The sequence below is a fragment of the Anaeromyxobacter sp. SG17 genome (assembly GCF_022690695.1).
Lineage (GTDB): Bacteria > Myxococcota > Myxococcia > Myxococcales > Anaeromyxobacteraceae > Anaeromyxobacter > Anaeromyxobacter soli.
The window spans coordinates 1-56,286 of record NZ_JALCYX010000025.1; the positions used below are offsets into that span (position 1 = coordinate 1).

52 protein-coding genes, 1 tRNA gene and 1 pseudogene (1 of these 54 only partly in view) are annotated in these 56,286 nt (G+C 74.5%); 24 read left to right on the forward strand and 30 right to left on the reverse strand.

The genetic code is table 11. From position 1 onward, the window contains the following. The coding region (locus tag MNY60_RS24260; protein ID WP_242360647.1) for an amidohydrolase family protein at positions 1-382 on the reverse strand (382 nt) is incomplete at its 3' end. 113 nt (positions 383-495) lie between these two features. Between MNY60_RS24260 and prfA the strand changes: the two genes are divergently transcribed. From prfA to MNY60_RS11460, 5 genes are all read left to right on the forward strand, one after another. Next, complete coding sequence (prfA, locus tag MNY60_RS11440) at positions 496-1,614, forward strand: peptide chain release factor 1 (protein ID WP_242337190.1); 1,119 nt, start codon at positions 496-498, stop codon at positions 1,612-1,614. 75 nt (positions 1,615-1,689) lie between these two features. Continuing rightward, positions 1,690-2,556: a peptide chain release factor N(5)-glutamine methyltransferase gene (gene prmC / locus MNY60_RS11445; RefSeq protein WP_242337193.1), complete on the forward strand. Its 867-nt coding sequence runs from the start codon at positions 1,690-1,692 to the stop codon at positions 2,554-2,556. A 96-nt stretch (positions 2,557-2,652) separates the two neighbouring features. Further along, positions 2,653-3,921 carry a UDP-N-acetylglucosamine 1-carboxyvinyltransferase gene (murA, locus tag MNY60_RS11450; RefSeq protein WP_242337195.1) on the forward strand — a complete coding sequence of 423 codons (1,269 nt, stop codon included), beginning with the start codon at positions 2,653-2,655 and terminating at the stop codon, positions 3,919-3,921. Beyond that, the gene (gene hisG / locus MNY60_RS11455) at positions 3,918-4,580 is read left to right on the forward strand and encodes an ATP phosphoribosyltransferase (RefSeq protein ID WP_242337196.1); all 663 of its coding nucleotides are present in this window, start codon (positions 3,918-3,920) and stop codon (positions 4,578-4,580) included. Before murA ends, hisG begins: the two co-directional genes overlap by 4 nt. Before the next feature lie 116 nt (positions 4,581-4,696). Further along, complete coding sequence (locus MNY60_RS11460) at positions 4,697-5,080, forward strand: zf-TFIIB domain-containing protein (RefSeq protein WP_242337198.1); 384 nt, start codon at positions 4,697-4,699, stop codon at positions 5,078-5,080. Between the two features lie 6 nt (positions 5,081-5,086). Here the strand turns inward: MNY60_RS11460 and MNY60_RS11465 are convergent, their stop codons facing one another. Beyond that, entirely contained in the window at positions 5,087-5,782 is a 696-nt protein-coding gene (locus tag MNY60_RS11465) for a sulfite oxidase-like oxidoreductase (RefSeq protein ID WP_242337200.1), read from the reverse strand. Positions 5,783-5,896: 114 nt separating this feature from the next. On the opposite strand from MNY60_RS11465, the gene MNY60_RS11470 reads away from it, so the two are divergent. Then, positions 5,897-5,972, forward strand: a tRNA-Gly gene (locus tag MNY60_RS11470). Positions 5,973-6,128: 156 nt separating this feature from the next. Here MNY60_RS11470 and MNY60_RS11475 read toward each other — a convergent pair. The 3 genes and pseudogenes from MNY60_RS11475 to MNY60_RS11485 form a co-directional block, all read right to left on the reverse strand. After that, positions 6,129-6,308 (reverse strand): annotated as a pseudogene (locus MNY60_RS11475) (LysR family transcriptional regulator); the annotation flags it as partial. A 133-nt stretch (positions 6,309-6,441) separates the two neighbouring features. Beyond that, entirely contained in the window at positions 6,442-6,861 is a 420-nt protein-coding gene (locus MNY60_RS11480; RefSeq protein ID WP_242360648.1) for a cupin domain-containing protein, read from the reverse strand. Between the two features lie 314 nt (positions 6,862-7,175). Beyond that, positions 7,176-8,060 (reverse strand): N-acetyltransferase, encoded by an 885-nt coding sequence (locus MNY60_RS11485; protein ID WP_242337203.1) that lies wholly within the window; start codon positions 8,058-8,060, stop codon positions 7,176-7,178. A gap of 679 nt (positions 8,061-8,739) precedes the next feature. Here MNY60_RS11485 and MNY60_RS11490 point away from each other — a divergent pair. Next, a complete protein-coding gene (locus MNY60_RS11490) occupies positions 8,740-9,270 on the forward strand; it encodes a hypothetical protein (RefSeq protein WP_242337207.1) in 531 nt (176 codons plus the stop codon). A gap of 300 nt (positions 9,271-9,570) precedes the next feature. On the opposite strand, the gene MNY60_RS11495 is transcribed toward MNY60_RS11490, so the two are convergent. Continuing rightward, positions 9,571-10,434 carry a CPBP family intramembrane glutamic endopeptidase gene (locus tag MNY60_RS11495; protein ID WP_242355044.1) on the reverse strand — a complete coding sequence of 288 codons (864 nt, stop codon included), beginning with the start codon at positions 10,432-10,434 and terminating at the stop codon, positions 9,571-9,573. Positions 10,435-10,708: 274 nt separating this feature from the next. On the opposite strand from MNY60_RS11495, the gene MNY60_RS11500 reads away from it, so the two are divergent. Both MNY60_RS11500 and MNY60_RS11505 read left to right on the forward strand, forming a co-directional pair. Continuing rightward, positions 10,709-12,193: a hypothetical protein gene (locus MNY60_RS11500; protein WP_242355039.1), complete on the forward strand. Its 1,485-nt coding sequence runs from the start codon at positions 10,709-10,711 to the stop codon at positions 12,191-12,193. Between the two features lie 96 nt (positions 12,194-12,289). Then, a complete protein-coding gene (locus tag MNY60_RS11505; protein WP_242337213.1) occupies positions 12,290-12,772 on the forward strand; it encodes a hypothetical protein in 483 nt (160 codons plus the stop codon). Between the two features lie 30 nt (positions 12,773-12,802). Here MNY60_RS11505 and MNY60_RS11510 read toward each other — a convergent pair whose 3' ends face one another. The 9 genes from MNY60_RS11510 to MNY60_RS11550 all read right to left on the reverse strand — a co-directional run bounded on the left by MNY60_RS11510 (position 12,803) and on the right by MNY60_RS11550 (position 21,262). Next, positions 12,803-13,672, reverse strand: a complete 870-nt coding sequence (locus tag MNY60_RS11510; protein WP_308197128.1) for a patatin-like phospholipase family protein — start codon at positions 13,670-13,672, stop codon at positions 12,803-12,805. A gap of 3 nt (positions 13,673-13,675) precedes the next feature. Further along, positions 13,676-14,764, reverse strand: a complete 1,089-nt coding sequence (locus MNY60_RS11515) for a bifunctional 2-polyprenyl-6-hydroxyphenol methylase/3-demethylubiquinol 3-O-methyltransferase UbiG (RefSeq protein ID WP_242337218.1) — start codon at positions 14,762-14,764, stop codon at positions 13,676-13,678. 163 nt (positions 14,765-14,927) lie between these two features. Beyond that, positions 14,928-15,581 (reverse strand): class I SAM-dependent methyltransferase, encoded by a 654-nt coding sequence (locus MNY60_RS11520; protein ID WP_242337294.1) that lies wholly within the window; start codon positions 15,579-15,581, stop codon positions 14,928-14,930. A gap of 98 nt (positions 15,582-15,679) precedes the next feature. Next, positions 15,680-16,690: an AI-2E family transporter gene (locus MNY60_RS11525; protein WP_242337220.1), complete on the reverse strand. Its 1,011-nt coding sequence runs from the start codon at positions 16,688-16,690 to the stop codon at positions 15,680-15,682. A 181-nt stretch (positions 16,691-16,871) separates the two neighbouring features. Continuing rightward, the gene (locus MNY60_RS11530; RefSeq protein ID WP_242337222.1) at positions 16,872-17,504 is read right to left on the reverse strand and encodes a hypothetical protein; all 633 of its coding nucleotides are present in this window, start codon (positions 17,502-17,504) and stop codon (positions 16,872-16,874) included. Between the two features lie 130 nt (positions 17,505-17,634). Next, on the reverse strand, positions 17,635-18,063 hold the full coding sequence (locus tag MNY60_RS11535; RefSeq protein WP_242337224.1) for a MaoC family dehydratase: 429 nt from the start codon (positions 18,061-18,063) through the stop codon (positions 17,635-17,637). A 21-nt stretch (positions 18,064-18,084) separates the two neighbouring features. After that, positions 18,085-19,308, reverse strand: coding sequence for an NAD(P)/FAD-dependent oxidoreductase (locus MNY60_RS11540; RefSeq protein ID WP_242337226.1), 1,224 nt, complete (start codon positions 19,306-19,308; stop codon positions 18,085-18,087). 16 nt (positions 19,309-19,324) lie between these two features. Further along, positions 19,325-20,563, reverse strand: coding sequence for an NAD(P)/FAD-dependent oxidoreductase (locus MNY60_RS11545; RefSeq protein WP_242337228.1), 1,239 nt, complete (start codon positions 20,561-20,563; stop codon positions 19,325-19,327). Positions 20,564-20,641: 78 nt separating this feature from the next. Continuing rightward, complete coding sequence (locus MNY60_RS11550; protein ID WP_242337230.1) at positions 20,642-21,262, reverse strand: OsmC family protein; 621 nt, start codon at positions 21,260-21,262, stop codon at positions 20,642-20,644. Between the two features lie 273 nt (positions 21,263-21,535). Between MNY60_RS11550 and MNY60_RS23785 the strand changes: the two genes are divergently transcribed. Next, positions 21,536-23,506: a sigma 54-interacting transcriptional regulator gene (locus MNY60_RS23785; protein ID WP_255821235.1), complete on the forward strand. Its 1,971-nt coding sequence runs from the start codon at positions 21,536-21,538 to the stop codon at positions 23,504-23,506. 106 nt (positions 23,507-23,612) lie between these two features. Beyond that, positions 23,613-24,032, forward strand: coding sequence for an antibiotic biosynthesis monooxygenase (locus MNY60_RS11570; RefSeq protein WP_242337232.1), 420 nt, complete (start codon positions 23,613-23,615; stop codon positions 24,030-24,032). A gap of 51 nt (positions 24,033-24,083) precedes the next feature. Here the strand turns inward: MNY60_RS11570 and MNY60_RS11575 are convergent, their stop codons facing one another. Next, positions 24,084-25,220, reverse strand: a complete 1,137-nt coding sequence (locus MNY60_RS11575; protein WP_242337234.1) for a DUF4382 domain-containing protein — start codon at positions 25,218-25,220, stop codon at positions 24,084-24,086. Positions 25,221-25,409: 189 nt separating this feature from the next. On the opposite strand from MNY60_RS11575, the gene MNY60_RS11580 reads away from it, so the two are divergent. Continuing rightward, positions 25,410-26,516: a hotdog domain-containing protein gene (locus MNY60_RS11580; protein ID WP_242337236.1), complete on the forward strand. Its 1,107-nt coding sequence runs from the start codon at positions 25,410-25,412 to the stop codon at positions 26,514-26,516. A 37-nt stretch (positions 26,517-26,553) separates the two neighbouring features. On the opposite strand, the gene MNY60_RS11585 is transcribed toward MNY60_RS11580, so the two are convergent. Then, complete coding sequence (locus MNY60_RS11585; RefSeq protein ID WP_242337238.1) at positions 26,554-27,402, reverse strand: DUF6544 family protein; 849 nt, start codon at positions 27,400-27,402, stop codon at positions 26,554-26,556. Between the two features lie 137 nt (positions 27,403-27,539). After that, the gene (locus MNY60_RS11590) at positions 27,540-28,703 is read right to left on the reverse strand and encodes a pyridoxal phosphate-dependent aminotransferase (protein WP_242337240.1); all 1,164 of its coding nucleotides are present in this window, start codon (positions 28,701-28,703) and stop codon (positions 27,540-27,542) included. A 98-nt stretch (positions 28,704-28,801) separates the two neighbouring features. On the opposite strand from MNY60_RS11590, the gene MNY60_RS11595 reads away from it, so the two are divergent. After that, on the forward strand, positions 28,802-29,056 hold the full coding sequence (locus MNY60_RS11595) for a hypothetical protein (RefSeq protein WP_242337242.1): 255 nt from the start codon (positions 28,802-28,804) through the stop codon (positions 29,054-29,056). Between the two features lie 147 nt (positions 29,057-29,203). Beyond that, positions 29,204-30,553 (forward strand): MEDS domain-containing protein, encoded by a 1,350-nt coding sequence (locus tag MNY60_RS11600; RefSeq protein WP_242337244.1) that lies wholly within the window; start codon positions 29,204-29,206, stop codon positions 30,551-30,553. Between the two features lie 81 nt (positions 30,554-30,634). Here the strand turns inward: MNY60_RS11600 and MNY60_RS23790 are convergent, their stop codons facing one another. Then, positions 30,635-31,444 (reverse strand): IPT/TIG domain-containing protein, encoded by an 810-nt coding sequence (locus MNY60_RS23790; protein WP_277956972.1) that lies wholly within the window; start codon positions 31,442-31,444, stop codon positions 30,635-30,637. 281 nt (positions 31,445-31,725) lie between these two features. Between MNY60_RS23790 and MNY60_RS11610 the strand changes: the two genes are divergently transcribed. Next, on the forward strand, positions 31,726-31,929 hold the full coding sequence (locus MNY60_RS11610) for a hypothetical protein (RefSeq protein ID WP_242337246.1): 204 nt from the start codon (positions 31,726-31,728) through the stop codon (positions 31,927-31,929). A gap of 60 nt (positions 31,930-31,989) precedes the next feature. Here MNY60_RS11610 and MNY60_RS11615 read toward each other — a convergent pair whose 3' ends face one another. Further along, entirely contained in the window at positions 31,990-32,247 is a 258-nt protein-coding gene (locus tag MNY60_RS11615; RefSeq protein ID WP_242337248.1) for a hypothetical protein, read from the reverse strand. Between the two features lie 196 nt (positions 32,248-32,443). On the opposite strand from MNY60_RS11615, the gene MNY60_RS11620 reads away from it, so the two are divergent. After that, complete coding sequence (locus MNY60_RS11620) at positions 32,444-35,353, forward strand: PAS domain-containing protein (protein WP_242337250.1); 2,910 nt, start codon at positions 32,444-32,446, stop codon at positions 35,351-35,353. 10 nt (positions 35,354-35,363) lie between these two features. Here MNY60_RS11620 and MNY60_RS11625 read toward each other — a convergent pair whose 3' ends face one another. Beyond that, positions 35,364-37,388: an ATP-binding protein gene (locus MNY60_RS11625; protein WP_242337253.1), complete on the reverse strand. Its 2,025-nt coding sequence runs from the start codon at positions 37,386-37,388 to the stop codon at positions 35,364-35,366. A gap of 161 nt (positions 37,389-37,549) precedes the next feature. After that, on the reverse strand, positions 37,550-37,999 hold the full coding sequence (locus tag MNY60_RS11630) for a response regulator transcription factor (protein WP_242337255.1): 450 nt from the start codon (positions 37,997-37,999) through the stop codon (positions 37,550-37,552). A 357-nt stretch (positions 38,000-38,356) separates the two neighbouring features. Between MNY60_RS11630 and MNY60_RS11635 the strand changes: the two genes are divergently transcribed. Continuing rightward, the gene (locus MNY60_RS11635) at positions 38,357-40,093 is read left to right on the forward strand and encodes a fibronectin type III domain-containing protein (protein WP_242355037.1); all 1,737 of its coding nucleotides are present in this window, start codon (positions 38,357-38,359) and stop codon (positions 40,091-40,093) included. Positions 40,094-40,174: 81 nt separating this feature from the next. Here the strand turns inward: MNY60_RS11635 and MNY60_RS11640 are convergent, their stop codons facing one another. The 4 genes from MNY60_RS11640 to MNY60_RS11655 form a co-directional block, all read right to left on the reverse strand. After that, a complete protein-coding gene (locus MNY60_RS11640) occupies positions 40,175-40,654 on the reverse strand; it encodes a DUF456 domain-containing protein (protein WP_242337258.1) in 480 nt (159 codons plus the stop codon). Positions 40,655-40,718: 64 nt separating this feature from the next. After that, the gene (locus MNY60_RS11645; RefSeq protein WP_308197127.1) at positions 40,719-41,513 is read right to left on the reverse strand and encodes an EAL domain-containing protein; all 795 of its coding nucleotides are present in this window, start codon (positions 41,511-41,513) and stop codon (positions 40,719-40,721) included. Positions 41,514-41,609: 96 nt separating this feature from the next. Beyond that, a complete protein-coding gene (locus MNY60_RS11650; RefSeq protein WP_242360649.1) occupies positions 41,610-43,001 on the reverse strand; it encodes a sigma-54 dependent transcriptional regulator in 1,392 nt (463 codons plus the stop codon). After that, a complete protein-coding gene (locus MNY60_RS11655; RefSeq protein ID WP_242337264.1) occupies positions 43,002-44,450 on the reverse strand; it encodes a sensor histidine kinase in 1,449 nt (482 codons plus the stop codon). Positions 44,451-44,642: 192 nt separating this feature from the next. Between MNY60_RS11655 and MNY60_RS24265 the strand changes: the two genes are divergently transcribed. Together MNY60_RS24265 and MNY60_RS11665 are read left to right on the forward strand one after the other, a co-directional pair. Continuing rightward, the gene (locus tag MNY60_RS24265) at positions 44,643-45,404 is read left to right on the forward strand and encodes an energy transducer TonB (RefSeq protein ID WP_242337266.1); all 762 of its coding nucleotides are present in this window, start codon (positions 44,643-44,645) and stop codon (positions 45,402-45,404) included. Between the two features lie 65 nt (positions 45,405-45,469). Further along, a complete protein-coding gene (locus tag MNY60_RS11665; RefSeq protein WP_242337268.1) occupies positions 45,470-46,720 on the forward strand; it encodes an RsmB/NOP family class I SAM-dependent RNA methyltransferase in 1,251 nt (416 codons plus the stop codon). A 170-nt stretch (positions 46,721-46,890) separates the two neighbouring features. Here MNY60_RS11665 and MNY60_RS11670 read toward each other — a convergent pair whose 3' ends face one another. Together MNY60_RS11670 and ilvD are read right to left on the reverse strand one after the other, a co-directional pair. After that, positions 46,891-48,267 carry an IS4 family transposase gene (locus MNY60_RS11670; RefSeq protein ID WP_242337270.1) on the reverse strand — a complete coding sequence of 459 codons (1,377 nt, stop codon included), beginning with the start codon at positions 48,265-48,267 and terminating at the stop codon, positions 46,891-46,893. A gap of 78 nt (positions 48,268-48,345) precedes the next feature. Next, positions 48,346-50,025, reverse strand: coding sequence for a dihydroxy-acid dehydratase (gene ilvD, locus MNY60_RS11675; protein WP_308197056.1), 1,680 nt, complete (start codon positions 50,023-50,025; stop codon positions 48,346-48,348). Between the two features lie 103 nt (positions 50,026-50,128). On the opposite strand from ilvD, the gene MNY60_RS11680 reads away from it, so the two are divergent. The 4 genes from MNY60_RS11680 to MNY60_RS11695 all read left to right on the forward strand — a co-directional run bounded on the left by MNY60_RS11680 (position 50,129) and on the right by MNY60_RS11695 (position 53,998). Continuing rightward, complete coding sequence (locus MNY60_RS11680) at positions 50,129-50,800, forward strand: CoA pyrophosphatase (protein ID WP_242337272.1); 672 nt, start codon at positions 50,129-50,131, stop codon at positions 50,798-50,800. 56 nt (positions 50,801-50,856) lie between these two features. Continuing rightward, a complete protein-coding gene (locus tag MNY60_RS11685; RefSeq protein WP_242337274.1) occupies positions 50,857-52,476 on the forward strand; it encodes a hypothetical protein in 1,620 nt (539 codons plus the stop codon). A 10-nt stretch (positions 52,477-52,486) separates the two neighbouring features. Next, the gene (locus tag MNY60_RS11690; RefSeq protein ID WP_242337276.1) at positions 52,487-53,077 is read left to right on the forward strand and encodes a HEAT repeat domain-containing protein; all 591 of its coding nucleotides are present in this window, start codon (positions 52,487-52,489) and stop codon (positions 53,075-53,077) included. 66 nt (positions 53,078-53,143) lie between these two features. Then, a complete protein-coding gene (locus tag MNY60_RS11695) occupies positions 53,144-53,998 on the forward strand; it encodes a tetratricopeptide repeat protein (RefSeq protein WP_242337278.1) in 855 nt (284 codons plus the stop codon). Between the two features lie 54 nt (positions 53,999-54,052). Here MNY60_RS11695 and MNY60_RS11700 read toward each other — a convergent pair whose 3' ends face one another. Together MNY60_RS11700 and MNY60_RS11705 are read right to left on the reverse strand one after the other, a co-directional pair. Next, positions 54,053-54,466: a response regulator gene (locus tag MNY60_RS11700; protein WP_242337280.1), complete on the reverse strand. Its 414-nt coding sequence runs from the start codon at positions 54,464-54,466 to the stop codon at positions 54,053-54,055. A 164-nt stretch (positions 54,467-54,630) separates the two neighbouring features. Next, a complete protein-coding gene (locus MNY60_RS11705; RefSeq protein WP_242337282.1) occupies positions 54,631-54,828 on the reverse strand; it encodes a hypothetical protein in 198 nt (65 codons plus the stop codon). 191 nt (positions 54,829-55,019) lie between these two features. Here MNY60_RS11705 and MNY60_RS11710 point away from each other — a divergent pair, with 191 nt between their 5' ends. After that, positions 55,020-56,286, forward strand: partial view of an IgA Peptidase M64 gene (locus tag MNY60_RS11710; RefSeq protein ID WP_242337284.1) — the 5' portion only. Its footprint extends 122 nt past the window's final position; only the first 1,267 of its 1,389 coding nucleotides appear in the window; it begins with the start codon at positions 55,020-55,022; its stop codon lies beyond the right edge, outside the window.

Sequence of the window (56,286 nt, forward strand, 5' to 3'; positions counted from 1 at the left end):
GGACGAGATCGAACGCGCAGGTCACGCCCGCGCGCAGGGCGGCGAGCGCGCCCGCCCGCGCCAGCGCCCCGAGGCGCTCCGGGGTGGCGCGGCGCTCGGCCCGGCCGCGGAGGCCGGCGCGCAGATCGGAGATCGTGGGCGGGGGGCGCCCGGGGAGCCCCGCCAGCCGCTGCAGCGACCCGAGGGCGAGGTGGGTGTGCGCGTCGATCATCCCGGGCACCACCAGCCGCCCGTCCGCGTCCACGTCCCAGTCGCCCGGCCGCCCCTCGACCCGCCGGCCCGGCGGCGCGACGAGGACGATGCGCCGCCCCTCCACCACGACGGTCGCGCCCGCGCCCGCCGGGGGCACGATCCCGTTCCGGATGACGATCCGTCCGTCCACGGGCGCGCATCATCCCTCCCGCGCCGACGCCGCGCAAAGGCGGCGCTCCGCCGCGCCCTACGCCCCCGTGCGCCTTGCCGGGCGAGGCCCGGAGCGGTTAAGAACGTGCCCCCATGCTGTCCCAGGAAGTCCTGAAGAAGCTCGAGGCGATCGAGCAGCGCTTCGAGGAGCTCACCGCGCTCCTGTCGGATCCCGGCGTCGCGTCGAGCGGCGACCGCTTCCGCAAGGTGTCCAAGGAGCGCGCGTCGCTCGAGCCCACCGTGGAGGCGCTCCGCGCCTACCGGCGGCTCGTGAAGGACATCGAGGACAACGAGGCGCTGCTGGCGGAGAAGGACCCCGAGCTGCGCGAGATGGCGAAGGAGGAGCTCGCCCTGCTCCGCCCGCAGGTCGATCCCGCCGAGGAGCAGCTCAAGATCTACCTCGTGCCGAGGGACCCGGCCGACGAGAAGGACGTCATCCTCGAGATCCGCGCCGGCGCGGGCGGCGACGAGGCCGGGCTGTTCGCAGCGGAGCTGCTGCGCATGTACCTCCGCTACGCCGAGCGGCGAGGCTGGCGCGCCGAGGTCGCGGACAGCTCGGGCGGCAACCTGGGCGGCGTGAAGGACGTCACCGTCAACATCGCCGGCGACCAGGTCTACTCCTGGCTCAAGTACGAGTCGGGCGTGCACCGCGTGCAGCGCGTGCCCGCCACCGAGGCGCAGGGGCGCATCCACACCTCGACGGTGACCGTCGCGGTGATGCCCGAGGCCGAGGACATCGACATCCAGGTGAGCCCCGCCGACATCGAGATGGACGTGTTCCGCTCCACCGGCTCGGGCGGCCAGAGCGTCAACACGACGGACTCGGCCGTGCGCCTCACGCACAAGCCGACCGGCATCATCGTGAAGTGCCAGCAGGAGAAGAGCCAGCTCAAGAACCGCAACATGGCGATGCGCATGCTCCGCGCGAAGCTCTACGAGATCGAGCTCGAGAAGCAGCGCAGCGCGCGCGACGCGGCGCGGAAGAGCCAGGTCGGCACGGGCGACCGCTCCGAGAAGATCCGGACCTACAACTTCCCGCAGGACCGGCTCACCGACCACCGCGTCAACTACACCCGGCACAACCTGCCCGCCGTGATGGATGGCGACGTCCAGGACGTCATCGACGCGTGCCGCACGTTCTACGCCGCGGCGGCCCTGCGCGAGGCGTCGCGCGGGAACGCCGCCGAGGGCGCCGCGGAGCGGCGCGCGTGAGCCCCACCCCCCGCCACCGATGACGACGCGTGAACAGGCGCTCCCGGCGCGCGGGGACGGGGGCGCGGCCCCCGCATGATCACCACGTCCTGGACCCCTCTGAAGCTCCTGGCCTGGACCCAGGAGTTCTTCGCGAAGAAGGGCGTCGACTCGCCGCGCCTCACGGCGGAGGTGCTCCTCGCGCACGCGCTCTCCTGCGATCGGGTCCGGCTCTACCTCGACTTCGACAAGCCGCTCGGCGAGCCCGAGCTCGCCGCCTACCGCGAGCTCGTCCGCCGCCGCGGCGAGGGCGAGCCCACCGCCTACCTCGTCGGCAAGAGAGAGTTCTACGGCCGGGCGTTCGCGGTGGACGCGCGGGTGCTCGTCCCGCGCCCCGAGACCGAGCTCCTCGTCGAGGCGGCGCTCGCGGCGCTGCCGCCGGGCGGGCGGCTCCTCGACCTCTGCACCGGCTCCGGCGCGATCGCCGTCAGCGTCGCCCTCGAGCGGCCGGACGCGCGCGTCCTCGCGACCGACGCCTCGGAGGGCGCCCTCGCCGTGGCGCGGGAGAACGCGGCCCGGCTCGGCGCCGTGGTCGAGTTCTCCCACGGCGACCTGTGGGCGGCGGTCCACGGGGACGCGCTGTTCGAGGTGATCGTCTCCAATCCGCCCTACGTTCCGACGGGCGAGCTCGCCGGGCTCTCCCGCGAGGTGCGGCGCGAGCCGTGCATCGCGCTCGACGGGGGGGCCGACGGACTCGCGCTCCTCCGCCGCATCGTCGCCGGCGCACCGGCGCGGCTCGTCCCCGGGGGAACGCTCGTGCTGGAGATGCACGAGGGCCACCTCGCCGAGCTGCCGAGCCTGTGCCTGCAGGCCGGCTTCGAGCGTGCGGAGGCCCGCCGGGACCACGCCGGGCTGCCCAGGCTGGTGGTGGCCCACATGGCGGGCGGGCCCCACCCGGCGTAGAATCCGCCCGCCTCGACGCCCGGTCTGGGCCCGACGGGCCCGCGCTGTCACGCGCGGTGCAACACCCGCGGCGCGCGCCGCGGGCACGGAGTGGAATTGGACAAGATCCTCATCGAAGGCGGCGTCCCGCTGCGTGGCAGCGTCGAGGCCTCCGGCGCGAAGAACGCGGCCCTCCCCATCATCGCTGCCTCCCTCCTCGCCGAGGGTGAGCACCGCATCCGCAACGTCCCCGATCTCGCGGACGTCCGCACGCTCGGGCGGCTGCTCGGCCACATGGGCTGCCAGGCCGAGCGGAACGCGGGCGAGAAGGGCGCCCTGTGGATCCGCGTCCCGGCCGCCGTGCAGCCGGAGGCGCCGTACGAGCTCGTGAAGACGATGCGCGCCTCGGTCGTCGTGCTCGGCCCGCTCGTCGCGCGCTGGGGCAAGGCGCGCGTGTCCATGCCGGGCGGGTGCGCCATCGGCGCGCGGCCGATCGACCAGCACCTCAAGGGCCTCGCCGCGCTCGGCGCCGAGATCCACCTCGAGCACGGCTACGTCGAGGCGACCGCGCCGCGCGGCCGGCTCCGGGGCGCGACCTTCACCTTCGACGGCCAGACCGTCACCGGCACCGAGAACGTCATGATGGCGGCGGTGCTCGCCGAGGGCGAGACGCTGCTCCGGAACTGCGCGCGCGAGCCGGAGATCGTGGACCTCGCGAACGCGCTCCGCGGCATGGGCGCCCGCATCGAGGGCGACGGCACCGACGACATCTGGATCGAGGGCGTCGAGTCGCTCCGGCCGATCGACCACGTCGTGATCGCTGACCGCATCGAGGCGGGCACGTTCCTCGTCGCGGGCGCGCTGCCCGGCGGCGACGTGACGGTGAAGGGCTGCGTCCCGGCGCACGTGGAGGCGCTCGTCGAGAAGCTCCGGGCGGTCGGCGCCCAGGTCCTGCCGGTGGAGGGCGGGCTGCGCGTGGTCGGCGACGGCCGCCCGCGCCCGGTGGACGTCCGCACCGCCCCGCACCCCGGCTTCCCCACCGACATGCAGGCGCAGATGATGGTGCTGCTCTGCCTCGCCGACGGGTCGTCGAAGATCACCGAGACCGTCTTCGAGAACCGCTTCATGCACGTGCACGAGCTGCAGCGGCTCGGCGCAGACATCGCCGTCGACGGGAAGACCGCGGTGGTGAAGGGCGTGCCGGGGCTCTCCGGGGCGCCGGTGATGGCCTCCGACCTGCGCGCCTCGGCGGCGCTCGTCCTCGCCGGCCTCGCCGCGCAGGGCACGACCGAGGTCCATCGCGTGTACCATCTGGATCGCGGCTACGAACGGATCGAGGAGAAGCTCGCGCCCCTCGGCGCGCGCATCCGGCGGGAGAAGGCGTGAACGGCGAGATCATCACGGTCGCGGTCCCGAAGGGCCGGCTGCTGGAGGAGTCGTCGGCGCTCTTCGAGCGCGCCCTCGGCGTCTCCCCGAAGAAGCTCCTCGACGGGACGCGCAAGCTCGCCGCCGACGCGCCCGAGGCGGGGCTGCGCTTCATCTCCATCCGGGCCGCGGACGTGGCGAGCTACGTGGAGCACGGGGCGGCGGCGGTCGGCATCGTGGGGCTCGACATCCTGCGGGAGGAGCCGCGCGACCTGTACGAGCCGCTCGACCTCGGGATCGGCCGCTGCACGGTGATCGTGGCCCGGCACCGGGACGCGAAGCCCCTCCCCCGCGGGGTCGCGCCCCGCGTCGCCACCAAGTACCTCTCGCTCGCCGCCCACCACTTCGCGAAGAAGGGCATCCCGGCGGAGATCATCCCGCTCCACGGCTCCATCGAGGTCGCCCCTTCGCTCGGCCTCGCCGACGCCATCGTCGATATCACCGAGACCGGGGAGACCCTTCGCGCGAACGGGCTCGTCATCGAGGAGACGGTCCTCGACGTCTCCGCGCGCCTGGTGGTGAACCGGGTGGCCCTGAAGCTCCACGCGGAGCGCCTGCGCCGGCTGATCGCCGCCCTTCGCCGGGTATGCGGCGAGGCGGCAGCGCCGAAAGTCCGTTGAAAGGTCCCGGGCCTTCTGCCTAGTATCCGGGGGTTTCCTGGATAGCTCCGGCGCTTCGCTCGGATCCCTTTCCTGATCCTCGTGCTTCACGGTCCCAAGGAGGACCCGTTTCCGTCATGGATTGCCCGCGGTGCAGCGTCGAGATGGCCGAGATTTCCCACGAGGACAGCGTGGTGCACCGCTGCGGCGAGTGCGGCGGAGTCTGGGTGGTGGATGTCGCGGACCTGAACAAGATGCTGCTGCACGCGAACCTGCCGGCGCTGTCGGCGCTCGGCGGCTACGTGAACGCGGACGAGATCGCGGGGATGTGCCCGGCCTGTAACGTCGATCTCGTGGTGGTCGAGGGCGGCGAGAAGCGCGCCGTCACCTACGACACCTGCGAGTCCTGCGGCGGGATCTGGATCGAGGGCGAGGAGGACGAGCCCGCCCCGGAGATCGGCTGGAAGGACGCCGAGAAGCAGATCGTGGCCTTCTTCCGCCGCTTCGCGAAGAAGAAGTAGCCGAGCTCACCACATCCGGTCGTCGCGCCACGGGTACGCGGTGTTCGAGTACCCGCGGATCTCCCAGTAGCCGCGCCGGTCGTGGGTCATGAGCTCGAGGCGCGAGACCCACTTCGCGCCCTTCCAGGCGTATAGCTGGGGCGTCACCACGCGCACCGGCCCGCCGTGCGCCCGCGGGAGCGGCGCGCCCTCGACCGCGTGGACGAGGAGGACGTCGGGCTTGAGCGCCTCCTCGAGCGGCAGGTTGGTGGAGTAGCCGTCGGACGCGTGCGCCATGAGGTGGGTCGCCTCCGCGAGCGGCCGCGCGAGCGCGAGGACGGTCTCGAGCCGCACGCCGCGGAAGGCGAGGTCCAGGACCGACCAGCCGGTCACGCAGTGGAAGTCGGCCTCCACGTCCTCCTGCGGGAGCGCCATCAGCTCGGCGAAGGAGAGCGTGAGCGGCGCCTCGCAGGCCCCGTCCACCACGAGCCGCCAGCGCTCGGGCGCGATCTCCGGCGTCTCGCCGAGATCAAGCACCGGCCACTCCGACTTCTCGAAGACGTTCTGGCCCGGCGGCTCCTTCGGCATGCCGTGCCGGTTCCGCGGCCCGTCCCCCTGCGGCGCGGCGTCGGAGAGCGAGGGCGTCGCCCGCAGCTTCTCGCCGAAGCGCGCCCGCAGCGCCGCCACCCCGTCCTCGATCCGCCGCCGGATTTCGTCGCTCACGGCTGCCGTTCTAGCCGGTCGGCGGCGCCCACGCACCCCGCATGCCCCGGGCGGCTCCACCCGGCCGAACTCCTTGACTCCCGGGCCCCTTCACGGCAAAAACTGGTCCGCGACGCGGGAATAGCTCAGTTGGTAGAGCATCAGCTTCCCAAGCTGAGGGTCGCCGGTTCGAACCCGGTTTCCCGCTCCAGTTCTTCCGAGGGGTTCCGTCGAGAGGCGGGACCCCTCTGCTTTGTGGACTGAGGGTTCCGGCTCGGCGTTCGTTCCGAAGTCGCGGCGCCCCCTACGATTCCCGGCAAGGCTCCTGATGCCTGCCACCAACCGTCGTGCGCCACGGGTGAGCGGCTCACGCTGCCCGTACGGCCAACTCCCTCGCGGTCTGGATGAAGAGCCGCAGCGGCGGGGAGCGCTGCGCGCGGCTGGGAAAGTACAGGAAGAAGCCAGGCACGGCAGAGGCGTAGGGCTCGAGGACCCGCTGCAGTTGGCCGGTGCGGAGCTGCTCCTCCACCATCGGCTCGAAGTCGTACCTGTCCCAGCGCCGGGCCGGCGCCCTCGACGAGGCGCCTCCCTGCGTCGGTCAGCGCTGGAGCGTCAACGGCAGCGACTGGGACGCGCGCGCGGGCGACGCCAGCGTGAACTGGCGGAGTACTGATCGAGAGTCACGCGGACGTCTGGATTTCGAGACCGTAGCGAGCGCCGAGCTTGGTCAACCTATCCACGTCCGGCGGCGAAGTCGGCGCCGGAGGAATCTCGCGCCGCTGCGCCGGCTCGCCCGCTTCGGCGAAGAACTTGTCGATCCCACCCGGCTCGTAGGTCACGACCACGCGGAGCTTGCTCGTAGGCTCGAAGTGCTCGAGCTTGTCGGCGGGGATGCGGATCAGCGATCCGGGCCCGCACTCGAGCTTCTTCCCGTCGACGTGCAACGTGAGCGTTCCCTCGACGACGTACACGGTTTCCACAACGCGACGGTGAACGTGTGCAGGCGGCCCCATGCCTGCGGGCATGGTCATCTGCATGACCGTCGCCTCGCCATTCGACTCGTCGCTCGACAGCAGGACTTCGTAGAGCCCTCCGAGCATCCAGAAGGCCCTACCCTCACCCGACTTGTGAACTATCGCCTGAGCCATCGTCTCCCCCATGGGTGAAACGTCGCGCTGAAGGAACGTAGTGACTGACTCTGGGCGTCGCTAGCTCGCTCGATCCTGACGGCAACGGCCGCGCCAGCCTCAAGAAGCCACTCGTGGCGAACGAACGTCACAACGTTGCCGACCGGCTCAAGGAGCCTCGGACAGCAAGAGAGAGGCCGGAACGTAGGGGCGACCAAGCCACCAGGTTCCGGCCTCGAGAGTTGGAGCGGGAAGCCGGGTTCGAACTGGCGCCGCATGCGAACGCGTCAGAGCGCCCGCTCCCACGCGCCCCGCCGCCACCGCTCGACCCACGCCTCCGCGCGGTAGAGCGCGAGCGCCGGCGCGTTCGATGCCGCGACGCGCAGCACGACCTCGCGTGCGCAGGCCGCGTCGAGCAGCGCCTCGCACCGGCGCAGCAGCCATCGCCCGAGTCCGCGACGCCGCGCGCGCGACGCGACCGCGATCGTCTCCACCTCGTCCTCCCCCTCGCGCTCGGGCGCCACGACGCCGCGCAGCAGGCCGACGGCGCCGTCAGCGTCGACGACGAACCGCAGGAGCTTCGGGTCGAACCCTGGCGCCGCCACGATGCGTGCACCGTCCTCCGCGGTGACGGGGACCGTGAATCCGACCCCGGCAAACGCGTCGTTCTCGAGCGCCGCCCAGGCGTCGAGCCCGACCTGCTCGAGGCCGACCTCCGCGAGACCGGCGGGCAGCGCGAGCGGCGGCCGCGGGCGCGTGCGGCGCATGCCGACGACGGCGTCCGCCGGCTGGTAGCCCCGCGCCTCGAGCTTCGCACCGACGCCGGGGGCGTCGCGCTCGACGACGCGAAGCGTCCGCGCCTGCGCGCTCCGCGCGCGCGCCTCCATCTCGTCCACGATCGCGAGCGCCCCCGGCGCCGGTCCCGCGAGCCACGTGAGCGCGCACCGGCCCGTCTCCGTGAGGCCCTTCGCGACCCACAGCCCCACGGCGGCCGGCGTGCCGTCTTCGAGGAGCGCGACGCCCTCGATCCCGTCCGGCAGCGCCGCGACCTCGCCCCGCAGCGCGGCGACGTTCCGTCCGAGGAGCGCCGCGATGGGCGCCCAGTCCCGGACGCTCGACCAGGGCACGATGTCGCGAGGCGCCGCCGGATCCTGCACCCGATCGCGTGTCATTCGTCCCCCACCGACGCCCGGTAATCCCGAAGAAGACCACAGACGGTGAAGCACGATAACCGTTCCGTCGTTCACGCGACGCACGCCCGACCGACTTCGGGCTCGTCAATCATCTCGCATGGAGCGCGACGAAGGGATGAGCGTTCGAGGTCGTCTCTCGTACCCCGAAGACTGCGGTAACCTTTCGAGCGGAGGCGGGTTGGCTCGAAGCGGAGATGGCCATGAACTTTCGGTTGATCGCCTGCGCCCTGATGTTCCCCATCGCGGCGTCCGTGGCATGCGTCGCGGCGGGACACGGCAAGACGGCCGCCGCGCCGGACACGCACGAGGAGTGCTCGATCGACTCCGACTGCCCCGGTGGGCGCTGCCAGCTCGGCGTGTGCTCGTACGCCTCGCGCGAGCACATGCCTTGCGCCCTCGACTCCGAATGTCCCGGCGGCTCCTGCCGGATGGGAGCGTGCTCGTCCTTGCCGCCGGGGGTTCCGGAGTGCTCGATGGACTCACAGTGCCCGGGTGGCAGCTGCCGTGCCGGGAGCTGCTCGCCGGTGCCGCCGGGGCCCTAGCGTCTTCTCCTCCGCTGGCGCCGCTTCTTCCTCGTCGCCCTCCACGCTCCCGGCGCGAGACCGTACGACGCTCAGGAGGTTGCGACCGGAGCGTTCGGTCCAGTACAGACGAGGACATGCTCGCGTACCTCTTCTGGCACTGGCCGGCGCCGACGGTGGACGCCGGGCGCTACGTCGAGTCTCTCGTCGCCTTTCACCGCGCCCTCGCGTCCAACGCTCCTCCCGGCCTGCGCGCCTCGCGCGTGTACGAGGTGGAGGCCGCGCCGTGGCTGGCGGTCCCGCGCGCGTTCGAGGACTGGTACCTCGTGGACGACTTCGCCGCGCTCGGGGCGCTCAACGAGGCCGCCGTCTCCGGCGCCCGCCGCGACCCACACGACGCGGCCGCGCGGCTCGCGGGCGGAGGCCATGGCGGCCTCTACCGCCTCGTCGCTCCGGGCGGTGAAGGGGCCCTCGACCGCACGACGTGGTGCTCGAAGCCCGACGGAGTCCCCTACACGGAGTTCCTCGCGAGGCTCCCTCCCGGCGAGAGCTGGCAGCGGCAGCTGGTGCTCGGGCCCGCCCCGGAGTTCTGCGTCGTCGGCGTGGATGCGGCCGCCGCGCTCGGCGGCGTGGCGGTCGCGGCCCGCCGCATCCACGCCTGGTCTTGAGGCCGCAGGACCAGGCCCGCGCCGGGCCTGCCCCGGCGCCCTGCCGGAGCCCGCGCGCGCGGATCCCGTGGAGCGCCAGACGGAAGTCAGAGCGCCCCGACCCCAGAGCGCCCCGACCCAGAGTAATCGCGGTAGAGCGCCCCGACCCAGAGTAATCGCGGTACACGGCCGACGCGCATCACGCGCGTCAATCGCGGAGTTACGCGTGCTTGGCTCTCGCGACGCTGACGCACTCCGCAACCGGCGGTGCGCTCCCGCGAGGCTGGACCTCTGACGACGACGGCCGGGCGCGCGCCCGGATCAGCTCGCGAAAGCGCGGATCAGAGGGGCGAGGTTGGGGATGAGATCCCCCCAGCCGTGCAGCACGACCACGAGCGTGAGGTTCCGGGTGCGCGCCCAGAGTATGCCGAACGCGACACCGATGGGGGACAACATGACCATCGCGTAGGCAGCGGCGCTGAGCACCTCCGGCGGCCTGGCCATGCCTTCCACGGTGTGTGCGCCTCGCAGCACGTACCCCGGCGCGTGCGCGAGCGCGAAGAGGACTGACATTCCCAGCACACCAGCGACAGGCGATCGCAGCCACGCCGCCATGCGCGACTGGAGCAGCGCACGAAACAGGAACTCCTCCACGAGCCCTGCTTCGACCGCCAGCCAGGCCCAAACCGGTAACGCCATCGCGATCACCTGCCAGGCCGAGAGCTCATACTCGGCCATGAGCGTGCCGATGGCCTGAGGACCGCGCCCGAATCGAAGCTGTATGATCGAGAACAACCCCATCATGACGAGAAGGGTCCGCAGCTCGATCCAGTCGAGTCCTGGGAACTCGAACAGCTGCCGCCACGAGTAGCCAAGGCGGCGGAACACGAGCGCAGGCACCCACACCATGACAGCCAACTTGGCGGTGAGAATGGCGACCGATCGCGCGGGCTCATTGGTGACCGCTGCCCTCACCGCGGAAAGTCCGTAGCCGAGAAACCCCACGCCGATGGCAACGAGAAGGAGCGCGATCCACGAGAGCTCGCGCGCTGGCTCGTGCACCGGCTGCGCCCGTGGGGTCGCGCCGATCGTCGCGAGCCAGGCTGCGAGCGCTGGTGCCACACCGAGGAGAAGCAGAACGGCGGCCACCTCGCTCGCGTCGAATCCAGGAGCGGTGAGGAGCACCGCCAAACAACCACCATAGATGAGGACGTAGCCCACGGAGGCAACGAGTGCGCGCGACATGGGGCTCCGAGGAGATCATAGATCAGCGGCGCAGTCACGCAGGGTACGTACGCTGCCTCTCGTTTTCGGCCGCACGCGCCGCACTCCGAACGCATTATCACCCGGAGTCGTCTCACGAACAGTGCCGTGAAGTCCCGGACCCGGCCTCCAGCTCGTTTCGCAGATTTTCGCGGAGAGTTGAACCGGAAGGTGCACTCTCGGTAGGCTGTCCCGCATGCTCCGCCGCAACGTCCCCCGTGCCGCAATGGCTGCCGTGATCGCCCTCGCGACCGGCTGCGCCCACCTCTCGACGAGCTTCACCTGCCCGGCGAAAGGCGGCGTGCCCTGGCGCGAGGTCCGCTCCGAGCACTTCGTCGTCACGACGGACCTCGGCTCCCGCGGCGCGCAGGAGCTGACGCGCGAGCTCGAGATGCTCCACCTCGCGCTCCGCTCGGCGCTGTTCGGCACTCCGCCGGCGATGCCGGGCACGATCCGCGTGGTGGTGTTCCGGACGCGTGACGAGTTCCTGGGCTTCGCGCCCGCGTCCCTGGCCGCCTTCTTCGGCACGCTCCACGGCGAGCCGCTCGTCGTGCTCGACGGCGCGCTCCCGTACGGCGTGCGCACCACGCTCGCGCACGAGCTCACGCACTACATGGCGGCGCGCGCGTTCGCGCGCCAGCCGCGCTGGTTCGCCGAGGGGATGGCCGCGTACATGGAGACGGTGGGCTCGAGCGGCCTCGGCAACACGCCCACGGTCGGAGGCGTGCCGCGCCACTACCACGCGCTCGTGTACCCGTACTTCGGGAAGGTGCGCGAGGTGCTCACCGCTCGCGGCGCGCTGGAGCTGCCTCAGTACGCGGTGTCGTGGGCGCTCGTGCACTACCTCATCAACGTCCACCCGGTGGAGTTCAACGCGCTCCAGGCGCGCTTCGTGCGCGGCGACGATCCCGACGTCGCCTGGCGAGACGTGTTCCCGCAGTGGGATCCCGCCGTTCCCGGCGCGACCGACGCGCTGGACGCGGAGCTCGGGAGCCATGTCGCGCGCGGCAGGTTCAGGTACCGCGACCTCCACCTCGTGAAGGATCACCCCGTCCGCGAGCGGCCGATGCTCCCGGCCGAGGTCCACGACGTCCGCCTCTCGCTCGCGTCGGCCATGCGGTGGCCCCCGGAGAAGCTCGACGCCGAGGTGACGGAGGCGCTCGCGGAGGACCCCGGCAACGTGGTGGCGCTCACCGTCGCCGCACGCTCCCGCGGCGCGGAGCCCGCCGCCCTCGCTCGCAAGGCGACGGAGGCGCACGCCGACGACGCCCGGGCGTGGCTCTTCCTCGGTGACGTGCTGCCGGAGTCCGACGTGTCCGGCCGCGAGGCGGCGCTCCGGCGGGCCGTCGCGGCTGCGCCGGAGAACCCGGAGCCCCTGAACGCGCTCGCCTGGAACCTGCTCCGGAGCGGCCGCCCCGGAGAGGCGCTGCCGCTCGCGAAAAAGGCGTTCGTCGCGGCGCCCTGGGATCCGGCCATCGTCGACACCGTCGCGGGCGTGCTCGCGGGCCTCGGGGACTGCGGGGAGGCGGTGCGCATGCAGCAGCGTGCGATCGATCTCCTGCCGGATCGGATGAAGCCGCGCGACCGGCAGGACTACATCGACCACCTCGCGGAGTTCCAGCGGTGCGCGGCGAAGGCGGCGACGCCGGACGGCGTGAAATCCGCACCTCTCGTCCACTGACGCGGATCGATCGCAATCGGGCCTTAGCGCTGTCTGACGCAGGGCGCACCACCCGTACCCGGAGACATCGAGCTGGATCCAGGCGAGCATGGGGGGATGCTCGCGACCCTCCTCGCTGCCGCCTTGCTCGTCGCGGTCCCCTCGCGGGCCAGGGACGCCGATCCCCGCGCGCTCGTGGGGCAGCCGCTCCCCGAACCCGGGCGCGGCCAGTTCGCCTCGTGGAAGCTCCAGGACACGTGGCTGGTCGACGAGCCCGGAGCGACCCCGCGGTACGGGTGGGTGATCTGGAACCGCCGTGGCCAGGCGATCGTGTTCCTGAGGAGCGAGGACCGGGTGGTGGACGCCCTGCGGGTCGAGGTCCCCCGCGGCCACGCGATCGGCTTCGCCTGCACCCCCGCCGGCGCGGCGAACCCGGACCGGGACTTCGTCGCGCTGGTCGACGATCCGCCGGTGCCGCCGGGAGCGCGGTGCGTGTTCTCGCGCCCCCGCAAGGCATGGCGGCTCGACCGCAGCCGCGGCCGGATCGAGCCCGTCACGCCGGCCGGGATGAAGTGCCAGCGTTCCTGCCCCTGGGACTGAGCGGCGAAGGCGCGTCGCCCGACGGGGCGATCACCCCCGCGACAGCTCGCGCGCGAGCGCGCTCCGCATGCCCTCCGCCGCGCGCTCCATCGCCTCGGGGCCGCGCTCCAGGTGGAACGGGCTCACGCGCGGGATCCCGTGGAGCGCGACGGCCTGCATGCGCGGGCGCTCCGGGATGCGGAGCGCGGGGCTGCCCCGCCGGCGCCAGGGCGAGCGGGACGTGAGGTGATGGTAGAGGACGCGCTCTCCGGCGAGCGCGCCGGCGAGGCCGGGGCGGTCCAGGACGCCGCCGTCCAGGTACAGGCGTCTCCCGATCCGAACCGGCTGGAACAGGAACGGGAGCGCGCACGAAGCGTGAATCGCCGGAGCGAGCTCGCCATCGTCGAGCACGGCGGTGCGCCTCGCGAGGACGTCGAACACGGACACGGCGAGCGGAACGCGGCACTCTTCGAAGCTCCCGGCAGGAGCGAGCGCCTCGAGCCGCGCCCGGAATCGCGCTCCGCGCAGGAGCCCGAGCCCGGGGCGGAGATCCCAGAAGTGCTCGCGGCGCAGCGCCACGAGCTCCTCGCACAGCCGCCCCGCAGGGACCCCGGCGGCCCAGAGCCCTCCCACGAGCGCCCCCGCGCTCGAGCCGAGGACGCGCGCGGGGAGCAGCCCCTCGTCCTCGAGGACCGCACCACGCCCGCGTGCGCGTAGAACCCGAAGAACCCGGACGACAGCGCGAGGGTGAAGGGTCCCGAGGCGAGCCAGTCCCGGAGCGTGGGCACGGCGGCAGCATGCCGTCGGCCGGCGCGAGGCGCAACGGCGGGCGGGGTACTCGCGGCCCCTCGACGTCTGCTCGCTGCGACCGCTTCGGCGGCTCTCGCACGAAGCCGCTGCCGGCGGCCCCCTGCTCGGCAGCGCTCACGCCGGGCGATGCGCGACGAAGGTGATGCACTCGCCTCGCTCGGGCTGCCGCCGCGCGACGCGGTCGGCGCGGCGCGCCTCGGAGCGGATCCGGCGACGGAGGGCGCGCTCGCTCCGGTCGACGGGGGCGCCCCGCTGGATGGCGAGGCTCTCCGCGAAGAAGTACGCGCCGTCTGGCTTCGGCGGCAGCAGCGCGATCCGGGAGAAGCCGGCGGCGCAGAGCGCGCGCTCCAGGCTGCTCGCGTCGAAGAGGGTGAGGTGGCGCGGCGGCTCGAGGCCGCGCCAGTCGGCGCCGAAGCGTTTCAGCCCCTCGGCGTCCAGGTTCGGGGTCTGGACCCAGACCCGTCCGCCCGGCCGAAGCAGCGCGAGCACCCTGCGGAGAGTCCCGACCGGATCGTGCAGGTGCTCGACGACGTGGTTGAGGGTCACGTGCTCGAAGCTCTCCGGGTCGAGCGCGGCCTCCTCGATCGTTCCCGCGAGAACCGTGAACCCCGATCCCCTTGCGCGCGCGACGGCCGCGGCGTCGAGGTCAAGCCCCATGACGTCGAAGCCGAGGCGGCGGGCGATGCGCAGGAAGTCCCCGTTGCCGCAGCCCACGTCGAGCAGCCGGCTCCCGGGACCCGCCGGCGCGGGCAGGTGACGGATGAGCTGGCCGGCCTGCGCTCGCGCGGCCGCGCTCAGCGGAGCGACCCACCGGGCCAGAGGCGCGGCCGGTCGCAACGCGTAACCGAACGCGGCGTTGTAGTGGGCGTGGTGGCGGAGCCGCTTCACGGCCCGCCGGAGCCCACCGCCAGCGGCGAAGACGTCCCGCGGCGCGGTCCCCCCGTGCGTGTAGTAGGTGCGGTAGGCGAGCCCGATCCCGGCGAGGTCCGGGCGCGGGTCGAGGTAGGCCGCGCCGCAGCCCGAGCAGCGCCAGAGCGTCCAGCGACCCGGCGCGGCGCGGAAGATCCGGTCGCTCAGCCCTTCGAAGAGGAGCGTCCGGGAAGGGGAGGCGCAGGCGGGGCACCGGCCCAGGACCTCGAGGTGCTCGGCTGGCCACGGAGCGTCGAGCGGCTCCGCGGCAGCTCCGGTCTCAAGTCGGCTCATCGGCTCGTCGTCTCTCGAACGCGACAGATGTCGCGAGAGTGGCATGAGCCGCCCATCGACACAACGCGCGGCGCCGCTGCGAGCCCCGGCACGCCGCCGGCCGGCGCGGGGCGCAACGCCGGGCGTGGCGCAGGTGGACTCGTCCGCTCGCGCGACGACCGCGTCAGCGGCACGCCCGCAGCACGAGGTCGCCCTGCGTGACTCGACCGTGAAGCTCGACGAGCCGCACGTCCTTGAACCCAGCCGCCTCGGCCGCCGCGACGAGCGCGGCGTTCTCGTGGAACCGGAACCCGTGCCGGGTGATGCCGCCGAACTCGCGGAGCTTCGCCGCGCTCGAGAAGCCCACGGTGAGGAGCCCGCCCGGCCGGAGCACGCGGTGCAGCTCGGAGAAGGCCTGGGCGAGGTCCGGCCAGAAGTAGACGGTGTTCGTGGAGGCCACGACGTCGAAGCTCGCCTCCTCGAAGGGGAGCGCCTCGACGGCGCAGCGCTCCAGGCGGAGCTCGGACCCGCCGAACCGCGCGCGCCGCGCGCGCAGCCACGCCACCGCCGCGTCGGACGGATCGACGCCCGCGAGGCTCCGGACGCCGCGGGCGTGCGCGAGCTCGAGCAGGGCGCCCCCGCCGAAGCCGACGTCGAGGAGCCGGTGCCCCGGCGTGAGCGCGACGCCCTCCAGCGTCGCCTCGATGAGGGCGCGGTTCCCGCGGTTCAGGACCCGGGTCATGACGGTGCGACCGAACCAGCCTCGCGGCCCGGCCAGCTGGCGCGCGATGGCCGCGGATACGGGGTCGAGCAGCCGGAACAGGGAAGCCTTGCGCATGTTCAGTCCTTCTCGATTCTCGCATGCGCCGGCAACGGGGGCGGAGCGCCCTTCGTGCCTGATGCTACAGACAGGCGAGCCGGACGGGCCGCCGCGCTCTACTCCGCGAGGAAGTCCGAGATGAACCCCACCCGCGGGATGTACTTGCACGCGATCCGGATGGTCGAGAGCACCGGCACCGCCACGAACAGGCCGATGGGACCCCAGACCCAGAACCAGAACAGCGAGCCGAGGAACACCGCGAGCGAGTTCAGCCTGAGCTGCTTGCCGAGGAAGATCGGGTCGACGACGTTCCCCTGGATCGACACGAGCGCGAGGTAGATCCCGCCGACGGCGAGGACGTGCTTCAGCGAACCGTACTGGAGGAGCGCCATGAGCGTCGGGAGCGCGAGCCCGATCGCCGGGCCCACGTACGGGATGAAGTGCAGGAGCGCGGTGGCCATCCCCCACACCGCCGCGTGCTCCAGGCCGTACAGGGCGTAGATCCCCCAGGTGACGAGCCCGAGGAGCGCGTTCAGCCCGACCCGGTTCAGCATGTACTGCTCGACGTCGCGGTGGAGCTCCTCGAACGCCGCGAGCGCGCGGGCGCGCGCGGAGGGATCGCGGCCGGCGTGCGCGAGGAACTTGGCGTGGTAGCGCGGTCCCTCCGCGAGCGCGAAGTAGAGGACGAAGATCGCGACGGTGCACGCCGCGGCCACCGCGATCGCGCCCTGCGCGGTGCCGACGAGGACCTGTCCCCAGGGGATCCCCTCTTCCACGCGCACCGCGCCCGGCCGCGACGGTGGCTTCGCGATCTGCTCGGTCTGCGCGCGGAAGTGCACGAACCGCCGCGCCACCGCCGCGGAGGCCTCCCGCAGCCGCCCCTCGTAGCTGGGGAGCTCGTCGAGGAAGGCCGCGACGCGGTTCCAGAGCAGCGCGACGAGGGCGGCCACCACCGCGAGGGCGAGGAGCGTCCCCAGGAGAGCCGCGACGGACCGCGGCACCTTGCGCCGCTCCAGCGCCGCGACGACCGGGTGCACGGTGAACGCTAGGATGATCCCGACCACGCTCGGGACGAGGAGCTCGCGCGCGAGGTAGCAGAACGCGAGCGCCGCGCCGGTCGCCAGCACGGCGAGCGACCGCTCGGCGACACGGGATTCGCTCAGCAGACGGACGTCGCGCACTGGATCGAATGTGAGCACCCGCCCCCTCAGCCGCGAGCGGGTGGCGGAGGCCACCGCCGGCGGCTGGCCGGACGGCGCGCCGGCCTCGTCCTGGCGGATCGACCCGGCTCCCGGGCGGCGGCGCCGATCAGGGCGTCGCCGCCGGGCGCGTCGCGAGCCGGGCGCCGCGGAAGACGAGGTACAGGCCCACCGCCTGGACGAGGTGGTAGAGGGCGTTGTGGTCGAAGTACCGCGGGTGGAGCGCGATGCGTCCCTGCTGGATGGCCGCCGCCACGAAGGTCAGCCCGAGGCCCCAGGCGCCGGCGCTCACGCGCGCCTCGGCGCGCCGGCCGGCGAGCAGGAAGGCCACGAGGAGGAAGAGCGCCGCCGGCAGGTAGAAGGCGATCGCCACGGCGAAGCGCCGCTCGCCCCCGAGGACCACGGCCGCGTAGAGGCCGAACGCCAGCGCGACCCCGCCCGTCAGCGCACGCGCGGCGCGGCGGCCGAGCACGAGCCGCGCCCCCGCGCCCCAGCCGGCCACCGCCCCGAGCCCGACGGCGAGCAGCGTCGCGCTCCACACGACCGCGCCGACCGAAGAGGTCTTGTCCGCCACGAACCCGTGCTCGATCGCGCCCAGCGCCGCCGCAGCGCCGAGCACCGCGAAGAACCCGGCGAACCACCGCCGTGCGCGCGCGCCGCCCTCCCTCGAGAGCAGCACCGCGAACGCGGCGCACTCGAGGGCGAGGCCGAGGTCGGTGAGCGTGACGTCCGGCTCGAGCACGATGCGATCTCCGGCGCCCGGCCCGCGGCGACGCCTGCGCTGGCGGCCACGGTACCACCTCACCCTCGGCGTCGGGGAGCTTCGGTTCCGCGCGGTGCGCGCGCGAGAGCCCCGAGACGCGAGGTCTTCTCTACAGCGGCACCGTGTAGCAGAGCGCCGTCCCCTCCAGCGCCACCACGCCGTCACCGCGCGTCACGGTGGTCCTGAGCTCGGTGATGGGCTTGTCTTCTCGCACCTTCAGCACCTCGACCGCGCCGGTGAGCGTGTCCCCCGGGCGCGCCGGGGCCTTGAAGCTCCAGTCCACGTGCAGGAAGACGGTCCCCGGCCCGGGCAGATCCTCGGCGACCACCGCGTTCAGGATCGCGCTCGTCACCCCGCCTTGCACGATGATCTCGCCGAAGCGCGAGGCGCGCGCGGCCGCCTCGTCGTAGTGGAGCGGGTTCCGGTCCCCGCTGATCGCCGTGAAACGCCGGATGTCCTCGGCTTCGACTCTCCGCCGACGCTCCGCCCGCTGACCGACGCGAGGAGCACCCTTCGGCCACGCTTCGCTCGTCGTCATCTCCGCCTCCTCTCGGACCTCTCAGCGACCTGCGATCCCGCCGGCGACGCCGAGAGCGGCAGACGGGCCCGTCGCGCCGCCGGAGGTCTCGTCGAGCGTGCCGAGCAGCTCCACCTCGCTCGCCATGTGGCGCGCGAGCAGCTTGTGCAACCCCTTCGCCTCCTCGAGGTCCCACTCGAACGAGGCGATGCGATCGGTGACCTCGAACAGCTCCACCGACGCCGCGTCTCGCGCCGTCTGGTAGCCGGCCAGCGCGGCCTCGGTGCCGCTCACCACCGCGCGCGCGAGCAGCTCCGCGTCACGCAGCGCGTCCGTGATCCCGTGGGCGGTGATCGGGTCCTTGAAGTACCCGGCGTCGCCGACGAGCGCCCAGCCCGGTCCCCACGCACGGCGCATGAAGCCAGGGATCCCGGGGAAGGGCTGGAGCCTCGCGTCGAGGCGGGCGCTTCGGAGCGCGGCGGCGAGCTCGGGCGCAGCCTCGGTGAGGACCTCCCGGTAGACGGCGTCCGCGCCTCCGGGCAGCGCGTCCAGGAGCCGCGGCCGCGGCAGCGCGGCGAATACGCAGGTGCGCCCGTCGCCGGTGGGGATGGCGCCGGCGCTCACGCCGGGGCGGTAGTACCAGTGATAGCCCTCCACCTCGAGACCCGACCAGTGCCCGTAGACCACTCCGCACGCGTGGCGGCCCGCGCGCTCGGTGGGGGCGCTCACGAGGCGGGCAGCTCTCGACCGCGCGCCGTCGGCGCCGATCACGATCGACGCCGCCACGCGCGCGCGGCTCCCGTCGAGCCCTTCGATCACCGCTCCCTCGACCCGCCCCGACGGGCCACGGACCACCTCCGCGAGCGCGGCGCCGTGGACCACCTGCGCGCCGGCGGCGCGGGCGGCGTCGACGAGGAGCGGGTCGAGCACCGTCCGCCGCGGCGCGTAGAGCGCATCCACGCCGTCGCGAGGCTTCACCGCGAACGGCAGCGCCTCGTGCCCGTAGTGGAACGTCGCGCTGCGAACGGCGGGGGTGCCCGTCGCGCGCAGCCGGTCGAGGAGCCCCCACCGCGCGAGCTGGAGCACGCCGCCGCGCATGAGGGCGTGGGTCGAGATCGTGTCGCTCCCCTCGCGATCCCGGTCCACCACCAGGACGCGCAGCCCCGCGCGGGCGAGCAGCATCGCGGTCGCGGCGCCGGCGCAGCGGGCCCCGACGACCAGCGCGTCGTACTCGGGGCGGATGAGGGAGGCGGTCGTGGTCGTCATGGTGTTCTCCTCTCCTTCAGGCGGCGGACCGGCGCGCGAGGCGCGTGGCCAGGTGATCCACGAGGACGGCGGCGTCCTTGCCCACGCCGTCGAGGAAGCTCGAGTTGCGGCGGCGCAGGAACTGGAGCCCGAGCACGTACAGCCCGGGCGCCGGGGTGACGCCGCCCGCGTGGCGGATCTCGCCGCGCTCGTCGAGCACCGGCACGCGCAGCCAGGGGTAGCTGCGGCGGTAGCCGGTGGCCCAGATCACCGTCCGGATCCCGTCCGCGCGCAGGTCGATCGCGCGCGGGGCAGGGGGCGGTGAGATGGCGCGGATGGGCTCCGGCGGCGGAACCGCCGCCGCGCCGCTCTGCGCGACGTGGGCCTCGATCCGCCCGAGGAGCCGCGCGAGGCGCCGCTCCGCCGCCGCGATCGTCTCGTCCAGGTCCTCGGCGAGGAGCACGCGGCCGCCCTCGACGCCCTGGACCCGTCCGACGAGCCGGACGCCCTCGTCGAGGAGCACGCCGAGATCGAGCGTGCGATGGTCGGGGCGGCCGACGAGCTGGAGGGACGGCTGGCGGCGGGCCGCCTCGAGGTCCGCCACGGCGTCCGCGCCCTCGTCGAGGATGCCCGTCGCGTCGAGCCACTCCATCACGTCGCGGCCGCGGTAGCGCCGGGGCAGCCGGACGTGCCTGCCCACCGCGAGCGTCACCGGCCGGCCGGAGCGGTGGAGCTCGTCCGCGAGCTGGAGGCCGGTCGCGGACGCGCCCACCACGAGGACTCCGCCGGCGGGCAGGGCCCGGGGGTTCCGGTAGCGCGCCGGGACGAGCTGGACGACGTCCGCGGGGAGCTCTGCCGCGAGCGGTGGGACGTGGGCCCGGTCGCAGTGACCGGTGGCGACGATGACGCTCCGGGCGCGCCACGCGCCGCGATCGGCCGTCACCCGGTAGCCGTCGCCGTCGCGCTCGACCGCGTGGACGGCGACGCCCGCCTCGACCGGCGCCGCGAAGGAGCGCGCGTACGCCTCGAGGTACCCGATCACCTCGCGCCGGGACATGAACCCGTCCGGATCGGGGCCGCGGTAGGAGAAGCCCGGGAGCCGCGACTGCCAGCGGGGGGTGAGCAGCCGGAGCGAGTCCCAGCGCTCCGAGCGCCAGCGCTCGCCGACGCGCCCGCGCTCCAGGACCGTATGATCCACGCCGCGCGCCTGGAGGCAGCGGCTCGCGGCGAGACCTGCCTGCCCACCTCCGACGACGACCACGTCCGTGCGCTTCATGGCATCTCCCCGAGGAGCGTGGCGGGAGGCCGCCGGCGGGCGCGCGTCGCGCGTCGGCCGGCGGTCCCCATCGGCACTTCACGCTGCGTTCACCGAGACCGCGACCGGGACGCCGTTCGTCAGCACGTCGTAGACCGCCGAGCGGGCCCGCGACTGCGCGACGATCTCCTCGAGCTTCGCCGCCGGCGCGTCGCCCTTGATCCGGAAGCTCACGCGGAGCTGGCGGTAGCCGTTGCGGACCTCCGCCGAGAGCCCGAGGATCCCACGCAGGTCGATGTCGCCCTCGACGGTGGACTCGACCTCGTAGAGGGTCACGCCGCGCGCCGCGGCGATGTTGGCGATCCCTGCCGTGAGGCAGGCCGCGATCGCGTGGAGCAGGAACTCGACCGGGGTCGGCCCCTGGTCGCGCCCGGTGAGGACGGCCGGGTGATCGGCGTCGTAGCTGAACTCGCGCGCGTGCGCGTGCTCGCCGCCCGCGCCGCTGAACCCTTCGATGCGGGTCCGGCTGTGGGTGCCCTGCTGCCAGTGGTTCGTCGCCCGGAACTGGAAGCTCCCGAGCTCGGGCTGCTGCTTCACCGCCCCGATGGTCGCGAAGAGCGTCGGCGTGTCCACGCCGTTCATCGGCACGGGCGTGCGGGAAGGCCGCTTCATCGTCGTGGCGGTCTGCGTCGTGGGGGTCTGCATCGTGGGCGTCTCCATCGTCGTTCTCCGTCGCCCGGTGGACCGGCCATCGGTCTCGCTCGCTGGGCACGGAGGGGAATCGCAGGCGCCGTGCCACGCCGGACTCCGGACCGACACCACGGGAATCCGCTGGGTTCCGGGCGTGGCCGGCCCGGCGGGGTCGCGGCGAGACCTCGTCGTGGACGAGATCTCGCCGCGCACCGCGACGGGCTTTCATCCGGGCGCGCCGCCTCGGCCTCGCTATGTTCCGGGCGCGGCGCGGCGCCGCGGACCGTCGCCGCGGAGCCGGACATGGAGCACGGGATCGGGGAGCGGCGGATCGACGAGGAGCTCGCCCTGCGCGCCGTCGTCGAGGGGACCGCCTCGGCGACGGGGCAGGAGTTCTACCGGGCGCTCGTCAGGAACCTCGCGCGCGCCCTCGACACCTGCGGCGCATGGCTCACCGAGTACGACGAGCGCCGCAGGTGGCTGCGCGCGCTCGCGTTCTGGTTCGACGGGCGATGGGTGGAGGGCCACGAGTACGCGATCGCCGGCACGGCGTGCGAGACGGCGGTGCGCGAGCGACGCGTCGTCCACGTCCCCGATCGCGTGACCGAGCTGTACCCCGAGGTGAAGTCCCCCCTCCCCGGGGCCGTGAGCTACCTCGGCGTTCCCCTCCTCGACCCCGACGACCGCGTGCTCGGCCACCTGGCGGTCGTGGACACCCGGCCCATGCCCGCCGAGAAGCGGCTCCTCCCGCTCTTCCGGATCTTCGCGAACCGCGCGCTCGCGGAGATGCGGCGCGTCCGCGTCGAGCAGGATCTGCGCGAGCGCCAGGAGAAGCTCGCCGGGCTCATCGGCAGCGCGATGGACGGGATCGTGGAGCTCGACGGAGACCTGTGCATCACGCTCATGAACGCCGCCGCCGAGAAGGTGTTCGGCTGCGCCGCCGGCGGGCTGCACGGGCGGCCGGCGGACGAGCTCCTGGGCGGCCCCGCGACGGCGAGGCTCCGCGCGCTGACCGGCGAGCTCGAGCGGCGAACGGGCGGCGAGCGCGCCCTGTGGATCCCGGGCGACCTCGTGGCCGAGCCGCCGGGGCGGAAGCCCTTCCCGGCCGAGGCGACGCTCTCGCGGTTCGAGGTGCGGGGGCGGCCGTTCTACACGCTCATCCTGAGGAACGTGGACGAGCGCCTCGAGGCGGAGCGGAGGATCCGCGCGCTGAGCGCGGAGGCGGCCTACCTCCGCGAGGAGCTCGCGGCCGAGCACGGGTTCCACGAGATCGTGGGCAGGAGCCCGGCGCTGCGCCGGGCGCTCCAGGGCGTCGCGCAGGTCGCGGCGACGGACGCGACGGTGCTCCTCCTCGGCGAGACGGGCACCGGCAAGGAGCTCTTCGCCCGGGCCATCCACGAGCGGAGCGCCCGGCGCGGCCGTCCCCTCGTGAAGGTGAACTGCGCGGCGATCCCCGCCACCCTCATCGAGAGCGAGTTCTTCGGGCACGAGCGCGGCGCGTTCACCGGCGCGACGCAGCGGCGGGACGGCCGGTTCGTGCTCGCCGACGGCGGGACGATCTTCCTCGACGAGATCGGCGAGCTCCCCCTGGAGCTGCAGGGCAAGCTCCTGCGGGTCCTGCAGGAGGGAGAGCTCGAGCCGGTGGGGAGCTCGCGCACGCGCAAGGTGGACGTGCGCGTCATCGCCGCGACGAACCGGGACCTGGAGCGGTCCGCCCGCGAGGGCGGGTTCCGGCAGGATCTCTTCTACCGGCTGAGCGTCTTCCCGCTCCCGCTCCCGCCGCTGCGCGAGCGCGGTGACGACGTCGTGCTGCTCGCCGCAGCGATGGCGGAGCAGCTCGCCCGCGGCCTCGGGCGGAGCATCGCCCCGCCCGACGCGGCGGACGCCGCCGCCCTCAGGTCGTATCCCTGGCCCGGGAACGTGCGGGAGCTGCGGAACGTGATCGAGCGGGCGATCATCACCTCCCCCGACGGCCGGCTCCACCTGGACCGGGCGCTGCCCGAGCCGGACGTCGCGACGCCGTCGAGCGGCGCGGCGGCGCCGGAGCGGGTCGACGGCGAGGTCCTGACCGACCAGCGCGTGCGCGCGATCGAGCGCGGGAACATGATCGCCGCGCTCGAGCGGTCCGGCTGGCGCGTCGGGGGCAGGGGCGGCGCCGCGTCGCTCCTCGGCGTGAGCCCCTCCACGCTCAAGTCCCGCATGAAGGCGCTCGAGATCGCCCGCCCCGACGAGCGGGGCGCTCCGGCCTCCGAGACGGGTCGTCACCCGGTGTGACGAAAGAGGGGCAGCGCGCGGTCCGTGCGTGCACCCGAGAGGCGTGGGTGCACGGCCCTCGGCCGCGACATGATCGCGCGCGCTCGTCCACCGAAGGAGGCCCGCCGTGCGCGCCATCTCCCTCTCGCTGCTGCTCCTCGCGATCTCCTGCGCGGCCCCGGCTGCGCGGCCCGCTCCGAAGGCCGGGCTGGGCGCCGCCGCTCCGGCCGGCGCCCGCGTCGCCCGCGTCTGGCACGGCCGCACCCCTGCCGCCCGCGCCGACGAGTACGCGGCGTACGCCTCCGAGGCGGTCCGGAAGTTCCGCCAGATCCCGGGAAACCTCGGCTACGCCATGTACCGGGAGGACGGACCTTCGGAGTCGCACTTCATGGTCGTGAGCTACTGGGCGTCGCGCGAGGCCATCCACGCGTACGCGGGGGAGGACATCTCGCGAACGCGCGCGCTGCCGCGCGACGCGGAGTTCCTCATCGACCCGGAGCCCACCGTGCACAACTACGACATCGTCGCCGCCGACCCGGCGCCGTGACGCACGGAGGGGCCCGCGCCGGATCCGGCGCGAGCCCCCGTCCGCTCCACCCTATGGCAGGACGAGATCGGCGGTGGCCGTCCCGGCCGCCGGGACGCTGGCGCTCACGGGCGCGCTCACCGTGACCGTCTCGTTGCCGTCGGCGTCCACGGTCCGGCGGCTGGCGAGGACCGTGTAAGCCGCCGCGGGCAGGGACGAGACGGAGTAGCTCTCCACCCCGCCGGCGACCGCGCCGGGCGCCGTGCGCACGATGAGCTCCCTGGGCGAGCCGCCCGCGTCGAGGCTCTGGCGCACCTCCACCTCGTCGGCCTGCGACACGCTCGCGGCGGGCGAGATGCCGCCCGAGAGCGTCCCCACCTGCGAGGCCTGCTCGAACGCCGCGTCCCAGGCCACGACGGCCGTCGGCCCCGTGATCGCGATCGCGCCGCTCGCACGCGGCGCGTACGCCGCCGCCCCGACCACCGGCTGGCTCACGACGTAGTAGGTCCCGCCCGCGTCCAGCAGATCGAGGACGTACGTTCCGTCGGCGCCGGTGAGCGCGGCGCGCACGATCGAGGGCTGGCCCGTCGCGGACAGCGCCTGCGCGGTGACGAGCACGCCGGGGAGGCCCGCGCCGCTCGCGGCGTCGGTGAGCTTGCCTTCGACCGCTCCGGTCGCGAGCACGTCCACGGCGCGCACGGTGGGCCGCAGGATGAACTTCTCCGAGGCCCCCGTCTCGTGGACGAAGACCGACCGGTGGGCGTCGAGGTCGACGACGACGTCGCGGGTGGTGTTCGGCGCGACCTCGAAGTTCACGGTGAGCTTCACGCCCGACTGCTGGCCGGACGGGACGGTGAGGTCGTGGACGCTTCCGTCCGCGAGCGTGACCGTGTTCCGGGGGCCGAGCACGAGGCGCAGCTGCGTGTACCTGCCGGCGGGGATGGTCGCGCCGTCGACGAGCGTGGCGCTCACGCCGCCGGTGAGGGAGAGGAGATCGACCTGGGCGTCGGGCGTGCCGAGCACGATCCAGTCACCGCCGTCGGCGTGGATCTCCACCCGCCGGACCTCGAGGTCGAGCGCCTGATAATCGCCGGGCGCGTCGACCAGGCGCACGCGGACCGCGCCGCTGCCGCTGCTCGAGCCGCAGGCGGAGAGCGCGCTGACGAGCGCAGCCACGACTCCGAGCTTCCAGAACTTTCGAGACGACATCGTCTGTGTGCCTCCTGGCCTGTGTGTGAGCGAAGGTGCGTCCGAACTGGCGCTCGCCCGCCCGAAGCAACATGCGGCGAGCCGACAAATTCGCGTGTCCCTCGATGGGCCCGTGCGCCCGCCCGGTCGCATCCATCAGGTTCGGGCCGCGCGCGCTGCGGGGCGAGGCGAGCCATGATGGAGAGCGACATGACCCCCAAGGACACGGATCTCGCCCTGACGCTGCCCCTCTCCCGGGAGCCGTCCCTGAAGCGCCGCTACAAGGTCGTGGACGAGCCGCTCCACGGCAACCTGCGCTTCGGGCTGCTCCTTGAGGTCCTCGACAAGCTCGCCGAGGAGGCTGCGCTCGCGTACGCGCGGCGCGCCCACCCGCAGGCGCGGGTCGTCACGGCGGCGGTGGACAACATCCTCGTGCGGAACCCGGCCGACGTGGAGCGCGACCTCGACCTCGTCGCGCGGGTGAACCACGTCGGCCGGACCTCCATGGAGGTGGGCATCCGCGTGACGCAGCCGGGCCTCGCGGGCGAGGCGCCGCTCCACGTCGCCTCCTGCTACTTCACGATGGTCGCCCGGATCGGCGAGGGCGACGAGGCGAAGAGCGTGCCGCTGCCGCCGCTCGACTACGAGGACGAGCTCACGCGGCGCCGGGCGCGCCGCGCGGAGGAGCGCCGGGACGAGTACCGGCGCTACGTCGCGGCCTCGCAGGAGCCGCCGAGCCACGAGGAGTTCGAGCTGCTCGACCGGCTCCACCGGGAGCAGGAGCGGCCCGGGTTCACCGGGCTCCTCTCCGCGCGGCTCGTCACCGACGCCTGGGAGCGCATGTTCCCCGAGCAGGAGAACGTGCCCCGGAAGATCTTCGGCGGCTACCTCATGCGCCGCGCCTACGAGCTCTCCTCGATCTGCGCGGAGCTCGCGGCGCCGGATCGGCCGGTGCTGGCGGCCGTGAACCGGGTGAACTTCCTGAACCCCGTGCGGCTCGGCGACACGCTGCACTTCTCCAGCCGCGTCGTGCACACGGCGGGGAGCCTCGTGTCGGTGGAGGCCAGCATCGAGCGGCGGAGCCGCGACCGGAGCGTGCGCGCGATCTCGAACTCGTGCCTGTTCACGTTCGTGAACGTGGACCGCGAGATGTGCCAGCGCGACGTGCCGCCCGTCTACCCGACCACGTTCGGCGAGGACGCCCGCCTCCTCGCGGCGCGGAGACAGCAGCTCGCCCTCTCTCGCCACGCGGGGCGGGGGTGGATCGCCGGCGCCCGCGAGCGCGGGCCGGCGGCGGACGGCCGTCAGACCGAGTGACCCCGGCGCGAGCCGCCGGACTCGCGGCGCGCGGCCCTCAGCCCGGGAACGCCTCGGGCCGATCGAGCTCGAGCTCGTCGACGGAGAACCGGGCGTACGGCTCCGTGCGCCCCCTCACGTGCCAGGAGGCCTCGAGCCGGAACGGCACCCGCATCCCGTCGATCACGCGATAGCCGCTGCACTCGCCGGTCCAGGGCGTGAGCACCGGCTCGCCGTCCACGTCGCGGTAGCGCTCTGCGGTGATGCGGGAGGGGACACCGTTCGCGTCGAAGTGGAAGTCGACGGCGACCTCGAGGCCGCGGACGCGCAGGATCGCCCGCGCCCGCGTGTCGTCGATGGGCGCCCACCGCACGTGGCGCGCGTCCAGGAAGGCGGTCGGGAACCAGACCATCTCCGCGAGGAGCCGCTGCAGCGAGGCCTCGCCCACCTCGCGGCCCCGCACGTCGGCGAGCTTCCAGCACGACGCGAGCATGATCCGCATGCCCCCCTCGCCCGCGAGCGAGCGATCGCGCGCGTCGATCCAGAGCCCGGCCCCCGTGCGCACGCGGCCCCACCAGACGAAGCCGGGCGGATCGCTCGCGAAGTACTGCACTCCGCGGATCGCGAGCCACGGACGGTCGAAGCGCGGCCGGAAGGTGCCTCCGTGGCGGAGACGCGCGGCGCGGACCGGCGCGTGGCTCGCCGCGCCGGACGCCTCCGCGTACCGCCGAACCGGCGGCGGCAGCGCCTCGAGCGCGGTGCGCCGCTCCGGCCCCGAGCTCTCCTGCGTCCAGAGCGCGTGCGCCTCGCGCGCGATGCGCCGGTTGAAGCGCTTCCCCTGCACAGCCACCACGAGCCCCAGCCCTCCGGCGGCGAGCGCGGCGATCCCCATCGACCTGCGCAACATGCTCTGGCTCCTCTCCCCGGCATGCTCTCCGATCGCTCGGCGCGCCGCACGGTCGCCTTCTGGAGTGAGCCGTGGTGAGGAACCTGAGCGGAGCGCGGGCGCCGGCGCGGAAGACCGCTCCGCACGGGGCGGGGCGCTCAGCGCCCGAGCACCGCGCTCAGCCGGGCGAGCGCGTCGGCGAGCGCGTCCGGAGGCACGGCCGTGAAGCAGAGCCGCACCCAGCTCTCGTAGTCCCGCCCGCACGCCGGCCCGGGCGTGAGGAGCACGCCCGCCTCCAGGCACCGCTCCAGGAAGCCGGGCAGCCCTTCACCCGGCGCGAACGCCTTCGCCGCATCGAAGAAGAGGAACGTCCCCGCCTCGGGGGGCGGGATGCCGACGGCGGCCGCGGCGGCGCGACCGGCGGCGGCGTACGCGGCGCGGGCCTCGGCGAGCCAGGCGTCGCCCCCGTCGAGCGCGGCGGCCGCGGCGAACTGCATGGGACGCGCGGCGCAGTAGCTCTCGTGGAACTGGAGCGCCCGTATGGCGCGCATCGCCTCTGGCGGGCCGTGGGTGTAGCCGATGCGCGCCCCGGCGAGCGCGTGGCTCTTCGAGAGCGTGTGGGTGACGACGGTGCGCCCCGCGAGGTCGGGGCGGCGCCACAGCGGCCGGTGCTCCCCGGCGTGCACCAGGTCCTCGTAGGCCTCGTCCGCGATCACCCACAGGTCGTGCCGGCGCGCCACTGCCGCGATGGCCTCGGCGACGGCGTCGGGGAGCAGCCGCCCGGTGGGGTTGTTGGGGGCGTTCACGTAGATGGCCGCGGTGCGCGGCCCGATCGCCCGCTCGAGCGCGGCCTCCGGATCGAAGCCCGGCTCCGCGAAGCGCGTGAAGAACGGGACCTCCACGCTGGTGCACCCGTGGGAGATGGCGATCCCGCGGATGAGCGGCCAGAACGGGGACGGCACGACGAGCTCGTCGCCGGGCGAGAGGAGCGCCCCGACCACGATGGCGAGCCCGGTGGTCGCGCCGGGCATCACCTGCAGGCAGGCCGGATCCACCTCGACGCCGTGGCGCGACGCGAGCCGGCGGAGGATCGCGGCGAGCAGCGCGGGCTCTCCCTGGACCGGAGCGTAGCCGTGGAGCCGCGGGTGCGCGTCGGCGCGCTGCGCCTCGGCGCGCGCGGCGGGGAGCGGATCGAGCCACGTGTCGCCGACGTGGAGGGGATGGACCGGCCCGGGCCGCTCGCGCGCCCGGGCGGCGAGCGCGCTGTAGACGTCGTGGGACAGGCTGGCGACGACTGGGGCGACGCGGGGGTGGCGCGGCATCGGGCTCCTCGGGCGCGTTTCCACTCCCATACACCGGCGGACGCACCGGCGCGCGGGCCCTTGCGCGCAGAGGCACGCCCGTCGATCATCCGCGACGCATGGGCATCGGCCGCGTCGAGCTCCTCGTCGTCCTCCTCACCGCGCTCGCGGCGATCTCGGTCGCCTGGTTCGCCCGGAGCGGGCGCTGGCGCCAGCGCCGATTCGTCCCGCTCACGATCGCCTTGCTCAGCGCGTACGCGCTCCTCGCCCGCCGGCTCGGCTGGGGCGAGCTGCTCGTGCTGGCGGTGCTCGTCGTTCCGCTCGTGTTCCTCCCCGCGCGCCTCGTCCGCCCGGGCAGCGGCTCCCGCGGCTGACGCGCTGGATCTCCGCGAGCGCCGCGGGCCCCGCCGCGCCGGCGTCGCGCGCATCTCCCGTTCGGGCGACGCTCCGCCGAGCTACGTGAGACCCCGCCGCCCCCTCAGGAGTTGCGGCACCTCGGCGCGAGCCGTAGGAGCCGATGGATGCACGCCTCCACCGACAGCGGGATCGACGGCTTCGGCCGGCTGCGGTGGGGCAGCCACGTCTGCCTCTTCCATCGGACCGCGCGAGAGCTCGGGGACGTCCTCGTCCCCTTCCTGCGCCGGGGGCTCGAGCAGGGGGAGCGCTGCGTCTGGGTGACGGCGGCGCCGCTCGAGGCGGACGCCGCGCGGCGTGCCCTCGCCGCGGCGGTGCCCGATCTCGGCGCGCGGGAGGCGCGCGGGCAGCTCGAGATCCTCGAGCACGAGCGCTGGTACCGCGCGGCGGGCGGCGACGACGGCGCGCGGGTCGTGCAGAGCTGGCTCGTGCGCGAGGAGGCGGCCCGCCGCGCGGGGTTCACCGGGCTCCGCGTCGCCGGCAGCGCGGGCCCGGAGGGCGCGTGCGGCGCCCCGGGCTTCCTGGAGTATGAGGCGCGCGTGAGCGCCGCCTTCGCGCGGCGCAGGCTGCTCGCGCTGTGCAGCTACGGGCTCGACGGCTGCGACGCCGGCACGGCGCTCGAGGTCGTGCGCTACCACGATCGGACCCTCTCGCTCCGCGGCGGAGCCTGCGAGGTCATCGCTCCCGGGCGGGCGCGCGCCGGCGAGGAGCCGCTCGAGCGGCGCGCCGCCGTGCTCGAGGCCGCGCTCCGCGCGCGAGAGGAGCTCATCGTCGTCGCCTCGCACGAGCTCCGCACCCCCATGGCGTCGCTGCAGCTCCTCGTCGACTCGCTGCTCCGCGCGCGCGAGCGGACGAATCGCTCCGCGGAGGACGAGCACCGCCGGCTCGAGCGCGCGGCGGCCCAGTGCCAGCGGATCGCACGGCTGCTCGACGATCTCCTCCACGTGTCCCGACCCGGCCAGCGCGCGGAGGTCGTCCCTTCCGACGCGGATCTGTCGGCGATCGCCCGCGAGGTCGCGGAGCGGATGCAGGAGCCGCTCGCCCGCGTCGGCTGCGCGCTCACGCTGTCGGTCCCCGCCGCGACGCCGGGCCGCTGGGACAGGCTCCGCCTCGAGCAGGTGCTCACGAACCTGCTCGCGAACGCCGCGCGGCACGCGGGCGGAGGTCCGGTCGAGCTCTCCATCGCCGCGAGCGCCGCCGGCCCCGTCGTGTCGGTCCGCGATCACGGCCCCGGCGTGCCGCCGGAGGCGCGGACCCGCGTGTTCGCCCGCTACGCGCAGCTCGAGGGCGGTCGCCGCCTCGGCGGCGTGGGCGTGGGGCTGTGGGTCGTCCGGCGCATCGTCGAGGCACACGGAGGGCGCGTGGAGATCCGCGACACGCCGGGAGGCGGCGCGACGTTCCTCGTGACGCTGCCGTGGGACGCGGCGCGCCAGGAGGCGGGCGCCGCCGCGAGCTGATGACGAGACGCGCGTGCCCGGCCCGCTCGCGGGCGGGCCGGGGCGCGCGTCATCGACCGCGGTCGAGCGGTCGCCAGCCGACTAGAAGGCGTACCCGCAGATGACGGTCACCTTGGCGGCGTACGCCTCGGGCTGCGTGGCGAACTCGCCGATCCAGGCCAGGCCGTCCGCGCTCGGATACGTTCCGACGAGCGTGCCGAGACGATCCGAGCGGGCGCCGCCGGAGAGCGCCTTCTTGCCGCTCGGGCACGTGGTCGTGATCTGCTGCGTCGTCAGCGTGCTCGGGTTCACGAACACGGAGCGGGAGAGGATCTGGTAGCCGGAGACGCCGTTCGCGCCCTGCGGACCCGCCGGTCCCATCGGCCCGATCTGGCCGGCCGGCCCGGTCTCGCCCTGCGGCCCCGCCGGCCCCATCGGCCCGACGAAGCCGCGCGGCCCCTCCGGTCCGGTCGCTCCCTGCGGCCCCGTGAGCCCCTGGGGTCCCATGTCACCGCGCGGCCCCTGCGGCCCCTGCGGCCCCGTCGCGCCCTGCGGCCCGGCCGGTCCGGCCGGCCCGGCGGGCCCGGCGGGCCCCTGCGCTCCCTCGGCGCCGATCGTCACGTCCATCGTCGCGCTCGCGTTTCCCGGCGCCTGCACCACGGTGAGCCGGTAGGTGCCCGGGGGCATTCCCTGCGGCAGCGCCGCCACGACGTCGGTGGGCGAGTGGCTCTTCACGTCGAGGACGGTCCTGCCGACGAGGACCGTCGCGGCCTGGGCGCCGAAGCCCTGCCCCTTCACGAACAGCATGCCGGTGCCGAGATCCGCGTCGGCGCGCGTGATCTCGACCTTGCCCTGCTGGGCAAGCGCCGCCTGCGCTGACAGCGCGAGCACGAGCGCTACGATCGTCTTCATGGTGAGCCCCTCCCCGGCCGAATCACGGTCGGTGACGCGTACTGTCCGACGATCGCGCGTCGCTTTTCCATGTCCCCAAAGGGCCTGTGAACAGGACACCTCCACGCGTCCACATTTCACACACCGTCTACACGCCCGTTGCGCTCACACGCCTACAGCGTCGCTCACTCGGGGTGAACGACGCCGGGCGCGCGCCGCCGCGGCGCGGCGCCTCCCCGCGCCACCCTCGGCTGCGCGATCCCGCCCTCCTCGCTATGCTGCCCGGGGGCGGGAGGAACGGCATGGCGGGACAGGGATCGACGGGCAACGTGATCGCGGCGCTGGCGAGCTTCTTCATCCCGGGGCTCGGTCAGCTCATCCAGGGACGCCCGCTCCTCGCGCTCGTGATGTTCGTGCTCGCCGGCCTGCTCTGGCTCGTGTTCCTCGGGTGGATCGTCCACCTCTGGTCGATCATCGACGCCGCGCGCTTCAGGCCGCGCGGGTGAGCCACAGCGCAGGCAGCCGGCGTTCGCCGCGGCAGGGGAAAGCCCTGGCGGACAGCGCAATCACGCCTCGGCGGGCGCCCCGCCCACCGTGCGGAGCATGCCCCGGAACTGCTGGAGGAGCCGCATCACGCCGTCGCCGAGGTCCACCGCCTGTCCGCGGTCGTCGGCCTCGCGCAGGATCGCGGCGACCCGCTCGAGCGCGTCGGCCAGGTCCACGAGCGAGGAGGGGACGCGGAGCACGCCCTCCGCGTGGCGGAACCGCACGAGCTCGAGCTCGATGAGGCTCGCGAGGAGGCCGGGGTCGCGGATCTCGATCATGGTGCTGCTCGACAAGCTGGCAGCGGCCCCGCACCGCGCAACCCGACGCTCCAGGGGACGTCCCCTCGGGGCGGAGCCGTGACGCACCTCGCGAGGCGAAGGGGCTCGCCCTCCGTCCCACCGAGCGGGCGCACGCACCGGCGCCCACCCTTGCGTACGGAATGCGCAGAGGTGCGTGAGCTGTTGATCGGCAGCAATGGGGGGCATCCCGCTATGGCGCTCCATCACGGGGCGCGTGGTCCTCGTGGTCCTCGCGTGGCTCGTTCCGTTCGTCGCCATCTCGGCGTGCGCGGGGGCGGTCGTGTACCGCGAGCGCATCGAGGCCGAGCTCGACGCGAACCTCGAGCTCGCCCGCGCGGCCTCCCACGCGTTCGACGGGTTCGTGCGCGACGTGCTCCGCCAGGAGGAGCTCGTCGGCGACGCGATCGCGACGCGACGGCTCGCGCCGGACGTGGTCGATCTCCTCCTCGCTCGCGCCGACCAGGAGTACGTCTCCGTCCGGGATCTCTCCTGGGTGACCCCCGACGGGCGTCTCGTCGCCTCGAGCGACCGCAGGCTCGTCGGGCGCTCGACGGCGGGGCGCGACGACCTGCGGCGGATCCTCGCCGGGGCGGTCTTCACCGTGAGCGACGTCCGCGCGGCGGACGCGGACGGCGCGCGCAGCGTCGCGATCGCGCGCGGGATCCGGGAAGGCGGCGAGCTCAAGGGGATCGTCCTCGCCACCGTGGACGCGACGCGCCTCGGCGAGCTCTCCCTCCCCTTCGAGCGGCTCGGCCGCGCCGACATCGCGCTCGCCGATCGCCGCGGCGAGATCGTCTTCCGCCGGCCGGGCGCGGGCGGGCCGGCGGGCGGCGTGCTCGACACGGGCGCGGTCGCGCAGGCGCTCCGCGGCGGGGAGATCGCGCGGAGGACCCCCGACGGCGGCGCCATCACGGCGGCGGTGCCGGTGAGCCTCGTCGGCTGGTCCGCCGTCGCGAGCCGCTCCTTCGCCGACGTCGCCTCGCCCTTCCGCACCGCCATCGCCCGCGCCGCGGGGCTCGGGGCCGCCGCGGCGTCGCTGGCGGTGCTGGTCTCGATCCTCGTCACCCGGCGCATCGCCCGCTCGCTGCGCCGCCTCGAGCAGCACGTCCAGGAGCTCGGCCGCGGGAGCGCCGACCTCGCCGAGGTCACCGGTCCCGGAGAGATCGTCCGCCTCGGGCGCGCCTTCGACGACATGGCGAAGAAGCTCGTCGCCGCGAACGCCTCGCTCGTGCTGCACGAGCGGATCTTCGAGACCTCCCCGGACTCGATGATCCTCCTCGACCGCGGGCTGCGCCTGCGAGCTGTGAACCCCGCCTACGCCGCGATGCGCGGGCTCCCCACCGCGGACCTGCTCGGGCGACCGCTCGTGGAGATCATCGGCCTCGACGCGTTCGACGCGATGGCGCCGCGCATCGAGCGCGCCTTCTCCGGGGAGTCGGTGCAGTACGAGCTCTGGACGGACCTGCCCGCCGGGCGCCGCTGCGTCGAGGCGAGCTACCAGCCGGTCCGCGAGGGCAGCCGGCTCGAGCACGTCGCCGTGCGGTTCCGCGACGTCACCGACCGCCGCCACGCCGAGGCGGCGGCCGCGCAGTCGCTCGTGATCGTCGAGGCGGAGCGCCGCCGCTTCGAGGCGGTGTTCCGCGAGGCGCCCGCCGGCATCGTGATCTTCGACGGGCGGGACCTCCGCGCGAAGTGGTCCAACCGGACCTACCTCTCGTTCCTGGACGCGCCGTTCGCGCAGCTCGGGATCGAGGGGCTCCGGATCGAGGACTTCGTGCCGAACGCGCGCGAGTCCGGGCTCGTCGAGGTCCTCCGGAGGGTCGCGGCGACCGGCAAGCCCGCCGACACGCCCGAGTACCGGCACGACGGCCTCGCGCGCGGCGCGACCTGGTGGCGCTGGTCGGTGCGGCCCATCCCGGGCGAGAACGGGGCCGACGTCCTCCTCCTCGTGACCGAGGTCACCGAGCAGGTGGAGGCGCGCAAGGTGGCCGAGGACGAGCGGCTCCGGCTCGAGACCATCCTGCGGACGCTGCCCGTCGGCGTCGTCATCGCCGGGCCCGACGGCCGCGCCGCGAGCTCGAACGATCACGCCCGCCACATCTGGGGCGGCGACGCCGCGCTCGATGCCTACCGGGGCGCCTGGGCGGAGACCGGCCTCGCGCTCGCGCCCGGAGACTGGGCCATCCAGCGCGCGGTGCTCCGGGGCGAGACCGTGACCGGTGAGCTCATCGACATCGTGCGCTTCGACGGGACGCGCGCCACGATCCTCAACAACGCCGCCCCGATCCGCGACGCCTTCGGCCGCATCACCGGCGCCGTCGCGGCGTTCCAGGACGTCACCGAGACGCGACGCGCGCAGCAGGAGGCGGAGGACGCCGTGCGGCGCCGCGACGAGGTGCTCGCCATCGTCTCCCACGACCTGCGCACCCCGCTCAGCGCGATCGTCATGGGCGCGCGCTTGCTCGGGGGCGCCGCGGCGGGGGATCCGGAGCGCGTGCGCACCACCGCGGCGCGGATCGCGAGCGCGGGCGACCGCATGAACCGCCTCATCGGCGACCTGCTCGACCTCGCCAGCCTGGAGGGGGGCGGCCTGTCGATGCATCGCGAGCCGCTCGCGCCGCAGACGCTGGCGCGGGAGGCGGCGGACGTCATCCGCCCCCAGGCGGAGACGAAGGGGCTCGAGGTGCGCTGCCGCGCGCCGGAGGAGCTGCCGCTCGTGTCGTGCGATCACGATCGCGTCCTGCAGGTCCTCGGCAACCTCACCTCGAACGCGGTCAAGGCGACCGCACACGGGCACGTGGCCATCAGCGTGAGCGTGGAGGGGGATCACGTCGTCTTCGAGGTGCGCGACACCGGGCCCGGGATCCCCGCGGAGGAGCTGCCGCACGTGTTCGATCGGTTCCGGCGGGGCCGCTCCGCGCCCTACGCGGGCACCGGCCTCGGCCTCGCGATCGCCCGCGCGCTGATCGAGGCGCACGGGGGGCGGATCTGGGCCGAGAGCACGCCGGGGGTCGGCACCATGGTCCGCTTCGCGCTGCCCACCGCGAGCACCTCGGCGCTCGAGCAAACCGCCGTCGCCGGCTGACGACGAGCGCTCACCCGGGGGCGCGCGTCGCGAGCGCCTCGGCGGGCGAGTGCGCCTGCCATGGCGCGGCCGCCGGGAGCGTGAAGGTGAAGCGGCTCCCCTGCCCGGAGCGGCTCTCCGCCCAGATGCGACCGCCGTGCGCCTCCACGATGCCGCGCGCGACCGCCAGCCCGAGGCCCGCGCCGCGCGCGGAGGCGCCGCGGCCGCGCCTGAACCGGTCGAAGAAGTGCGCGAGCTGATCCTCCGGGATCATGCGCCCGCTGTCCTCGATCTCGAACGCGACGGCGCGGCCGCCGTCCACGGCCCGTGCCCGCACCGTGACGAGGCCCCCCTCCGTCCCGTCGAGCGCGTCGGCGAGCAGGTTCCCGAGCACCTGGAGGACGCGCTCGCGGTCCGCGTCGACGTCGGGGAGGGTCCCCGCGGCCTCCGCGACGAGGGTCACCCCGGCGCGGCCGGCCGCCTCCCGCTGCGCGTCCGCCGCGGCGTGCACGAGCGCGGCGGTGTGCTCGGGTCGACGGTTGACGACGAGCCGGCCCGCCTCGAGGCTCGCGAGGTCGAGCAGGTCCGCGACGAGGCGCGACATGGCCTCCGCGGCGCGCTCGATCGCGGCGGCGCCGCGCCGGATCCGCTCGCCTCCCGGGCCCTCCGGTGCGTCGGAGCGGAGCGCCCGGGCGGAGGCGAACACGGCGCCGAGCGGCGCGCGCAGGTCGTGGGAGAGGATCGCGAGGACCTCGTCGCGCTCGCGCCCGGCGCGCTGCATCTCGACGTACAGGCCCGCGTTGTGGATCGCCTGCGCCGCGCGGCGTGCGAGGTCGCGCGCGACGCCGAGCTCGCGCGGGCCCAGCTCGCGGTCGGGGCTCGTGATGGCGAGCGTGAGCACCCCGAGGTTCCGCCGTCCGGTCGCGAGCGGCACGACGAGCCAGGCGCGCAGGCCCTCCGAGCGCAGGGCCTCCCGGTGCTCCGGGTCCGGGGCGAGCGCGGCCAGCGCGGCGGAGTCCCCCTCCGAGGCGCGCTCCGGCTGACCGCTGCGGAGCACCTGCCACACCGGCGAGGTCGCCGGGTCGGGCGGGAAGCGGAGCCGCAGGTCTCGCAGCGCGTGCTCGCGGCGTGGGTCCGCGTGGGCGAGCGCGACGAGCCGCAGGCGCCCCTCCTCGTCGAGCGTCTCGATCGTGCACGCGTCGGCGAGGGCCGGGACCGCGAGGCGCGCGAGCTGCTCGAGCATCCGCTCCGGGTGCATCGACTCGGCGAGCGCGGCGCCCGCCTCGATCATGAACCGATCCAGCTCGTCCGCGCGGCGCCGGTCGCTGACGTCCCGCAGCACGTGGGCGAACCCGCCGAGGTGCCCCTGCTCGTCCCGCACCGCGCTCAGCACGACGCTCGCGTAGAAGCGGGTCCCGTCCTTGCGCACCCGGAGGCCCTCCTCCTCCGCGCGCGCGTCCCGCGTGGCCCGCCAGAGCAGCTGCTCGGGACGGCCGGCCTCGCGCTCCTCGGGCGTGTGGAACAGCGCGAAGCTCCTGCCGAGGATCTCGGCCTCGGGCCAGCCGGTGAGCCGCTCCGCGGCGGCGTTCCAGCCCGTGACGAGCCCGTTCGGATCGAGGAGCAGGATGGCGTGCGCGTGGACGCCCTCGGTCATGAGGCGCAGGCGCTCCTGCGCGGCGCGCGTCTCGGCGAGCGCGCGGCGCGTGCGGCGATCCGCGGCCCGGAAGGCGCCGACCGCCACCGCGATGACGCTCGCGCTCGCGAGGTACCCGGCGAGCGCGAGCAGGTCGGAGCGGCTCGCGACGCGCAGGCTCCCCCGGGGCTCGAGGAACAGCCAGGCGAAGCCGGCCGTGCTCGCCGCGGCGGCGACGAGCCCCGGCGCGGTGCCGCCGAGGACCGCAGCGAGCGCGACCGCGGCGAGGACGAAGACGTACCGCTCACCGCCGAGCGCCCCGAGGAGGACGTACGTGATCGCGAGTCCTGCGGCGGCGAGCGCGAGCGCCGCGGCGTAGGACCACGGAGGCGCGGCGGCCGCGCGGTCAGGCCTGTCGGACATCGTCACTCTCGGCAGGAGTGCCTCACCCTCGTTCTCGCCGGGTCGGCCGGAAGCGGCACGTTCGGCGCACCACTTCCCGACGCCGCACGCCAGGGGCCGCGCTCCGGCGCCGGGCAGAACCTGGGCTCTCGTGCCTCTCGCCGGGAGCCCCCGAGCGCCCGTCAGCCTTTCGGCGGCCCGCGCCCCTCGGTGGCGCGGTCGATGAGCCGGCGGAGCGTCTCGGTGAGGACCGCGCCGTCGACGGGGTGAACCAGGTACGCGTCGGCCCCGACGGAGAGGCCATAGCGCTGATCGTCCGGCAGCGCGTGGCTCGCCGAGAGGTGGACGATGGGGACGGTCGCCGCCCGAGGATCGCCGCGCAGGTGCCGGCAGAGCTGGAAGCCGGTGATGTCGGGGAGCTTCACGTCGAGCAGGATGGCGTCAGGTCGCTCGGACAGCCGCAGCATCGCCTCGCGCCCGGTCGCCGCCGAGACCACGTCGAAGCCGCCGCGGGTCAGCAGCCGGGCGACGAGGTAACGGGTCGCCTCGTCGTCCTCGACGTGCAGCACGAGGGGGCGCGCGCGCCCGCGCTCGCCCGCTCCGAGCTTCTTGGTAAGCGGCAGGTCCTGCACTGGGTCCGAGTTAGTCCGCCCCCTGGGTGCGGACAAGCTCCCCACCAGCCCTTGCTCTGGGTCAAGCCACGCGGCGCCCTGAAGGGGGGAGAGATGCGGGCCTGTGTGTGCTAGCCTGGTCTCCGAGGCGTTGGTTTCCGGACAACGTCCGCACCTCTCCTCCTGGAGCTCACGCGAGGGGACAACCGCATGCCGACGCGCTCTCGCTCCGCCACCCTCGCCGCCCTCTGGCTCGCCGTGACCTCGGTCTCCTGCGAGCGAGCGCACGAGGCTCCACATTCACCAACCGTGACCCCGCCTCCGGCCGCCGCTCCGCAGCGCGTCGAGGCAGCGGCGCCCTCGCCCGCCCCAGCTGCCGTGGAGCCGAGCACGGAGGCGCAGGCGGACGGTGGAAGCGCGCCCGCGCCCGCCGCCGCCCCGGCTGCTCCGGCCGCGCCGAGACCTGCCCCGCCGCGCCTGCTCACGGCGGCGGCGCTCTCGCCCTCGCGCATCGTGCTCGCGTGGGAGCCGGCGGAGCAGGCCGGGGACGTGACGGGATACCAGGTCTTCCGCGACGGAAGCGCCGCGGGCATCGTCGCGCACGCGGGCTTCACCGACGACGGCCTCAGGCCGCGCATCCGCCACTGCTACACGGTCGTGGCCCTGGACGCCGCGGGGCACCGCTCCGGCCCGACCCGGCCCGCCTGCGCGGAGACTCCGGACCAGAGCCCCCCGACCGCGCCGACCGCGCTCAGGGCCGAGGCGCGCGGAGAGCGGCAGGTCGTCGTGAGCTGGGACGCCGCGAGCGACGACGTCGGCGTCGCGGGGTACGAGGTGCTGCGCGCCGAGGCGATCGTCGCGAGGGTGCCGGGGACGGCGGTGACCGAGTCCGGCCTCGCGCCCGCCCAGACCTACTGCTACACGGTGCGTGCGCACGACGCCGCGGGGAACGTCTCGCCCGCCGCCGGGCCCGCCTGCGCGACCACCCCCGACCTCACGCCGCCCACGCGGCCGGACCCGGTCGTCGCCGACGCGCAGGGAGAGCGCGCGGTCCGCGTGCACTGGGCGCCATCGGCCGACGACGTGGGCGTCACCGCCTACGAGCTCCTGCGCGACGGAAGCGTGGTCGCGACGGCGAGTGACCTCGCCGCCCTCGAGAAGGGACTGCGCCCGACGCAGCGCTACTGCTACACGGTGCGTGCGCTCGACGCCGCCGGGAACCGCTCCGCGGAGGGCGGGCCCGCCTGCGCGACGCCCCCGGATCTCACCGCCCCGAGCGTGCCATCCGGCGTCGTCGCGACCGCCAAGTCGGACACGCGCGTCGAGCTCCGCTGGACCGCGTCCACGGACGAGCTCGGCGTGCAGGGCTACGAGGTCCTCCGCGACGACAAGGTCGTCGCCGCGACGGAGGCCACGAGCGCGAGCGAGGCGGGCCTCCGGCCGGCGCGCGAGTACTGCTACGTCGTCCGCGCGCACGACGCCTCCGGCAACGTCTCCGCCCCCTCGAAGCGCGCCTGCGCGACCACCCCGGATCTCACGCCCCCGTCGGCTCCGAGCCGCATCGCCGTGCTGCCGAACTCGCCCACGCGGATGGCGCTCGTCTGGGGCGCCGCGGCGGACGACGTGGCGGTCACGAGCTACGAGATCCAGCGCGGCGGCACCGTCGTCGCGCGGGTGGACGCGCGCCTCAGGCACCACGTCGACGCGGGCCTCTCGCCGTCGAGCGAGGCCTGCTACGCCGTCGTGGCGCTCGACGCCGCCGGCAACCGCTCCCCGCCGCGCGGGCCCGCCTGCGCGACGACCGCCGCGCCGGGCGTCCCGGGGGCCCCCGCGGCGCTGCGTGCCGAGCCGGAGTCGGCCAGCTCGATCGCGCTGTTCTGGGAGCCCTCGTCCGACAGCGGCGTCGTCTACGCGGTGTACTGGGACAAGGGCGGCCGGATCGGCTCCACGGGCAAGACGGTGTTCAGCGCGACGGCCCGGTCCGCCGAGCGGCGCTGCTACCGGGTCTCCGCGATCGACGCGGAGGGACGCGAGTCGCCTCACTCGTTCGAGGCCTGCGCCTCCCCGCGCGAGGAGTCCGCGCGGGGCACGCTCTCGCGCGTCGACGTGGAGTGATCCAGCGGGGGCGGACGACCCGCTTCGGCTCGATTCGCTCGCGGCCGTCGGGCTCCTTCCCGGCGCGCTCCCCTCGCACCCTCAAACCACGAGCGCGAGCACGAGGACGCCGACCAGCACGAAGGCGAGCGCGACCTTCACCGCATTGCCGAGCACGAAGCCGACGAACGCGCCCGCCCCGGCGCGCCCCGCCGCGCGCAGGTCGGGGTTGCGGGTGAGCTCGAACAGCACGGCACCGACGATGGGGCCGAGGACGACGCCGGCGGGACCGAGGAACAGGCCCACGAGGAGCCCCACGCTCGCGCCGAGGATCGATCGCCGCGACGCGCCGAACGCCCTCGCCCCGAGCGCGGCCGCGGCGAGGTCCACGAGCCACATGAGCGCGCCGACCACGGCCGCGAAGGCGACCGTGCCCCAGCCGACGCGGGTGAAGTCCTCCGCCCACGCGACGAGCACGACGCCCGCGACGAGGAGCAGCGAGCCGGGCAGGATCGGGAGGACCAGGCCGGCGATGCCCGCGACGATCGCCGCCGCGCCGAGCACGTAGAGGAGGACGGTCACCTGAGCGGGTTCTGCCGCGCCCGGCCCGCGCTGTCGAGGCCCCCGAGGCGGCCCACGCCGCCCATCAGTGCTGGTGACGCGGGAGCACCCGCCGGTAGCCTTCGCGGAACAGGTCCCCCTGCGCGAAGCCGATGCCGAGCCCGCGCACGAGGGCGAAGTCCGCCGCGGTCTCGACCCCCTCCGCGACGACGCGCTTCCCGGTCCGTCCGGCGAACGCGAGGAGCGAGTCGAGCATCGCGCGCCGCGACGGGTCGCCCACGCTGCGGAGCACGGAGCGGTCGAGCTTGAGGACGCGGGCGAGGTGGAGCTCCTCCACGCTCACGAACACGTTCGCGCCGCCGAGGTCGTCGAGCGCCGCCGGGATGCCCGCCTCCGCGAGATCGCGGAGCATCGTCGCGCCGCGCCCGACGGCGTTCGCGTGCACGCACTCCACGGCCTCGACCACCACCGCCACGCGCGAGGAGGCGAACACCTCCTGGAAGCTCGCGGCGGCGAGGGACCAGATCTCCGGGCTGACGTTCAGGAACACGCGCGGCCCCGGCGCCTCCTTCACCTGCAGGCGCTTCAGGGCGAGCTCGGTGCGGACGAGCAGCTCCGGCGCGGCCCGCAGCCGCTCGAAGACCACCGCGGGCGGGACCGCCACGCCGTCGCGCCGGTGGAAGCGCGCGAGGGCCTCGTAGGCGTGGAGCCGGCCCGTGGCGACCTCGACGATGGGCTCGTACTGCACGCCGAAGCGCCCGGCCCGGACGACGTCGAGTCCGTCGGGACGCGGGAAGGGCCGGGGGTCTCGCGCACGGGGGAGCGCTGCTGCGGTGGCTGGGTCTCGCACTCGTGAATACAAACGGCGCGGCCCGGGCACGAATTCTCCGGGCGCCCCGATTTCTGTCGCGCCGCGGGATGGCGCCCGCTCGCTCCCCCGGAGAGCGCCGAGCGCGAAGGGGCGCTCGACCGGGGCTCACGGCGCCTTGAAGTCCTCGGAGCGGAGCCCGTGCTTGCGGAGCAGGCGGTGGAGGCTCTCCCGCTCGAGCCCCGCCCGCTCCGCCGCGCGCGTGACGTTCCCCTCGAACTCCCTCAGGAGCGCGACCAGGTACTCGCGCGTGACCCGCTCCCGCGCGCCCGCGACCGCGTCCCGGTAGGGCAGGGCGGCGAGCGCCCCCGCGGGCGTCGCCACGGCGGGCGTGGAGGCGATCTCGGGAGTGAGGTCCGCGAGCGTGATGCGGTCCCCGCCCGCCACCGCCACGGCGCGCTCGATGGTGTTCTCGAGCTCGCGCACGTTGCCCGGCCATTCGTGGCTCGCGAGCCGCACGAGGGCCTCCGGCTCGATGGCGGTGATGTTCCGGCGCAGCGCGCGCGCGTGCTTCTCGAGGAAGTGCGCGGCGAGGAGCGGCGTGTCCTCGGCGCGCTCGCGCAGGGGCGGGAGCGTCACCGCGATCACGTTGAGCCGGTAGAAGAGGTCCTCCCTGAACCGGCCGGCCCGAACCTCGTCGCGGAGGTCCCGGTGGGTCGCGGCGATGATGCGGACGTCGACCTTCACCGGCGTGCTCTCGCCCACCCGCCGGATCTCCTTCTCCTGGAGGGCGCGGTTGAGCTTCACCTGCGCGGGCAGGGGCAGCTCGCCGACCTCGTCGAGGAAGAGCGTGCCGCCCTCCGCCTCCTCGAACAGGCCCCGCTTCGCGGCGGCGGCGCCGGTGAACGCGCCGCGCGCGTGGCCGAACAGCTCGCTCTCCACGAGCTCGCCCGGCAGCGCGCCGCAGTTCACCGCGACGAAGCGGCGCTCGCGCCGCGCGGAGTGGTAGTGGACGGCGCGCGCGGCGAGCTCCTTGCCGGTGCCGGTCTCGCCGAGCACGAGCACGGTCGCGTCCACCTGCGCGGCCTTCTCGAGCAGCGCGTACACCTCGCGCATCCGGGCGCTGCGGCCGATGAGGTTGTGGAAGGCGTCCTCGTCGCCGGGTGCGGCGGTGCGGCGGGCAGCGTCCACGAGCCGCTTGTGCTCGGCGGCGCGCGCCACGACCGCGAGCGCGGCGTCCGGGTCGAACGGCTTCTCGAGGTAGTCGAACGCGCCCTGCTTCATCGCGCGCACGGCGTCGGCGACGGTCGCGTAGCCCGTCATCATGACCACCTCGGTGGTCGGCGCGCGCGCCTTCACCGCCGCGAGGAGCTCGAAGCCGTCCGCGCCGGGCATGCGGATGTCGGTCATCACGACGTCGTAGGCGCGGGTCGCCACGAGCGCGAGCGCGCTCGCGCCGTCCTGCGCGGTCTCGACCTCGAAGCCGTCCGCGAGGATCTTCGCGAGCAGCTTGCGCATGTTCTCCTTGTCGTCCGCGACGAGGATCCGCACCGGCTCCATCTACGCCTCCGCCCGGCCCGCGCGGGCCGGGAGCCTGAGCGCGAAGCGCGCGCCCCCGCCGTCGCCCGCGTCGGCCGCCAGATCTCCGCCGTGCGCCCGCGCGATGGCGCGCGACACGGCGAGCCCGAGGCCGGTCCCGCGGGGCTTCGTGGTGAAGAAGGGCTCGAACAGCTTCCCGCGGTCGGCGGTGTCGATGCCGGGTCCGGAGTCCTCCACCGACACCTCCGCGGTGCCGTCCTGCGCCGCGAGGCGGACCGCCACCCTCCCGCCCGGACCGGCCGCCTCGGCGGCGTTCCGCACGAGGTTCACGAGGACCTGCCGGAGCTTCTCGGGGTGGCCCGGCGCGACGGCGCCGCCGGCGACCGACACCACCACGCCCTCGAGCAGCCGCGCGTCCCGCAGCCGGGAGACGACGTCGTCGGTGAGGGCCCGCAGATCGACCGGCTGCGCCGCGGCCGGCAGCGGCCGGGAGAGGTCGAGCAGCCCGTCCACGATCTCCTTCGCGCGCAGGGTCTCCTCCTCGATGACCGCGAGGTCCTCGGCCACCGCAGGGTCGGCCTTCTTCCGGAGGAGCTTCGCGTAGCCGAGGATGACGCCGAGCGGGTTGTTGATCTCGTGGGCGACCCCGGCGGCGAGGCGGCCGATCCCGGCCAGCTTCTCCGACTCCACCAGGCGGTCCTGGTGCTCGCGCAGGGCGGCGGTGGTGGCGTTCCACTGCCGCGCGAGCGCCTCGAGCTCGGGGGCCCCGTGCACCTCGATGCGCGCGTCGAGCTCCCCTGCCGCGATGCGCGCCGCGCCCGCCTGGAGCTGCGCGACCGGCGTCGCGATCGACCGGCCGATCACCACCGAGACGATCACCGCCACCCCCGGCGCCGCGACGAGGAGCCCGACGAGGAACCCGAGCGTCCGGCGCTGGACGGCCTCGGCCTCCTGGCGGAAGGCGCGGATCTTGGTCTCGAAGCGCTCGACGAGGGCCTGGGTGAGGTCCTGGATCCGCGTCACGACGAGCTGGGCGCGGCCGTGCTCGAGCTTCACGCTCGCGTGCTCGCCCGAGAGCACGGCCGGCACGATCCGCTCGCGGAAGATGCCATCGAGCCGGCCGCTCTCCGCCTCGATCCGGTCCACGAGCGCGCGCTCCTCCGGCTCCTCCGCCGCCTGACGGAGCGCGCGCGTGAGCCGGAGCACGGTCTCGCGCGAGGTAGCGTAGAAGCCGAGGTGCGAGGTGTCGCCGATGATGATGGTGTGCGCCTGGTGCGCGTACTGGTCGCGCACCGCGCTCGCGAGCTCGAGCGAGAGGCGGACCCCCTCCTCGCGCGACTTCATCTCGGTGAGCCCGCGGTGGATCCGCATCGAGCCCGCGATGGCGACCGCAGACGCCGCGGCGAAGAGGAGCACCAGCGCCCCGAAGCCGAGCGCGAGCCGGCGCGCCGTTCCCGATCCGTATCGCATGCCTTCCTTCACGCGCGGCGCACCGCTCTCTCTCGAAGGGCCGGGCACGCGAGCCCGCGCCGGCCGGCAGCTCGAGGAGGGCACCGCTACCCCATCACAGTGTAGCGGGGGACGGAGGCGAGCGCCCGGATCGATGCTATCTAGGCTCCCGGAACGCCGCGTCGTAGTGACCCGCGGTGGAGAAGAGGCAAGGTGGCGGCGGATCGGGGGTTCAGGGTGATCTCGCGCGAGCCGGTGGGGGCGCGGCGGCTCGGGTTCACCGGCGGGGCCGTGGTCGCGCACGCGCTCGTGGTCTGGGTCGCGACCCGGTCACCGCCGCCGCCGCCGCGGCCGGCCGTCCCGCTCGACGTCCTGCTCGTCCCTCCGGGCGCGCTGCGCGAGCGGCTCCTGCTGCCCTCGCCGGCCCCCGCCCCCGAGCGCCGGGCTCCGGGGCCGCTGAGCCCCGCCCCCGGGCCCGCCCGTCGCCCGGATCCCCGCCGCCTCGTCCCTCCCAACGTGCCCGTCTCCGCCAGCGCACCGCCGCTCGAGGCGGTGGACCCGGGGGAGCTGCCGGCGCTCACCGGCGGGGAGGTCGCCTTCTCCGGCAAGGGCGGCGATCCGTACAGCCGGCTCCCGCGCGGCGGAGGAGGCGCCGGCGGCGGGATCGCGCCGGGGGGCGTCGAGGCGTCGGAGTGGCTCGTCCTGCACCAGCGCGAGATCGTTCGGCGCATCCAGGAGCGCGCCTCCACGCGGCCCTACCCCATCGTCGCCGCGGCCATGGGCTGGACGGGCCTCGTGCGAGTCGCCTTCACGATCCGGACGGACGGGAGCGTCGCCGACCTTCGGGTCGTGAAGTCGAGCGGAAGGCAGGTCCTCGACGAGTGCGCCCTCGAGGACGTCCGCGCCTCGGCCCCGTTTCCTCGCCCGTCGGAGGAGCAGTCGGTCGAGGTCCCCATCCTCTACGTGCTCACCTGATGCGCGCCGTCACCCGCCCGGCGGGCGGCTTGCACCGAGGCCCGGCTCGCGCGGAGGATGCGCCCGTGCGACCGAGACCCGAGGAGCGGCTGCGCGAGATCCCCTGGCACGCGCTCGCCGGACGGGCAGCCGCGCTCGACGCGCCGCTCGCGGAGATCCTCGGCGGCGCGGCAGCGGAGCGGGTGGTCGATCGCGTCCTGCGCGGCGAGCGCGCGCTTCCGGGCGAGGCGCGACGGGCGTTCGCGGAGGCGCTCTTCGGCGTGGCGCTGTGGCGGCGCCGCCTGCGGGCCCAGCTCGGCGATCCGGACGCGCCGCCGCGCCTGCTCCTCGGCGCGCTGCTGCGCGACCTCGCCCTCCGCCCCGACGCGGAGACGCTCGCGGCGCTCGCGCCGGGCGCGCTGCCCCCGCCCCGACCGGCGCCCACCGCCCTCGCCGATCGCGCCTCGCTCCCCGACTGGCTCGCGGCAGAGCTCGTCGCTGCGGCCGGGGACGAGGCGGACGCGCTCGCCGACGCGCTCGACCTCCCCGGGCCGATCTGCCTGCGCGTGAACCTGCTCCGCGCCACGCGCCAGGCGGCGGCCGCGCGGCTCGCCGCGGAAGGCGTCGCGACCCGGGCCGGGCGCCTCGCCCCCGCCTGCCTCGTGGTCACCTCGGCGCGGCCCAACGTCTTCGGCCTCGAGGCCCACCGCGCCGGGATCGTCGAGGTGCAGGACGAGGGGAGCCAGCTCCTCGGCGCGCTCGTCGGAGCGCGACCGGGGGAGACGATCCTCGACGCCTGCGCGGGCGCGGGCGGGAAGACGCTCCTGCTCGCGTCGGACGTCGGCGCGGCGGGGCGCGTGTTCGCCGTCGATCCCGACGCCGCGCGGCTCGACCGGCTGCGCGTGCGGGCGGCGCGCGCGGGCGCTGGACCCTCCGTGGTGATCCAGGGCGCCGCGGCGCCGGAGGCGCTCCTCGCGGATCGCGTCCTGGTGGACGCGCCCTGCTCCGAGCTGGGCGCGCTGCGCCGCGGGCCGGACCAGCGCTGGCGGATCGATCCGGCGAGCTTCCCGGCGCTCCCCGCGCTGCAGCTCGGGATCCTCGCGCGCGCCGCGCGCCACGTCCGGCCCGGCGGCCGGCTCGTCTACGCGACCTGCACGTTCCGGCGGCAGGAGGACGAGGAGGTGGCGCTCGCCTTCGAGGCGGGGCACCCGGAGTACGTGCGCGTGGCGCCCGCCGCGGACCCGGCGGTGATCACGGGAGAGCGGTTCGTGCGGACCTGGCCGCACCGGCACGGGACGGACGGGTTCTTCGCGGCGGTCTGGGAGCGCAGGGGGTGAGCGGCCGATCAATGATTCGCGAAACAGGCGAGCGAAGCGAGCCCGCCGGGGCGACGCCGCGGAAGCGGCGAAGCCGCTCGCGGCGGCGCACGGGACCCGGCGAGCAGGGGTGGGTCCCCGACGACGGCGGCCAGCCGTCGGCGGGGCGGGGGCGCAGCCCTCAGGATTGATCACATCCTGAGGGCCAGCGCCGCTCCGCGCTCGAGTAACAGCAGGTCTTCGTAGCCCCTTCCGAGCACCTGCCAGCCCGGTTCGCCGTTGTTCTTGATATGCCCGCCGAGCTTCGCGACGGCGAACATCGCGTCGCGAATGGTGGGTTCCTCCCGGAGCTTCACGTCGGGGTGCCGCTGCAGGAGCATCAGCTTGAGGGGGGAGAGGACGCGGTCCGCCGGCAGATCTGCGTCATCGCGGGAGAGCTGGCGTAACGCCAACAGCTGCCAGGCGATGGGTGTGAACACCGCGAGCGCATTCAGGAGCGCGTGCTTCGATTCGAGCTGGCGCTTCTCGTACGCGCATCCCTGCTTCAGCGCGCGGAAGAACTCCTCGATAACCCACCGGGCGCGGTACGCGTCGACGATAGCTGCCACGTCTTCGGCGGTCTCGACGGGCTCGGTCGTGACCAGTCGCCACTCGACCGGATCGATGCCACGCCCGACGTTCTTCTCGCGAACGCGCACCACGTTGAGGCGCAGGCGTTCGGGAACGCGCGCGCCGAGATGTGAGGGGCGCAGGATCGTCACGGAGCAGGCGGTCACGGAGAGCGTTGCCGAACGCTCCCTCCGGTAGGGATGCTTCTTCGCTCGGCTCGGAGGATCTCGCCGTTGGGGCGACCTCGCCGAGAGCGCCACCTGCCGCGTGAGCAGCGCCCTCTTGCCCCTGAGGACATCGCTGATGCGGCCCCGCCCCAGCGCAGTCTCTGTGGCGCGGTCGAACTGCAGCCGAACGACGAAGCGTCGGTTCTCCGACGCGAGTGCCGCGAACAGCTCGTATCCGTCGGCTTCGCGATCCATGACATGCACCGCGGAAACGCGCTCGCCGAGTTCCGCGTCCGCGCGCCGAACGAGGTCCACCCAGCGACGCGACTCCTTGTCTTCCATGGGCCGACGCTCGCGATGGCGTGGCGTCCGGCCCCCGCGCTCACGAAACACGGTTTCGATGCCGAGCACGCCGAGGGGCGCGCGGTCGCGAGCAGCCACCGCGAGCGCGAAGTGGCCGAGGAAGCCGTGCGTCGTGTCACCTGCTATTCGGCCGAGACCTTCGCGCTCCGAGCTGAACCGGAACTCCGAGCTGTCGTGCGCGACCACGACGGCGCCCGCGCTCGCGCACCGACTGACGGTGGCGCGAACGTGCGGTACCAGCACCACCTCGGGGGTTACGGCCTCGTTTCCGAGAAACCTGTACGTGGCCTCCAGCGCCGCGTCCGATCCGGCCGCCTTCGGGAAGCTCCGATCGGGCGCCTTCGCGATCTGCTCCGCGAGGCGAACGAGCCGCTTGCTCAGCCGCTTGTCACCGAAGTCCGCCGTGTCGACCTCGCCGCGGATGTCCATGGCGAGGGTAGATCACGGCGGGGCGCTGAACGCCAGATGTGTAGGATCCTGAGGGCGCAGCCCCCGTTCGAACATGTCCTACAGCTCCGTCTTCATGACCGCGCCCGCGGACGCGTTCGACACGAGCAGCGCGTAGCGCCTGAGCCAGGAGGAGCGGACCTCCTTGCGCTTCGGGCGGAAGCCCTCGCGCCGCCGGGCGAGCTCCGTGTCGGGGACGTCCACGGTGAGCGCGCGCGCCGCCACGTCGATGGTGATGGGATCGCCGTCCTGCACGAGGCCGAGGGGCCCGCCCTCGGCGGCCTCCGGCGACACGTGCCCGACGCAGGCGCCGCGCGTCGCGCCGGAGAAGCGGCCGTCCGTGACGAGCGCGACCTGGTCGCCGAGGCCCATGCCCTGGATGAGCGCCGTGGGCGAGAGCATCTCCTGCATGCCCGGCCCGCCCCTCGGCCCCTCGTAGCGGATGACCACGAAGTGCCCGGGCTTCACCTTGCCGGCCATGATCCCGGCGGTCGCCTCGTCCTGCGAGTCGAAGCAGATCGCGCGGCCGGTGAACCTCCGCATCGAGGGCTCGATGCCGGCGGTCTTCACCACCGCGCCCTCCGGCGCGAGGTTGCCGAACAGCACCGCGAGGCCGCCCACGGGCGAGTAGGCCTCCTCGAGCGGATGGATCACGGTGCGATCCTTGATCTCCGCCTCGCGGATGCGCTCGCCGACCGTCTCGCCGCTCACGGTGAGCGCGTCCTCGCGGACGAGCCCCCCGCGCCGCGCCACCTCGTGCAGCACCGTCGGGACGCCGCCCGCGCGGTGGATGTCTTCCATGTGCACGGTGGACAGCGACGGCGCGATCTTCGCGATGTGCGCGACCTTCCCCGCGATCGCTTCGATGTCCTTCAGGTCGAGGGCGACGCCCGCCTCGCGCGCGATGGCGAGCATGTGCAGCACGGTGTTCGACGAGCCGCCCATCGCCATGTCGACCACCATCGCGTTGTGGATGGCGTCCTTCGTGACGATGCGCCGCAGCCGGAAGCGCTCGTCGCCGGCGATCTCCACCGCCCGGCGCGCCGCGCGGCGCAGGAGCGCCTCGCGCTCCGGGGTGAGCGCCAGGATGGTCCCGTTGCCGGGGAGCGCGATGCCCATCGCCTCGCAAAGGACGTTCATCGAGTTCGCGGTGAACATCCCGGAGCACGAGCCGCCGGAGGGGCAGGCGCGGCACTCGATGTCGTGCAGCTCGGCGTCGCCCATCTCCCCGCGGGCGCGCTTGCCGACCGCCTCGAACATCGTGGTGAGGTCGATGGGCGTGCCGTCCGCCTTGTGGCCCGCCTTCATCGGCCCGCCGGAGACGAACACCGTCGGCACGTCCACCCGGAGCGCGCCCATCACCATGCCGGGGACGATCTTGTCGCAGTTCGGGATGCAGACGAGCGCGTCGAGGCAGTGCGCGTTCATCATCGTCTCGATCGAGTCGGCGATGAGCTCGCGCGAAGGCAGGCTGTAGAGCATGCCCGCGTGCCCCATGGCGATCCCGTCGTCCACGCCGATGGTGTTGAACTCGAAGGGGACGCCGCCCGCCTTGCGGATCTCGTCCTTCGCGATCCGGCCGTACTCCTGGAGGAAGAAGTGGCCCGGGATGATGTCCACGTGGCTGTTCGCGATCCCGACGAACGGCTTGTCGAAGTCGGCGTCGGTGAGGCCGGTCGCGCGGAGCAGGCTGCGGTGGGGGGCCCGCTCGAACCCCTTCTTGATCATGTCGCTGCGCACGTTCCGGTTGTCCCCATTCGGCCACCGGGTTGTCAACCCGCGCGGCTTGACCGCCCGCCCGCCCGCTCGCGGCGAGGGCGCCGTCCGGTTATGAGCACGGGCGATGGCCGCGCCCGCTCCGAGCTTCGAGGAGGCGATCGCCCGCGTTCGCGCCGCGCTCGCCGAGCGGCCGGCGCGCGCGCTCGAGGTGCCCGGCTTCCGGCGCGCGGGCGTGCTCGTCCCGATCCTGGCGCGGCCCGAGGGCCCCACGCTGCTCTTCACCCGCCGCACCGAGACGCTCCCGCACCACAAGGGCGAGATCTCGTTCCCCGGTGGCGGCTGCGCGCCGCGCGAGAGCGCCTTCGCCGCGGCGCTGCGCGAGGCCGACGAGGAGGTCGGGCTCGCGCCCGGCGGCGTGGAGCTGCTCGGCGCGCTCGACGACGTCCCGAGCATCGCGCGCTACGTCGTCACCCCCGTGGTCGCGGCGGTGCCCGCCCCGCCCCCCGCCTTCGTGCGCGCCGAGGCCGAGGTCTCCGAGCCGTTCGAGCTGCCGCTCGCCCGGCTGCTCGACCCGGGGAACCGGCGCGCCTCGCTGTGGGATCCGGCGCGGCTTCCGGCCGAGGCCGCCGCGGCGCTCCTCTCGGTGCGGGTGCCGTTCGAGGAGGTGGACGCAGCGACCGGCCAGTGGCGGGTGTGGTCGTTCCACGCCGATCCGGCGCGCGTCGTGTGGGGGCTCACCGCCCGCGTGCTCGCGGATCTGCTCGACCGCGCGTTCCACGGGGAGCTCCCGCGTTGAGGCGCCCCGTCCTCGCGGGTCGCCGGGCCCCGCGGTGGAGCTTAGGATGTCGGACGGTGCGCAGACGACTCGCCCCCGCCGCGGTCCTCGCCTTCGCCTGCGCGCTCGCCTGTGGCGGCGGGTCGAAGAGCAGCGGGACCGAAAAGACGTGCAAGGCCGCGATCGACTGCGGCGGCGTCCTCGTCTGCATCGCCGGAAAGTGTGCGGCGGCGGCGCCCGTCTCCGCGGCCTGCTCGCCGCCTTCCCACCCCACGGCCGTCCTCGGCGATCCCATGACGGCGCCCGATCCCGGCACCGCCTGCCAGACCCCCATCCGCGCGCCGGTGTACCCGGGGGCCCAATCGCTCGGGGAGCTCCCGGTCGGCGCCCAGGCGCAGTTCCAGGTGCCGCCGGGGACCTGGAGCGTGACGGTGGTCTCCCAGGAGGTCGCCGGCTCGGCGCCCGACTTCGTCTACCTCGAGACCGGGCAGGCGTGCGGCGTGACGGCGGACTGCGGGGCCGGGGTGCAGTGCGTGAGCGGACAGTGCGCGTTCGGGATCCCGAACTCGGTGGTCCCCACCGGCGTCACCGCACCCGACTCCCGGGTCTTCTACGACGAGCTCGCCAAGATCCCCCAGGACGCGAACGGCTATCCCGACTACACCGGCCTCCTCGGCTACTACGGGGGGTTCACGCCCGTCTCCGGCGCGCTCACGCTCCCCAACACCTCCCCCGGCCTGGACGCCGCGCGCAGCGCGGGCGGGCTGCCGCCCGGCACCTGGACGCTCACGGTCAACGACTACGCCTACGAGTGCGCCGCGATGTCGGGGTGCACCGGGGGGAGCAGCTCGAGCCGTTACGACGTGCAGGTCCTCACGCGCGCGGGCCCCATCACCTCCACCGGCACGCTCGACGTCGACGTCTACGTCGCGTCGGCGAGCGCGACCGCGGCGGGGCTCGCGCACGACCCGCAGCTCGCGCGCCTGTTCCAGAGCGTGGCGGCGGTGCTCGGACACGCGGGCCTCTGCCTCGGCAGCGTGGTGCTCCACGACCTGCCGGCGTGGGCGCAGTCGAGGTACGCGAACGTGAACATCGACTCCACCGGCCCGTGCGATCCGCTCTCGCAGCTCTTCACGCTCGCCGAGGCGCAGCGCCCGTCGATCCACCTCTTCCTCGTGGACGAGCTCACCGTCACCGCGAACGACCCGAACGACCCGTTCGCGATCGTCGGCATCGACGGCTCGATCCCCGGCCCGTCCGGCGTCCCCGGCACCGTGAACGGGGGGGCGGTGGTGACGCTCGCGGACCTGGGCATGGGGAGCTGCGGCGGGACGGTCGACATCGCGCATTGCGGCACGGACCGCATGGCCTTCATCGTGGCGCACGAGGCGTCCCACTGGCTCGGCCTGTACCACACGACCGAGCGGTCCGGCACGATGTTCGACCCGCTCTCCGACACGCCCACCTGCGCCTGCGCGACCTGCGCGCCGGTCGCCGATCGGGCGACCTGCGAGGACAAGCTCACCGACCCCTCGCAGACGCCCTTCGACGTGACCGGCGCCGACTGCTCCGGCGCAGGCACCACCTGCGCCGGCGCCTCGAACCTCATGTTCTGGCTGCTCGACGACACCCGCTCGAACGGGTCGGTCACGCCGCAGCAGTCCGAGGTCATGCGCCTCAACCCTGCGGTCCGCTGACGGAGCCTCCATGACCGCTGCCCTCGCCGCCCTCGCGCTCGCCCTCGTCTCCTCCACCGGTGCCGCCCGCGCGCCCGCGTGCACGCCCCCCGGCGCGAGCGCGCCGGAGGCCGGGGCCCGCCCGTGCGATCCCGCCGTGCGCGCGAGGACGCTCGAGCTCCTCGGCGCGATCGATCGTCCGATCCGGCCGGAGACCTGGCGCGCGCTCGGGCCGGACGCCGAGCCGGTGCTCGCCGAGGTCGCGGCCTCCGACGCGCTCCCCACCCGCCGCGCCCTCGCGCTCGAGGGGCTCGCCGCCATAGGCGGCGCGCGCGCCGAGAAGCTGCACCGCTCGCTCGCGGCCGACACCCACGAGCCGCGCGCCGTCCGCCGCGCCGCGATCCGCGGCCTCGGCCGGCTCGTCCCCCGGGAGAAGCTCGACGCCACGCTGCGCCCGCTCCTCGAGCGCGATCCGGATCGCGGCGTCCGCGCCGGCGCCGCCGAGGTGCTCTCTCGCCGCTCCCCCGCCTCGTCCTGCGCCGCCATCCGCGCGCAGGCCCGGCGCGAGGGGACCGCCGGGAGCGGGCTCTTCGCGCGCGCGCTCGCCGCCTGCGAGCGGTAGCGACCCCATCGCGCGCCTCGTGACGCGACCCGCTCCACCGGGCTCCGCGCTATCCTCCCCACCTCCGTGCTCGCCCTCCTCGTCGCGCTCGCGCTCGCTCAGGCCCCCGGCCTCCCGCCCTCCGCCTGCGCGCTGCACCGCGCCCTCTTCCCGAGCGCGCCGCAGCCTCCCGGCGGCGAGCCCGGCTGCGCCGACGCGCTGAAGGAGGCGTGCGACTCCGGCCGGCGCCTCGCGTGCCACGGGCTCGCGCGCGTGCTCGAGGCGGGGACCGCAGGCAGGCCCGATCCCGAGCGCGCGCTCGCGCTCTTCGCTCGCGCCTGCGCCGCCGGCGTCGCCGACGCGTGCGCGGGCGCGGCCGAGCTGCGCGCGGCGCGGGGCGATCGGGAGGGGGCCCGCGCTTCCCGCGAGGAGGGGTGCGCGATGGGCTCGGCCCGCGCGTGCGCGCTGCTCGCGGCGGACGCCCCGCCCGGCCGCGCCGACCGCCTCGCCGAGCGGGCCTGCGATCTCGGCGCCGCCGAGGGGTGCCTCGCGCTCGCCCGCGAGGCCGACGGCGAGCGACGGGGAGAGCTCCTGTGGCGGGCCTGTCGCCTCGGCGCGGACGCGGCCTGCGCTGCGATGGCGCTGCCCGCCGGCGAGGCGCGCTGCGCGGACGGCGACGGGGAGTCGTGCCTCGAGGCGGGGAAGGTGCTGCAGGAGGGGCGGGCGGCGCCGGCGGACGGCTCGCGCGCCGCGGAGCGCTACGCCCGCGCCTGCGAGCTCGGGCTCGCCGCGGGGTGCAGCCGCCTCGGCGTGCTCCTCCGCTTCGGCGCGGGCGTGCCCCACGACGAGGCGCGCGCCCGGGCGCTGTTCGAGCGCGCCTGCGCGGAGGGAGACGACGAGGGCTGCCGGCTGCGTGACGACCCGGTGCGGCTGGAGGAGTGACGGCGCCCCCCGCGCGCCGGGCTCATCATCGAGGACGGCGGGCGGAGCACGCCGTCACGCCGAAGGCTGGCCGGGTGGCGCGGCGCCGCCGGGGCGCGGCGCGTGGAGCGCGGCCCGGATCCCGGCGAGCAGCGCACCCTCCTCGATCGGCTTCGGCACGAAGACGTCGGCGCCGGCCGCGAACAGCTCGACGCGCGCCGCCGGGCGTCCGGAGATGCCCACCACCGGGAGGGAGGCGAGGCGGAGGTCCGGCGAGCGACGCAGCGCGGTGACGACCTCCGCGCCGCGCATGCCGGGCATCGCGTCGTCCACCAGCAGGAGGTCCGGCGGATCGGCGTGGGCGAGCGCGAGCGCGACCTCTCCCGACTCGGCCTCGAGGCACACGTGCCCCGCGTCCTCGAGCATGAGGCTCACGAGCCTGCGGACGAGGTGGTTGTCGTCGACGACCAGGATGCGGAGGAGCGCCATCGGTGCCGCCGGAGCAAGCTAGTGACGTGGGGGCGCGGAGGAGAAGCGGGAGGCGCCGTTCGCTCCGTCGAGCTACCGGGGTGACCGTACCGGCTTCACGGGGAGCGGCGCGCGACGCGATGCGAAACAGGTCCTGGGCCGATCGTCCGACGGGGGAAGGTCGTTCAGGGGTGCTGGCCCGCGTCGTCCTGCGGCTGGAACGCGGCCCACATGTCGCGGGCGTCGCGGACCTGCTCCATGAGCGCGATGCCGATCGCGCAGGCGAGGAAGACCGCCAGCGCGAGCATCCACGGGTGGAACTCGAGCAGGTCCCTCGGGCTCAGCGGAGCCCGCCCCTGCCGATCGTCGTTCCGCGCCGCCATGCCCGGTAAGTAGACCGCGCCCAGCGCACGATGCAACCCCTTCGGCGTGGTGCGCCCAGGCGTTCAGGCGCTCGCGGTTGGGGCCCTCCCACCTGGAGCCTCGCGATATCGGCGCAGAAGGGTCGGGGAGCCCCCGGCGTGGCGCGCGCCCCGGCCCGTGCGGTGCAGGCCCCGTACTACACTCCCGCGCCATGCTCGCCACCCTGCTCGCCGCCGTCAGCCTCGTCGCGGCGCCCCCGCGCACGCTCCGGGTCGACTACTTCCACACCGGCACCGCCACCGACGAGCGCTTCAGCCTCGATCGTGTGGTGCTCGAGCCCCTCCCCTTCCCCGGCCGGCCGGACCGTCCCGTCGACGACACGAACCTCGGCAAGTACTTCTTCGAGGTCCGCGACCTCGGCACGCAGAAGGTCCTCTACTCGCGCGGCTTCGCCTCGATCTTCGGCGAGTGGGAGCTGACCGACGAGGCGCGCAAGGCGAACCGGACGTTCTCCGAGTCGGTGCGCTTCCCGGCGCCCGCCGCGCCGGTGCAGCTCGTGGTGAAGAAGCGCGACGCGGAGCGGACGTTCCGCGAGGTCTGGTCGCTCGTGGTCGATCCGCACGATCGGTTCGTGGACGACTCTCGCCCGCCGTCGCCCGGCCCGGTCGTCGCCCTCCAGGACGCGGGCGACCCCGCGACGAAGCTCGACCTGCTGCTCGTCGGGGACGGCTACACCGAGAAGGAGCGCGCCAAGTTCGAGAAGGACGCGCGCCGGCTCCTGGAGATCCTCTTCGAGCACGAGCCGTACCGGTCGCGGCGCCGGGACTTCAACGTGTGGGGGATCTGCCCGCCGGCGGAGGAGCGCGGCGTCTCCCGCCCGCTCACGGGGATCCACCGCCGCAGCCGGGTCGGCGCCACGTACGACGCGTTCGGCTCGGAGCGCTACGTCCTCTCCTTCGAGAACCGCTCGCTGCGCGACGTGGCGTCCTTCGCGCCCTACGACGCGATCGCCATCCTCGTGAACGCCGAGACCTACGGCGGCGGCGGCATCTTCAACCTCTACGCCACCGTCGCCGCGGACAACCGCTGGGCGGGCTACATCTTCGTCCACGAGCTCGGCCACTCGCTCGCTGCGCTCGCCGACGAGTACTTCACCTCCGAGACCGCCTACCTGCCGAGCGAGGCGCGTCCCGAGCCGTGGGAGCCGAACGTCACGGCCGACCCGCACGCCGCGAAGTGGAAGGAGCTGCTCTCGCCGGGCGTGCCGCTGCCGACCCCGTGGCCGAAGGAGGAGTTCACCCGCCGCGCGAAGGAGTTCCAGGAGCAGCGCAAGGCGATCCGCGCGCGCAACGGGGCGGAGGCGGAGATGGACGCCCTCTTCCTCGCCCAGCAGAAGGAGGAGACGGCGCTCCTCTCCGCCGCCCCGACCGCCGGGAAGGTGGGCGCGTTCGAGGGCGCGAACTACGAGGCGAGCGGCT

Bases quoted from the DNA above. Each gene is read 5' to 3' on its own strand.
- prfA (WP_242337190.1), top strand. From the start codon at position 496: ATGCTGTCCCAGGAAGTCCTGAAGAAGCTCGAGGCGATCGAGCAGCGC.
- prmC (WP_242337193.1), top strand. From the start codon at position 1,690: ATGATCACCACGTCCTGGACCCCTCTGAAGCTCCTGGCCTGGACCCAG.
- MNY60_RS11460 (WP_242337198.1), top strand. From the start codon at position 4,697: ATGGATTGCCCGCGGTGCAGCGTCGAGATGGCCGAGATTTCCCACGAG.
- MNY60_RS11480 (WP_242360648.1), bottom strand. From the start codon at position 6,861: ATGCTCGGAGGGCTCTACGAAGTCCTGCTGTCGAGCGACGAGTCGAAT.
- MNY60_RS11485 (WP_242337203.1), bottom strand. From the start codon at position 8,060: ATGACACGCGATCGGGTGCAGGATCCGGCGGCGCCTCGCGACATCGTG.
- MNY60_RS11490 (WP_242337207.1), top strand. From the start codon at position 8,740: ATGCTCGCGTACCTCTTCTGGCACTGGCCGGCGCCGACGGTGGACGCC.
- MNY60_RS11500 (WP_242355039.1), top strand. From the start codon at position 10,709: ATGCTCCGCCGCAACGTCCCCCGTGCCGCAATGGCTGCCGTGATCGCC.
- MNY60_RS11505 (WP_242337213.1), top strand. From the start codon at position 12,290: ATGCTCGCGACCCTCCTCGCTGCCGCCTTGCTCGTCGCGGTCCCCTCG.
- MNY60_RS11515 (WP_242337218.1), bottom strand. From the start codon at position 14,764: ATGAGCCGACTTGAGACCGGAGCTGCCGCGGAGCCGCTCGACGCTCCG.
- MNY60_RS11520 (WP_242337294.1), bottom strand. From the start codon at position 15,581: ATGCGCAAGGCTTCCCTGTTCCGGCTGCTCGACCCCGTATCCGCGGCC.
- MNY60_RS11535 (WP_242337224.1), bottom strand. From the start codon at position 18,063: ATGACGACGAGCGAAGCGTGGCCGAAGGGTGCTCCTCGCGTCGGTCAG.
- MNY60_RS11540 (WP_242337226.1), bottom strand. From the start codon at position 19,308: ATGACGACCACGACCGCCTCCCTCATCCGCCCCGAGTACGACGCGCTG.
- MNY60_RS11545 (WP_242337228.1), bottom strand. From the start codon at position 20,563: ATGAAGCGCACGGACGTGGTCGTCGTCGGAGGTGGGCAGGCAGGTCTC.
- MNY60_RS11550 (WP_242337230.1), bottom strand. From the start codon at position 21,262: ATGGAGACGCCCACGATGCAGACCCCCACGACGCAGACCGCCACGACG.
- MNY60_RS23785 (WP_255821235.1), top strand. From the start codon at position 21,536: ATGGAGCACGGGATCGGGGAGCGGCGGATCGACGAGGAGCTCGCCCTG.
- MNY60_RS11575 (WP_242337234.1), bottom strand. From the start codon at position 25,220: ATGTCGTCTCGAAAGTTCTGGAAGCTCGGAGTCGTGGCTGCGCTCGTC.
- MNY60_RS11580 (WP_242337236.1), top strand. From the start codon at position 25,410: ATGACCCCCAAGGACACGGATCTCGCCCTGACGCTGCCCCTCTCCCGG.
- MNY60_RS11585 (WP_242337238.1), bottom strand. From the start codon at position 27,402: ATGTTGCGCAGGTCGATGGGGATCGCCGCGCTCGCCGCCGGAGGGCTG.
- MNY60_RS11590 (WP_242337240.1), bottom strand. From the start codon at position 28,703: ATGCCGCGCCACCCCCGCGTCGCCCCAGTCGTCGCCAGCCTGTCCCAC.
- MNY60_RS11595 (WP_242337242.1), top strand. From the start codon at position 28,802: ATGGGCATCGGCCGCGTCGAGCTCCTCGTCGTCCTCCTCACCGCGCTC.
- MNY60_RS11600 (WP_242337244.1), top strand. From the start codon at position 29,204: ATGCACGCCTCCACCGACAGCGGGATCGACGGCTTCGGCCGGCTGCGG.
- MNY60_RS23790 (WP_277956972.1), bottom strand. From the start codon at position 31,444: ATGAAGACGATCGTAGCGCTCGTGCTCGCGCTGTCAGCGCAGGCGGCG.
- MNY60_RS11610 (WP_242337246.1), top strand. From the start codon at position 31,726: ATGGCGGGACAGGGATCGACGGGCAACGTGATCGCGGCGCTGGCGAGC.
- MNY60_RS11615 (WP_242337248.1), bottom strand. From the start codon at position 32,247: ATGATCGAGATCCGCGACCCCGGCCTCCTCGCGAGCCTCATCGAGCTC.
- MNY60_RS11620 (WP_242337250.1), top strand. From the start codon at position 32,444: ATGGGGGGCATCCCGCTATGGCGCTCCATCACGGGGCGCGTGGTCCTC.
- MNY60_RS11625 (WP_242337253.1), bottom strand. From the start codon at position 37,388: ATGTCCGACAGGCCTGACCGCGCGGCCGCCGCGCCTCCGTGGTCCTAC.
- MNY60_RS11650 (WP_242360649.1), bottom strand. From the start codon at position 43,001: ATGGAGCCGGTGCGGATCCTCGTCGCGGACGACAAGGAGAACATGCGC.
- MNY60_RS11655 (WP_242337264.1), bottom strand. From the start codon at position 44,450: ATGCGATACGGATCGGGAACGGCGCGCCGGCTCGCGCTCGGCTTCGGG.
- MNY60_RS11670 (WP_242337270.1), bottom strand. From the start codon at position 48,267: ATGGACATCCGCGGCGAGGTCGACACGGCGGACTTCGGTGACAAGCGG.
- MNY60_RS11680 (WP_242337272.1), top strand. From the start codon at position 50,129: ATGGCCGCGCCCGCTCCGAGCTTCGAGGAGGCGATCGCCCGCGTTCGC.
- MNY60_RS11690 (WP_242337276.1), top strand. From the start codon at position 52,487: ATGACCGCTGCCCTCGCCGCCCTCGCGCTCGCCCTCGTCTCCTCCACC.
- MNY60_RS11700 (WP_242337280.1), bottom strand. From the start codon at position 54,466: ATGGCGCTCCTCCGCATCCTGGTCGTCGACGACAACCACCTCGTCCGC.
- MNY60_RS11705 (WP_242337282.1), bottom strand. From the start codon at position 54,828: ATGGCGGCGCGGAACGACGATCGGCAGGGGCGGGCTCCGCTGAGCCCG.